At 67.0% G+C, this 56442-nt stretch carries 49 protein-coding genes (2 of these 49 only partly in view); 34 read left to right on the top strand and 15 right to left on the bottom strand.

Features of this window, described 5'->3' with window-relative positions; all coding sequences use genetic code 11:
• The 3 genes from MLE18_RS06975 to MLE18_RS06965 all read right to left on the bottom strand — a co-directional run.
• Positions 1-128 carry the start of an efflux RND transporter periplasmic adaptor subunit gene (locus tag MLE18_RS06975; protein WP_243368696.1) on the bottom strand. 1180 nt of this gene lie to the left of the window's left edge, so the window shows 128 of its 1308 coding nt (coding positions 1-128); the start codon lies at positions 126-128; the stop codon falls past the left edge of the window.
• A gap of 73 nt (positions 129-201) precedes the next feature.
• A complete protein-coding gene (locus MLE18_RS06970; RefSeq protein WP_243368653.1) occupies positions 202-621 on the bottom strand; it encodes a hypothetical protein in 420 nt (139 codons plus the stop codon).
• An 8-nt stretch (positions 622-629) separates the two neighbouring features.
• Positions 630-2084, bottom strand: a complete 1455-nt coding sequence (locus tag MLE18_RS06965) for a TolC family protein (RefSeq protein ID WP_243368651.1) — start codon at positions 2082-2084, stop codon at positions 630-632.
• Between the two features lie 391 nt (positions 2085-2475).
• On the opposite strand from MLE18_RS06965, the gene MLE18_RS06960 reads away from it, so the two are divergent.
• Positions 2476-3150, top strand: a complete 675-nt coding sequence (locus tag MLE18_RS06960; protein WP_243368649.1) for a hypothetical protein — start codon at positions 2476-2478, stop codon at positions 3148-3150.
• Between the two features lie 62 nt (positions 3151-3212).
• Here MLE18_RS06960 and groL read toward each other — a convergent pair whose 3' ends face one another.
• Together groL and groES are read right to left on the bottom strand one after the other, a co-directional pair.
• Positions 3213-4850 carry a chaperonin GroEL gene (gene groL / locus MLE18_RS06955; protein WP_243368647.1) on the bottom strand — a complete coding sequence of 546 codons (1638 nt, stop codon included), beginning with the start codon at positions 4848-4850 and terminating at the stop codon, positions 3213-3215.
• 45 nt (positions 4851-4895) lie between these two features.
• Complete coding sequence (gene groES, locus MLE18_RS06950) at positions 4896-5183, bottom strand: co-chaperone GroES (RefSeq protein WP_243368645.1); 288 nt, start codon at positions 5181-5183, stop codon at positions 4896-4898.
• 385 nt (positions 5184-5568) lie between these two features.
• Here groES and motA point away from each other — a divergent pair, with 385 nt between their 5' ends.
• Positions 5569-6423 carry a flagellar motor stator protein MotA gene (motA, locus tag MLE18_RS06945; protein WP_243368643.1) on the top strand — a complete coding sequence of 285 codons (855 nt, stop codon included), beginning with the start codon at positions 5569-5571 and terminating at the stop codon, positions 6421-6423.
• A gap of 149 nt (positions 6424-6572) precedes the next feature.
• On the opposite strand, the gene MLE18_RS06940 is transcribed toward motA, so the two are convergent.
• The gene (locus MLE18_RS06940; protein WP_243368641.1) at positions 6573-7169 is read right to left on the bottom strand and encodes a hypothetical protein; all 597 of its coding nucleotides are present in this window, start codon (positions 7167-7169) and stop codon (positions 6573-6575) included.
• Positions 7170-7620: 451 nt separating this feature from the next.
• Here MLE18_RS06940 and MLE18_RS06935 point away from each other — a divergent pair, with 451 nt between their 5' ends.
• From MLE18_RS06935 to MLE18_RS06905, 7 genes are all read left to right on the top strand, one after another.
• Positions 7621-9567 carry an NADH-quinone oxidoreductase subunit 5 family protein gene (locus tag MLE18_RS06935; protein ID WP_243368639.1) on the top strand — a complete coding sequence of 649 codons (1947 nt, stop codon included), beginning with the start codon at positions 7621-7623 and terminating at the stop codon, positions 9565-9567.
• Positions 9567-10415 carry a respiratory chain complex I subunit 1 family protein gene (locus tag MLE18_RS06930; protein WP_243368637.1) on the top strand — a complete coding sequence of 283 codons (849 nt, stop codon included), beginning with the start codon at positions 9567-9569 and terminating at the stop codon, positions 10413-10415. The genes MLE18_RS06935 and MLE18_RS06930 overlap by 1 nt, the downstream gene beginning before the upstream one ends.
• Positions 10416-10445: 30 nt before the next feature.
• Complete coding sequence (locus MLE18_RS06925) at positions 10446-10889, top strand: NADH-quinone oxidoreductase subunit B family protein (RefSeq protein WP_243368693.1); 444 nt, start codon at positions 10446-10448, stop codon at positions 10887-10889.
• Positions 10890-10913: 24 nt separating this feature from the next.
• On the top strand, positions 10914-11300 hold the full coding sequence (locus tag MLE18_RS06920) for an NADH-quinone oxidoreductase subunit C (RefSeq protein ID WP_243368635.1): 387 nt from the start codon (positions 10914-10916) through the stop codon (positions 11298-11300).
• A gap of 3 nt (positions 11301-11303) precedes the next feature.
• Positions 11304-12377 (top strand): hydrogenase large subunit, encoded by a 1074-nt coding sequence (locus tag MLE18_RS06915; RefSeq protein ID WP_243368633.1) that lies wholly within the window; start codon positions 11304-11306, stop codon positions 12375-12377.
• Between the two features lie 15 nt (positions 12378-12392).
• Positions 12393-12761, top strand: a complete 369-nt coding sequence (locus MLE18_RS06910; RefSeq protein WP_243368631.1) for a 4Fe-4S binding protein — start codon at positions 12393-12395, stop codon at positions 12759-12761.
• Positions 12762-12934: 173 nt separating this feature from the next.
• The gene (locus tag MLE18_RS06905; protein WP_243368629.1) at positions 12935-15076 is read left to right on the top strand and encodes a methyl-accepting chemotaxis protein; all 2142 of its coding nucleotides are present in this window, start codon (positions 12935-12937) and stop codon (positions 15074-15076) included.
• A 30-nt stretch (positions 15077-15106) separates the two neighbouring features.
• Here MLE18_RS06905 and MLE18_RS06900 read toward each other — a convergent pair whose 3' ends face one another.
• The 5 genes from MLE18_RS06900 to MLE18_RS06880 all read right to left on the bottom strand — a co-directional run bounded on the left by MLE18_RS06900 (position 15107) and on the right by MLE18_RS06880 (position 19543).
• A complete protein-coding gene (locus tag MLE18_RS06900) occupies positions 15107-15991 on the bottom strand; it encodes a tetratricopeptide repeat protein (RefSeq protein ID WP_243368627.1) in 885 nt (294 codons plus the stop codon).
• Positions 15970-17139, bottom strand: coding sequence for a GNAT family N-acetyltransferase (locus tag MLE18_RS06895; RefSeq protein ID WP_243368624.1), 1170 nt, complete (start codon positions 17137-17139; stop codon positions 15970-15972). The genes MLE18_RS06900 and MLE18_RS06895 overlap by 22 nt, the downstream gene beginning before the upstream one ends.
• Before the next feature lie 48 nt (positions 17140-17187).
• A complete protein-coding gene (locus tag MLE18_RS06890) occupies positions 17188-17544 on the bottom strand; it encodes a hypothetical protein (protein ID WP_243368621.1) in 357 nt (118 codons plus the stop codon).
• A 141-nt stretch (positions 17545-17685) separates the two neighbouring features.
• Entirely contained in the window at positions 17686-19245 is a 1560-nt protein-coding gene (locus MLE18_RS18095; RefSeq protein WP_243368619.1) for an AlbA family DNA-binding domain-containing protein, read from the bottom strand.
• 154 nt (positions 19246-19399) lie between these two features.
• On the bottom strand, positions 19400-19543 hold the full coding sequence (locus MLE18_RS06880; RefSeq protein ID WP_243368617.1) for a hypothetical protein: 144 nt from the start codon (positions 19541-19543) through the stop codon (positions 19400-19402).
• Positions 19544-19645: 102 nt separating this feature from the next.
• On the opposite strand from MLE18_RS06880, the gene cbiR reads away from it, so the two are divergent.
• The 4 genes from cbiR to MLE18_RS06860 are packed head-to-tail and all read left to right on the top strand — an operon-like array spanning position 19646 to position 22974.
• Positions 19646-20410 (top strand): cobamide remodeling phosphodiesterase CbiR, encoded by a 765-nt coding sequence (gene cbiR / locus MLE18_RS06875; RefSeq protein WP_243368615.1) that lies wholly within the window; start codon positions 19646-19648, stop codon positions 20408-20410.
• A complete protein-coding gene (locus MLE18_RS06870) occupies positions 20407-20913 on the top strand; it encodes a bifunctional adenosylcobinamide kinase/adenosylcobinamide-phosphate guanylyltransferase (RefSeq protein WP_243368613.1) in 507 nt (168 codons plus the stop codon). Before cbiR ends, MLE18_RS06870 begins: the two co-directional genes overlap by 4 nt.
• Positions 20914-20920: 7 nt before the next feature.
• Positions 20921-21973 (top strand): DHH family phosphoesterase, encoded by a 1053-nt coding sequence (locus MLE18_RS06865; RefSeq protein ID WP_243368611.1) that lies wholly within the window; start codon positions 20921-20923, stop codon positions 21971-21973.
• Positions 21970-22974 (top strand): HD-GYP domain-containing protein, encoded by a 1005-nt coding sequence (locus MLE18_RS06860; protein ID WP_243368609.1) that lies wholly within the window; start codon positions 21970-21972, stop codon positions 22972-22974. Before MLE18_RS06865 ends, MLE18_RS06860 begins: the two co-directional genes overlap by 4 nt.
• 259 nt (positions 22975-23233) lie before the next feature.
• Here the strand turns inward: MLE18_RS06860 and MLE18_RS06855 are convergent, their stop codons facing one another.
• On the bottom strand, positions 23234-25609 hold the full coding sequence (locus tag MLE18_RS06855; protein WP_243368607.1) for a methyl-accepting chemotaxis protein: 2376 nt from the start codon (positions 25607-25609) through the stop codon (positions 23234-23236).
• Positions 25610-25711: 102 nt separating this feature from the next.
• Between MLE18_RS06855 and MLE18_RS06850 the strand changes: the two genes are divergently transcribed.
• From MLE18_RS06850 to MLE18_RS06810, 9 genes are all read left to right on the top strand, one after another.
• Positions 25712-26434 carry a M48 family metallopeptidase gene (locus MLE18_RS06850; protein WP_243368605.1) on the top strand — a complete coding sequence of 241 codons (723 nt, stop codon included), beginning with the start codon at positions 25712-25714 and terminating at the stop codon, positions 26432-26434.
• 212 nt (positions 26435-26646) lie between these two features.
• Positions 26647-28566 carry a 1,4-alpha-glucan branching protein GlgB gene (gene glgB / locus MLE18_RS06845; protein WP_243368602.1) on the top strand — a complete coding sequence of 640 codons (1920 nt, stop codon included), beginning with the start codon at positions 26647-26649 and terminating at the stop codon, positions 28564-28566.
• Between the two features lie 178 nt (positions 28567-28744).
• Positions 28745-29680: a YkgJ family cysteine cluster protein gene (locus tag MLE18_RS06840; RefSeq protein WP_243368600.1), complete on the top strand. Its 936-nt coding sequence runs from the start codon at positions 28745-28747 to the stop codon at positions 29678-29680.
• 13 nt (positions 29681-29693) lie between these two features.
• Positions 29694-31196, top strand: coding sequence for a 4-alpha-glucanotransferase (gene malQ / locus MLE18_RS06835; protein WP_243368598.1), 1503 nt, complete (start codon positions 29694-29696; stop codon positions 31194-31196).
• 33 nt (positions 31197-31229) lie between these two features.
• Positions 31230-31616 carry an OsmC family protein gene (locus MLE18_RS06830; RefSeq protein ID WP_243368596.1) on the top strand — a complete coding sequence of 129 codons (387 nt, stop codon included), beginning with the start codon at positions 31230-31232 and terminating at the stop codon, positions 31614-31616.
• A gap of 173 nt (positions 31617-31789) precedes the next feature.
• Entirely contained in the window at positions 31790-33094 is a 1305-nt protein-coding gene (locus tag MLE18_RS06825; RefSeq protein WP_243368594.1) for a hemolysin family protein, read from the top strand.
• Between the two features lie 91 nt (positions 33095-33185).
• Positions 33186-34913, top strand: a complete 1728-nt coding sequence (locus MLE18_RS06820; RefSeq protein ID WP_243368592.1) for a 30S ribosomal protein S1 — start codon at positions 33186-33188, stop codon at positions 34911-34913.
• Positions 34914-35007: 94 nt separating this feature from the next.
• Positions 35008-35835, top strand: coding sequence for a signal peptide peptidase SppA (gene sppA, locus MLE18_RS06815; RefSeq protein WP_243368590.1), 828 nt, complete (start codon positions 35008-35010; stop codon positions 35833-35835).
• 135 nt (positions 35836-35970) lie between these two features.
• Positions 35971-37269, top strand: coding sequence for a diguanylate cyclase (locus tag MLE18_RS06810; protein WP_272881516.1), 1299 nt, complete (start codon positions 35971-35973; stop codon positions 37267-37269).
• A gap of 148 nt (positions 37270-37417) precedes the next feature.
• Here the strand turns inward: MLE18_RS06810 and MLE18_RS06805 are convergent, their stop codons facing one another.
• Entirely contained in the window at positions 37418-40333 is a 2916-nt protein-coding gene (locus tag MLE18_RS06805) for an insulinase family protein (RefSeq protein ID WP_243368586.1), read from the bottom strand.
• A 404-nt stretch (positions 40334-40737) separates the two neighbouring features.
• Between MLE18_RS06805 and MLE18_RS06800 the strand changes: the two genes are divergently transcribed.
• From MLE18_RS06800 to MLE18_RS06780, 5 genes are all read left to right on the top strand, one after another.
• A complete protein-coding gene (locus tag MLE18_RS06800) occupies positions 40738-41769 on the top strand; it encodes an OmpA family protein (protein ID WP_243368584.1) in 1032 nt (343 codons plus the stop codon).
• A 76-nt stretch (positions 41770-41845) separates the two neighbouring features.
• A complete protein-coding gene (locus MLE18_RS06795; protein ID WP_243368583.1) occupies positions 41846-42655 on the top strand; it encodes a LysM peptidoglycan-binding domain-containing protein in 810 nt (269 codons plus the stop codon).
• A 261-nt stretch (positions 42656-42916) separates the two neighbouring features.
• A complete protein-coding gene (locus MLE18_RS06790; RefSeq protein WP_243368581.1) occupies positions 42917-43564 on the top strand; it encodes a peroxiredoxin in 648 nt (215 codons plus the stop codon).
• A gap of 119 nt (positions 43565-43683) precedes the next feature.
• On the top strand, positions 43684-44262 hold the full coding sequence (locus MLE18_RS06785) for a TetR/AcrR family transcriptional regulator (protein ID WP_243368580.1): 579 nt from the start codon (positions 43684-43686) through the stop codon (positions 44260-44262).
• Between the two features lie 54 nt (positions 44263-44316).
• The gene (locus tag MLE18_RS06780) at positions 44317-44832 is read left to right on the top strand and encodes a carboxymuconolactone decarboxylase family protein (protein ID WP_243368578.1); all 516 of its coding nucleotides are present in this window, start codon (positions 44317-44319) and stop codon (positions 44830-44832) included.
• Between the two features lie 192 nt (positions 44833-45024).
• On the opposite strand, the gene MLE18_RS06775 is transcribed toward MLE18_RS06780, so the two are convergent.
• The gene (locus MLE18_RS06775) at positions 45025-46206 is read right to left on the bottom strand and encodes a geranylgeranyl reductase family protein (protein WP_243368576.1); all 1182 of its coding nucleotides are present in this window, start codon (positions 46204-46206) and stop codon (positions 45025-45027) included.
• A gap of 51 nt (positions 46207-46257) precedes the next feature.
• On the opposite strand from MLE18_RS06775, the gene MLE18_RS06770 reads away from it, so the two are divergent.
• Positions 46258-46926, top strand: coding sequence for an HAD family hydrolase (locus tag MLE18_RS06770; protein ID WP_243368574.1), 669 nt, complete (start codon positions 46258-46260; stop codon positions 46924-46926).
• 87 nt (positions 46927-47013) lie between these two features.
• Here the strand turns inward: MLE18_RS06770 and rimO are convergent, their stop codons facing one another.
• A complete protein-coding gene (gene rimO, locus MLE18_RS06765) occupies positions 47014-48312 on the bottom strand; it encodes a 30S ribosomal protein S12 methylthiotransferase RimO (protein ID WP_243368572.1) in 1299 nt (432 codons plus the stop codon).
• 155 nt (positions 48313-48467) lie between these two features.
• Here rimO and MLE18_RS06760 point away from each other — a divergent pair, with 155 nt between their 5' ends.
• The 6 genes from MLE18_RS06760 to MLE18_RS06735 form a co-directional block, all read left to right on the top strand.
• Positions 48468-51080, top strand: coding sequence for a mechanosensitive ion channel domain-containing protein (locus MLE18_RS06760; RefSeq protein WP_243368567.1), 2613 nt, complete (start codon positions 48468-48470; stop codon positions 51078-51080).
• On the top strand, positions 51077-52273 hold the full coding sequence (locus MLE18_RS06755; RefSeq protein ID WP_243368565.1) for a two-component system sensor histidine kinase NtrB: 1197 nt from the start codon (positions 51077-51079) through the stop codon (positions 52271-52273). Before MLE18_RS06760 ends, MLE18_RS06755 begins: the two co-directional genes overlap by 4 nt.
• Complete coding sequence (locus MLE18_RS06750; RefSeq protein WP_243368563.1) at positions 52270-52869, top strand: XTP/dITP diphosphatase; 600 nt, start codon at positions 52270-52272, stop codon at positions 52867-52869. Before MLE18_RS06755 ends, MLE18_RS06750 begins: the two co-directional genes overlap by 4 nt.
• Before the next feature lie 62 nt (positions 52870-52931).
• Positions 52932-54755, top strand: coding sequence for a glutamine--fructose-6-phosphate transaminase (isomerizing) (glmS, locus tag MLE18_RS06745; RefSeq protein WP_243368561.1), 1824 nt, complete (start codon positions 52932-52934; stop codon positions 54753-54755).
• A gap of 10 nt (positions 54756-54765) precedes the next feature.
• On the top strand, positions 54766-56235 hold the full coding sequence (locus MLE18_RS18090) for an N-acetylmuramoyl-L-alanine amidase (RefSeq protein WP_243368559.1): 1470 nt from the start codon (positions 54766-54768) through the stop codon (positions 56233-56235).
• A gap of 120 nt (positions 56236-56355) precedes the next feature.
• A protein-coding gene (locus MLE18_RS06735; protein ID WP_243368557.1) for a lysophospholipid acyltransferase family protein crosses the window boundary here: on the top strand, positions 56356-56442 show its 5' portion. 1737 nt of this gene lie beyond the right edge of the window; the window shows 87 of its 1824 coding nt (coding positions 1-87); it begins with the start codon at positions 56356-56358; the stop codon falls past the right edge of the window.

The following is a 56442-nucleotide window of genomic DNA, read 5'->3' as shown; positions in this document are numbered from 1 at the left end:
GCCGGAGCGCCGTGGCCGGAGTGGTCCATCCCGGCCATGGAGCCCTGACCGGCCGGCTGGCCCGGAGCCTGGGCCAGGGCGCCGCCCGGCAACGCCAGCGCGGCGGCCAGGCAGGCCGCCAGCAGCATGTGCTTCAACGTAGGTCCCGCTGTGGATGGCAACGCCCGCATGTGTCTCCCCCGCGCCTTGTGGTTCCGGCAGCTATTGCTGGCCCTGGTTCATCTTCATCATCTCCTCGGGCGTCATCTCCTTCATCTGGCCGGGCTGGCCAGGCTGGGCCTGCCCGTGGGCCCCGTGCTGGCCATGGCTGGCGGGCATGGCCTGCATCTGCTCGGGCGACATCATCTTCATCTGTTCCGGGGTCATCTGCTCCATCTGCTGCGGAGTCATCTGGCGGATCTGGTCTGGTGTCATGTGGCGCATGAGCTCGGGGGGCATGTTGTGGATCTCCGCCGGGGTCATCTGGCGGATCTCCTGCGGGGTCATGGCCTTCATCTGCTCGGGGGTCATCTGGTGGCCCGGGCCGCCGTGCCCGCCGTGCGACATCTGCGCCTGCGCCACGCCGCCCAGGGCGATCAGGGAGGCTGCGGCGAGTGAGAGGATCAACCGGTTCGATTTCATGTTCGACCTCACTTCGGTTTGGCCTGGGCGCTGTGCGCGCCCGAGGCGGCTTCCTTCGGCGATTCCTTGGCGGAGCCGCCGTTGTCGTCCAATGGTTTGGGGATGTTCAGGCCGTCGGAGAAGCCCGCCAGGCTCTCCAGCCGGGCGATGGCCTTCTGCTTCTCGGCCAGCTGAATCCAGTACTGCGCCTCATAGTCCAGCAAGGACTTGAGCCGGGCGACCACTGCGTAGATGTCGCCCTTGCCCCCGGCGTAGCTTGCGGCCGCAAGCTGGAAGTCCTGCCGGGTCTTGGGCAGGGTGCCGCTGGCGAACAGTTCGCTCAGCTTCTCGGCGGACTGCAGGGCGGCGTAGTTCTCGCGGATGGCTGCGGCCACGAGGTTTTTGCCCGCCTCCAGGTCGTAGCGGGACTCGGCCAGGTCCGCCCGGGACTCCTTGAGCCCTTCGGCCTGCTTGACGAAGAAGTACAGCGGCACCGTCACGGAGACGCCCGCGCTCCACATGTCCTGCCACTTCTGCTTGATGCCGGCCGGGCCAAGGAGCTCCGAACCGTCCGGGCCGGTGACCGCCTGGGGCTCCTGCGCGACCTTCCAGCCCTTCTGGGAGTAGCCGGCCGAGAGGGTCACGTCCGGCACGAACTCGGCCTTGGATTGAGAGACTTTGGCTTCAGCCCGCTCCACCTTCTTCATCCGGGCCTTGGTGTCGGGGGAGTCGAAGGATGCCTTGACCAGCAGATCCTCCAGGCTGCGCTTATAGGGCGCCTTGGAGGGCTCGGCGGGCTTGGCCAGGGGGGAATTCACCTCGCGCCCGAGCACGGAGTTGAGCATGCCCTCCAGGGTGGAGAGGCGCTGGCGGACCATCTGCTCCTTCTCCGCGAGCATGTACTTTTCGGTCTGGGCCATCACGGCGTCGCGCTGGTCGCCCAGGCCGGAGGCGTAGCGGGCCAGGGCGGCCTTCTCCACCTGTTCCAGCAGCTTGGCCTTGTCCTCGAGGATCTCGATGGTGCGGTGCGCCGTGAACAGGTCGTAGTAGAGCTCCTTGACCCGGGCGACGGTGCTCAGACGCAGGGCGTGCAGCTGCAGCCCCAGCGTCTCCATTTCCTTTTCGGCCACGCGGCCCTTCTGCACGAGCTTGCCCGGGAAGGGCACGGTCTGGGAGACGCCGAAAGCCCACAGCGCGTCGTAGGAATTCCCGAAGGTGTACTGGGACAGCCCAGTGTTGGTGTACCCGGCGGAGACCGAGGGGTCGGGCAGGGCCTTGGCCTGGGGGATGCGGTGCCGGGCGGAGGTCACGCGATGCTGTCCGGCGCTCAGCTCGGGATTGTTCTTCAGGGCCTCGCCCACCAGGGCGTTGAGGTCCAGCGTCTCCGCGGCCCGCGCCGGGGAGAGCAGCAGGCAGGCGCAGACGGCCGCGCAGCAGGCCAGCGGCAGTACGATCAGGCGGAGCGGGGCGGGCGTCTTGGTCATGGCGAATTCCGCGTTGGAGTGGGGCCGGGATTATCGTTAACAACCATAAGCTATCAGGGTGGGCAACGCAACAAATGGGCGCAATAGAGTTGTCACCGCAGGATGTTCCCCGAAAGTAGGAGGGCTTGGGCTGCCTGATCTGCCTGGGCCTGGACTCCGGGAGATTGTATTCCCAGGACGGTTGGGCTACGCAGAAGGGAGCAGGCCTGAAAGGCCGCGCAATCATCCGGGAGCCGCGTGTCCTGGCGGAATGTTCGGACCGACCCTGACACGTCAGCCCAGGAGATGCGCCATGCCCGCACCGGCTGTTTTCCCCATTCCCTCCACTGTTTCGCCTCCTTGCCCGGCAGACGAGCCAGCCCGCGCGCGTTCCCTGGCCGGGTCCTAGGCCATGCCCGCCTCCGGCTGGCTGCGCTCGCTCAAGCCCGCATCCCAGGCCTTTATCGACGGGGACATGGACTGCCTCGCGCCGCTGGACTACCCGTTTCTGAACCAGGGGCAGGTCTGCGAGCAGGTGGAATGCCTGAGCGGCCACCTCGGCCGGCTCGGCCTGGAGCACAGGCGCGCGGTGATCGGCTATTCGCTCTACACCCGGCAGCTGGAGGCCGTGCAGGAGCGCACCGGCAAGGCCTTCTGCGCGGGGAATTGCGGGCGCCCTCCCGTGGGATGCTGCAACGCCGCGCATTACCGCGTCCATTCCCTGGCCGATTTCATGATCGGGCGCCCCTCCGGGCTGGCCATGCAGCTGGCGGCCTCCATCGAGGGGCTGCAGAGAAGCGAGGACGCCTGGTCCAGGCATGAGGGGCTGACGCACACGTCCGACCATTGCGCCTATCTCGCCGAGCGGGGCTGCACCCTGCTGCTGTTCAAGTCGCCCCGCTGCATCCACTATATCTGCCCGCACCTGGAGGCTGACCTGCTCCTGCGCTTCCCGGGGGCCGCCCCGGCGTACGCGGCCGCCATGAGCGTGGCGGCGGTGAGCACCAGCCTGCGCAGCGCCGACTTCACCAGCCCGGAGGTGCTCGCGGCCGCCTGCCTGATGCTTCCTGGGATCCCCGGGGCCTGAAACGAAAAAAGGCCCCGGACCTTGCGGTCCGGGGCCTCGTCAATGCTGGGACAGGGCGTAGTCTAGTACATGCCGCCCATGCCGCCCATGCCGCCGGGCATGGCGGGGGCGTCCTTCTTGGCTTCGGGCTTCTCGGCGATGGCGCACTCGGTGGTGAGCAGCAGGCCGGAGACGGAAGCGGCGTTCTGCAGGGCGATGCGGGTGACCTTCTTGGGGTCGATGACGCCGGCCTTGATCAGGTCTTCGTACTCGCCGGTGGCGGCGTTGAAGCCGTAGCCTTCCTTGCCGTCGCGCACCTTGGCCACCACGATGGAGCCTTCGAACCCGGCGTTGCCGGAGATCTGGCGCAGGGGAGCCTCGCAGGCGCGGCGCACGATCTCGATGCCGGCGGTTTCGTCGTCGTCAACGGCCTTGACCTTGTCCAGAGCGGTCAGGCTGCGCACCAGGGCCACGCCGCCGCCGGGGACGATGCCCTCTTCGACGGCCGCGCGGGTGGCGTTCAGGGCGTCCTCGACGCGGGCCTTCTTCTCCTTCATCTCGGTCTCGGTGGCCGCACCGACGTTGATCACGGCGACGCCGCCGACGATCTTGGCCAGGCGCTCCTGGAGCTTCTCACGATCGTAGGAGGAGGTGGTCTCTTCGATCTGGGCGCGGATCTGCTTCACACGAGCCTTGATGGTCTCGTTGTCGCCGGCGCCGTCGATGATGGTGGTGTTGTCCTTGTCGATGATGACGCGCTTGGCGCGGCCAAGGTCGTTCAGGCCCAGGCTCTCCAGCTTGATGCCCAGGTCCTCGGAGACGGCCTGGCCGCCGGTGAGGATGGCGATGTCCTGGAGCATGGCCTTGCGGCGCTCGCCGAAGCCGGGGGCCTTCACGGCGCAGACCTGCAGGGTGCCGCGCAGCTTGTTGACCACCAGGGTGGCCAGGGCTTCGCCCTCGACGTCCTCGGCGACGATCAGCAGGGGCTTGGCCATCTTGGCGACCTGCTCGAGCACGGGCAGAAGGTCCTTCATGGAGGAGACCTTCTTCTCGTTGATCAGGATGAAGGGGTCATCCAGCTCGACGACCATCTTCTCGGGGTCGGTGACGAAATAGGGGGAGAGGTAGCCGCGGTCGAACTGCATGCCCTCGACGACGTCCAGGGTGGTCTCCAGGCCCTTGGCCTCCTCGACCGTGATCACGCCTTCCTTGCCGACCTTGTTCATGGCCTCGGCGATGATGTTGCCGATGGTGGCGTCGGAGTTGGCGGAGATGGTGCCGACCTGGGCGATCTCCTTCTGGTCGCGGGTGGGCTTGGCGAGCACGCCCAGCTCAGCCACCAGGGCCTCGACGGCCTTGTCGATGCCGCGCTTGATGGCCATGGGGTTGCGGCCGGCGGCCACGAGCTTCACGCCCTCGTTGAACACGGCCTGGGCCAGGATGGTGGCGGTGGTGGTGCCGTCGCCGGCGACGTCGGAGGTCTTGGAGGCGACTTCCTTCACCATCTGGGCGCCCATGTTCTCGAACTTGTCCTCAAGTTCGACTTCCTTGGCGACGGTGACGCCGTCCTTGGTGATGATCGGGGAGCCGAAGCTCTTCTCGATCACGACGTTGCGGCCCTTGGGGCCCAGGGTCACCTTCACGGCGTTGGCGAGCTTGTCAACGCCCCTCTTCAGCTTCTCGCGGGCCTTGGCGTCGTAAAGAATCTCTTTGGCGGACATATGTGTCTCCTTCTTGAGGATGAGTGGTTCGGAGGAAGCGGAAACTTAGTCGATGACGGCCAGGATGTCGTCCTCGCGCATCATCAGGAACTCTTCGCCGTCGATCTTCAGCTCGGTGCCGGCGTACTTGTTGAAGAGGACCTTCTCGCCCTTCTCGACGGCGAGCTTGGTGCGCTTGCCGTCGTCGGCGAGCTTGCCGGGGCCCACGGCGATGACTTCGCCGCGCATGGGCTTCTCTTTGGCGGAATCGGGGATGATGATGCCGCCCTTGGTCACCAGTTCTTCTTCGAGGCGCTTCACGAGAACGCGGTCGTTGAGGGGTTTGAGCTTCATAGCGGATAAACCTCCGGTGGAATGTGCGTTTTTGCGTCTTTGCTAGCACTCGACGAGGGCGAGTGCTAACGACGGCAGCGTAATAGGGCAATTCAGGGGAAATGCCAATACCCTTGAGCGCAAAAAATCGACACGTACGGCCGTTTGTCAAGGAAGAGGACGAAAAAAATTGGATGTTTCCCTCTCAGGCAAGGAACCATGAGGCTTGCGGACCAAATCCACCCGGCGGTCCGGGCGTCAGAGCCGCTTGACTTCGCGACCTCTTCAGGGGAATTTGCTCCGGCCGGAGCAAACCCTCTCCTGCCGGGCGAGGCTGCTGCCTGGGGCGGGCAAGCCGTACCAGCCCTGAATCATAAGAATATCCGCCTGGAGGACCGGGCACACCATGAACGCCATCATAGGCATTGTCGTTGTCCTGGGCAGCGTCATCGGCGGCTACGTGCTTTCGCACGGTCAGCTGATCGTGCTCGTCCAGCCTTACGAGTTCCTGACCATCGGCGGGGCGGCTTTCGGCGCGTTCTTCATTTCCGCGCCCATGAGCACCGCCATCGACGTGCTCAAGCACATCCCCCAGATCTTCACGGCCAAGGAGGACTCCAAGGCCTTCTACCTGGAGCTGCTCTCCCTGATGTACGAGCTGTTCCAGCTGGCCCGCCGCTCCGGCGCCGTGGCCCTGGACGCGCACGTCAATCGGCCCGCGGATTCCGAAGTGTTCCGCCGCTACGCCTCGGTCTCCAAGAACAAGACCGTGCTCAACTTCATCTGCGACAACCTGAAGATCGTCATCGCGGGCAACATCGAGCAGCACCACTACGAAGCCATCATGGACACCGACATCTCCACCCGCAAACACCACGACAACATGCCCGCGGCCTCCGTGAGCAAGATCGCGGACTCCCTGCCGGGCCTGGGCATCGTGGCGGCGGTGCTGGGCATCGTCATCACCATGGGCGACATCAACCAGCCCCCCGAGGTGCTCGGCAAACACATCGCGGCGGCCCTGGTCGGCACCTTCCTGGGCGTGCTGCTCTGCTACGGCTTCGTCGGCCCCATGGGCTCCCTGCTGGAGCACCAGGCCGCGGCCAAGCAGGCCCGGCTCAAGGTGGTCAAGTCCGCGCTGATGGGCTACTCCATCGGGCTGGCCCCCATCCTGGCCGTGGAGTACGCGCGGCGGGCCATCCCCTCCAACGTGCAGCCCTCCATGGAGGAGCTTGAGGAAGGCATGAAGAAGGGCGGCTGATCGGCCCGCACCAAGGCGAGAATTGCGAAAGCCCCTCCCGGCCAGTCCGGGAGGGGCTTTTTTCGTGGCTGCAAATCGGGCGGGACCCGCACTGGGCGCGTGACGGGAAGGCCGGGGATCGTTCAGGCCCTGGCGCGGGCCGGCGCCCGTCAGACCTTGTGCTGGCCGTCCTTGGCCTCCTTGGCGAGGCGGGCGGCGCGGATGATCTCCAACTCGCGCATCAGGCGTTCCAGGCGCAGGCCGCTGGGGGGGCGGTGGTGCTGGCCCAGGGCCTTGCGGTTCATGTCGTCGCACCACTTGGTCAGGTCGGCGATGCCGTACTTGGTGGCGTCCACGAAGGATACGGCCTTGTCGTTCTGGTCGGGCACGCCGTCCCAGTGGAGCCTGAGGCCCAGATAGTTGCGGGCGCCGTGATGCTGGGAGAACTGCACTTCGTAGCCCGTGAAGAAGCTCAGGGGCTCGCCCATGACGTCCATGGGGTCCACAAGCTTGAAATAGACCAGCACGGCCACGCCGTTGAACTTCTCCGTGGGCACCGGATTCTCGGAGCGGAAGGAGAGGCACATGCCGTTGGCCGAGATGTCGTCGATGCGGGGCAATGGCGGGTTGCCCTGGATCATCTTGGGGTCGCCCAGGTCTTTCAGATGCAGGTGGCCCATGCCGGCGCTTCTGCGCAGCCAAACCGCGAGTTCCAGGACGTAGCTCTCGTCAACTTCGACCCTGAACGTCGACCTGTAATCGTCCATTACGCATCTCTCCTGGAAGCCCCGAGCCGAAAGGAAACATTTTCCATGCGTTCGAGCCGTCTGGTAACGTTTTTTTCCGCACAAGCAAAGAACCTGGAACACTTCCGAAGAACTTCTTCATTGTGTCATTCTGACACGGAAAAATCCGCCGCCGTTTACCGAGGAAATCTTACCGTTCACCGGGCGATTGCGACCGCTTATGCCGGGCCGTAAAAACAATTCGCCAGCGGGGGGCGCGAAAAGGGCGTGCGGCCTGGAAATCCGGTCCGGCTTGACCGGAATGTTCCAATTCCTTAAGACTTACGCCCAATATCAAAATCCAGACTCGGGAGTTGACGGCCGGCCGGGGGGCCGGCGGTGTATCATAACGCACATCGTGGGAGGTGGAGGAAAAGGCGCAGAGATTTCGAGGCGAGGAGACTGACTCGACACAACCTAACGTGAGGTGAATATGGACATCTTGGTTTTCGCGACCGTGGTGCTCCCGTTCCTGGCAGCAATCGCTCTCTTGCTGCTTCGGGACAAGGGCTCCAGAGGCCTGATCGTGGTCGGAACCGCGGTGGTCCTGGCCGCGGCGTCCCTGGCCCTGGTCGGGCAGGGCGCGTTCGAGTACGCACCCAAAAGCATCCTGGGCATCAGCCTGGACGGTTTGATTACGCTGCTCGACTTCGCCCTGTTGTTCGTCATCCTGGTCATCGCCATGACCAAGCTCAAGAACCCTCTGGTCGCCGCTCTCACAGCGATCCAGATCGTCGGGCTCATCTATCTTGAATTCTTCATGATGGACCACGGCGCGGCCAAGGCCGCCCCCGCCATGTTCGCCGACAGCCTGTCGATGATCATGGTGCTGGTCATCTCCATCGTGGGCTCGCTCATTTGCGTGTACGCCCTGGGCTACATGCCCGCCCACGAGGATCACCTCCACCTCGCCCGCACGAAGCAGCCCCGCTTCTTCTTCTACCTCGTGGCCTTCCTCGGCGCCATGAACGGCCTGGTCCTGGCCAACAGCCTGATGTGGCTCTACTTCTTCTGGGAAGTGACGACCTTCTGCTCCTTCATGCTCATCTCCCATGACGGGGACGAGACCTCCGTGAAGAACGCCACCCGCGCCCTGTGGATGAACATGACCGGCGGCGTGGCCTTCGTCTTCGCGCTGATCTTCCTGCAGAAGACCGGCACCGGCCTCTACCTGAGCGAGCTGCTCAAGCCCGGGTTCTCCGCCGCGGGCGCGGCCGCACTGATCCCGCTGTTCATGCTCTGCTACGCGGGCATCACCAAGTCGGCCCAGGTGCCGTTCCAGAGCTGGCTGACGGGCGCCATGGTCGCCCCCACGCCCGTCTCCGCGCTGCTGCACTCCTCCACCATGGTCAAGGCGGGCGTGTACCTGGTGCTGCGCCTGGCCCCGGCCTACTCGGGCACCATGCTCTCGGGCACGCTGGCCATGTTCGGCGCCTTCACCTTCCTGACCACTTCGGCCCTGGCCGTGGGGCAGTCCAACGCCAAGAAAGTGCTGGCCTACTCCACCATCGCCAACCTGGGCCTGATCATCGCCTGCGCGGGCATCAACACCCCGGCGGCCATCACCGCGGCCATCGTGATCATCATCTTCCACGCGGTGTCCAAGGCGCTCATGTTCCTGTGCGTGGGCACCATCGAGCAGAAGATCCACTCCCGCGACCTGGAGAACATGCGCGGCCTGTACATGATCATGCCCAAGACCACCATCGTGGCCCTGATCGGCGTCGTGACCATGCTGCTGCCCCCCTTCGGCGTGCTGATGGGCAAGTGGATGGCCATCGAAAGCGCGGCCGCCATGAAGTACATGCCCGTGACCGTGATGCTCGCCCTGGGCTCCGGCCTGACCGTGATGTTCTGGGCGCGCTGGGCCGGCATCCTGCTCTCCACCCCGTACCCCAAGGGCATCCCGGCCGAACCGCAGCCCGGCACCGTTCGCGGTCCCCTGGTGCTGCTGGCCGCCGGCGCCGTTCTGCTCTCGCTGTTCGTGCCCTTCCTCTACGGCGGGCTGATCGAACCCGCGGTGCGCAGCTCCCACAAGGCCGCGGGCTTCGTGCTCGACGCCTTCAACTTCGTGAACCAGCAGGGCGTGTTCTACATCTACCCCCTGTTCCTGGTGCTGGGCGTGGGCTTCTACTTCGCCTGGAAGCAGGCCCGCAAGGTTGAAGCCGCCGATTGCGTGGGCCCCTACCTCTGCGGCGCCCAGTCCACCGGCGACGACAAGGCCTTCGTGAGCACGGCGGGAGCCAACGTTGGCTACCAGGCCTCCAACTTCTACCTGACCTGGCTCTTCGGCGAGGAACGCCTCACCGGGCCGATCAACATGGTCTCCGGCGTGCTGCTCGCGGTCATGCTGGGCCTTCTGCTGGGAGGGGTGATCTAATGGGTAAGCTCCTGCTCGCCACCTTGGCGGTGTTCCTGGCCCCGATCGTGGGCGGCCTGATCGCCGGTATCGACCGCAAGATCACCGCCCGTCTGCAGTCGCGCTTCGGCCCCCCGATCCTGCAGCCATTCTACGACGTGTTCAAACTCCTGGGCAAAGCGCCCATGATGATGAACCCCTGGCAGATCCTCACCGTGTGGGTCTACCTGCTCAGCTCCATGCTCACGGTGTTCCTGTTCTTCATGGGCTCCGACCTGCTGCTCATCTTCTTCGTGATGACCATCGGCGCGGTGTTCTTCGTCATGGGCGCGCTCTCCACCCAGTCGCCCTACGCCCAGGTGGGCGCCCAGCGCGAGCTGATCACCATGCTCACCTATGAGCCGCTGATCATCCTGGTGTTCGTGTCCATCGCCATGGTCACGGGCAGCTTCAAGGTCAGCGAGGTGTTCGCCTACGGCAAGCCGCTGCTCTATCAGCTGCCGCTGATGTTCATCGTGCTCGGCTATGCGCTGACGATCAAGCTGCGCAAGTCGCCCTTCGACATCTCCGCCTGCCACCATGCCCACCAGGAGCTGGTTCGCGGCGTGCTGACGGAGTATTCCGGGCCCCAGCTGGCCATCATCGAGATCGCCCACTGGTACGACGTGGTGTTCATCCTCGGCCTGGTCGGCCTGTTCTGGGCCACGAGCGCCCCGGGCATGATCATCCTGCTCGTGGTCACGTACTTCGCCGAGTTGGTCATCGACAACGTCACCGCCCGCATGACCTGGAAGTGGATGCTCCAGAGCGTGTGGTGCTGGGGGCTGGCCCTGTCGGTGCTGAACCTCCTCTGGCTGTACGCCGGCTAATCCTTCGTCACCGGGAGAATATCCATGAGCATGCTCAAAGACTGGATCAACAAGGGCCGGCTGAAGTCGCCCTGGGTCGTTCATTTCGACTGCGGCTCCTGCAACGGCTGCGACATCGAAGTGTTGGCCTGCCTCACCCCCATCTACGACGTGGAGCGCTTCGGCATCCTCAACATCGGCGACCCCAAGCACGCCGACGTTCTGCTGGTCACCGGCACGGTGAACCACCGCAACAAGCACGTGCTCAAGAACATCTACGACCAGATGCCCGAGCCCAAGGCCGTCATCGCCATGGGCGCGTGCGGGCTGACCGGCGGCGTGTTCCGCGAGGCCTACAACGTGGTCGGCGGCGTGGACAAGGTGCTGCCCGTGGACGTGTACGTCCGCGGCTGCCCCCCCAAGCCCGAGGCCATCATCGACGGCGTTGTCCTTGCCCTGGAGAAGGTCAAGGCAAAGCTGGAAGCAGCCGGCTAACCGCAGCCCAGAGAGGTATCGAACATGCTTGCCAACGAACAGGCCGTCACGGTGGACACCCTGATCCCCGAGTGCCAGACCCGCTTCGACGCGGGACTGCGCCTCGTGGGCATCTCCGCGGTGGAAATCAAGACCGACTCCACCTTCGACGTGCTGTATCACTTCGACAAGGATCTCCAGGTCTCGCACCTGCGCCTCAACGTTCCCAAGGCCGATCCCGTGCCCTCCATCTCAGGGGTGTACTTCGCGGCGCTGCTGGCGGAGAACGAGATCAAGGACCAGTTCGGCGTCAACTTCCAAAACATCGTCATCGACTTCGGCTGTACGCTCTACCTGGAGCCCGAAGTGGTGAAGAGCCCGTTCTGCACCTTTACTTTCGCCAAGAAAGAAAAGGTCAAGGAGGAGGCCTAGCCCATGCGCACTATACTTCCCTTCGGTCCCCAGCATCCGGTGCTGCCCGAGCCCATCCATCTGAAACTGGTGGTGGAAGAGGAAAAGGTGGTCGAGGCTCTCCCCAACCTGGGCTACGTGCACCGCGGCCTGGAGAAGCTCACCGACATCCGCGACTACAACCAGATGGTCAACATCGTTGAGCGGGTCTGCGGCATCTGCTCCTGCATCCACGCGCTGAACTTCTGCGAGGCCGTGGAGGAGATGATGAAGATCGAGGTGCCCCAGCGCGCGCACTTCCTGCGCGTGATGTGGTCCGAGATCCATCGTATCCACTCGCACCTCCTCTGGCTGGGCCTCTTCGCCGACGGCTTCGGCTTCGAGTCCCTGTTCATGCAGCTGTGGCGCATCCGCGAGCGCTCCATGGACCTGATGGAAGCCACCGCGGGGAACCGCGTGGTCATCTCCACCAACATCGTGGGCGGCGTCCGCAAGGACATCACCGGCGAGCAGAAGACCTGGATCCTTGCCGAAATCGACAAGATCGAGGCCGAAGTGCGTCAGCTGGAGAAGACCCTGCTGAACGACTACACCGTGAAGAGCCGCTGCTGCGGCAAGGGCGTGCTCACCAAGGAGCAGGCTCATCAGCTGGGCGCCGTGGGCCCCATGCTGCGCGGCTCCGGCTGGGCGCAGGACGTGCGCATGACCGGCTACGCCGCCTACGGGCAGCTCGACTTCGAGCCCGTGGTGGAGCACGACGGCGACTCCTACGCCCGCTGCGTGGTGCGCTTCCGCGAGGTCTACACCTCCTGCGACCTGGTGCGCCAGGTCCTGGCCAAGCTGCCCGACGGCGAGCTGGCCGCCAAGTTCAAGGCCAAGCCCGAGGGCGAGGTCTGGCGCCGCGTGGAGCAGCCCCGCGGCGAGCTCTTCTATTACATCAAGGGTAACGGTTCGAAGTTCCTGGAGCGGGTCAGGATCCGCACTCCGACATTCGCCAACATCCCGCCGCTTCTGGCCATGCTGCCGGGGTGCGATCTGGCCGACGTGCCGATCATCGTGCTGTCAATCGACCCGTGCATCTCCTGCACCGAGCGCTAAGAAGGAGCCCGAGCCATGTTCGAAATGACGCGAAACGTGCTGAAGAACCTCATGGGGAAATCCTCCACGAGGCTCTACCCCTTCGTAACCCGGGAGCCCTTCGAGCGCTTCAGGGGCACCCTGGACATCAACGTGGAGGAGTGCATCTTCTGCTCCACCTGCGCCAAGAAGTGCCCCAGCCAGTGCATCACGGTGGACGTGAAGAACCGCACCTGGACCTGCGACTCCTTCGCCTGCGTGTACTGCGCCGTGTGCGTCGAGAGCTGCCCGACCCAGTGCATGACCATGTACCCCGTGACCAAGCCCGCCGCCGGCGAGAAGAGCATGATCTTCTACCAGGGCGCGGCCAAGATCAAAAAGCCCAAGGCCGAGAAGCAGGCTTAAAGGGCCTACACCCTGCAAAGAAAGCCGCTCCGGGAAACCGGGGCGGCTTTTCGCGTCATTGGGAATTGCAAAATATCCCCTCGACAAGCCGGGCGTTGACAGTGCCCATGGGACATGGAAAACGGTGCCGATACGTTCAAAAGGTGAGCTGTACCGGCCTGAAGGAAGTGTCCATGTTCGTTGACGTACGCATCAAGACGAAGCTGCTTGTTCTGTTGCTCTTGCCCCTCGCTGTCATGTCGGCCTTTTCGGGCGCAGTCACCTATGAAAGATACCGCACCGCCCGCTCGGTGGACCAGCTCTCGTCCATGATGGACGTGCTGGTGACCATCGGCGGGCTGGCCCACGAGCTCCAGAAGGAGCGCGGCATGTCCTCGGGGTTCGTGGGCAGCAAGGGCGCCAATTTCGGTCCCGAGCTGTCGGCGCAGCGCAAGCTCAGCAACGAGGCGCAGGGACGCTTCGAATCCGCATTGGCAAGGTTCGAGGCCGGGCATCCGCAGGCCGGGCTCGGCGCCGCGCTGGCTTCGGCCGTGAGCGGCCTGCGCGGACTGGGCGATCTGCGGCGCAAGGTGGATGGCCTGGAGCTGGCCCCGCCGGCCCTGATCGCGTCCTACACGGGATTGATCGCCGCCAGCCTGGACGGCGCCCTGCCCATGCTCAAACGCTGCGACGACGGGCGGCTCTACGGCCAGGCCATGGCCTATCTGGCCCTGTTGCGCGGCAAGGAGTTCGCCGGTCAGGAGCGGGCCACCCTCAACGGCGCGCTGAGCGCCGGGACCTTCGGCAAGGAATTGTACAAAGGCTGGATCAGCCGCATGGCCGGACAGGAGGAGTATCTCGGCCTGTTCCTGGCTCTGGCGGACCCAGCCGTGGTCGAGGCCTATCGGACCAAGGCGCTGCCGGCGCTGCCCCCGGTGGAGGGTTTCCGCAAGGCCGCGCTGGAAAGCGCGGACAAGCCCAAGCTCGAAGGCGACCCCAAGGCCTGGTTCGCTGCCTCCACGGCGCGCATCGACGCCTTGCTTGAGGTGGAAACGGCAGCCGCCCGCAATCTGGCCGGGCTCGGCGCGGAGCTGTTGCGGGAGGCGCGCGCGGGCCTTCTGCTGAGCCTCGCGCTCTGGGTCGTGGCCTCCGGGCTCAGCCTGGGCGTGGGCTGGCTCATCATGCGCGACATCACTTCCACCCTGGGCCGGGTGGTGGATTTCGCCGGCGAGGTTGCCTCGGGTGCGCTGGACCGGAAGCTGGAGATAGCCAGGAAGGACGAACTCGGGGTGCTGGCCTCCTCATTGGGCAGGATGGTCGTGGCCCTCAAGGAGCAGATCGGGGCGGCCCAGGCGGCCATGGACAAGGCCGCGCGTGAGGCGGCCCTGGCCACCGAGGCCGCGCGCAGGGCCGAAGAGGCCACCGCGGAGGCCGAGAGGGCCAAGGCCGAGGGCATGGCCGTGGCGGCGCAGCGCCTTGAGGGCGTGGTCAACGAGGTCACCGCCGCCACGCGGCAGCTCTCCGCCCAGGCCATCCAGACGGGGCGCTCCGCGCAGGTGCAGGCACGGCGCATCGGCGAGACGGCCGCGGCCATGGGCCAGATGAGCGCCACCGTGCTGGAGGTGGCCCAGAGCGCCTCCTCCGCTGCGGCGTCCTCCGACAGGGCCCGCGAAGAGGCCGAGAACGGGGCCAGGGCCGTTGACGAGGTGGTGGAGAGCATCGCCAAGGCCAACGCCGACTCTCTGGAGCTCAAGCAGCGCATGGCCGAACTTGGCGCACGGGCGGGCGAGATCGGCTCCATCATGGGAGTCATCTCGGACATCGCGGACCAGACCAACCTGCTGGCCCTCAACGCCGCAATCGAGGCGGCCCGCGCGGGCGAGGCGGGCAGGGGCTTCGCGGTGGTGGCCGACGAGGTGCGCAAGCTGGCGGAGAAGACCATGAACGCCACCCGGCAGGTGGAGCAGACCATCCAGGGCGTGCTGCAGGGCACCGAGGCCAGCGTGCAGGGCGTGGGCAAGGCCGTTGAGCGCATCCAGGAGGCCACGGAGTTGGCCGGACGGTCCGGGGCCGCGCTTGCGGCTATCGTGGGCTTCGTCTCCCAGGCCAGCCAGGGCGTCACCTCCATCGCCACGGCGGCCGAGGAGCAATCCGCCGCCGGGGAGGAGATCAACCGCGCCCTCGGCGACATCAACGAGCAATCTTCAGAAACCGCCCAGTCCGCCCATGAGGCGGCCCAGGCCGTGGAGGCGCTGGCGGCCCAGGCCGAGGCGCTCAAGGCGGTCATCGACGAGCTATCCGGCAACGGCGGCGGGCGGCGGGCCCTGGCGGCCTAGCCCGCCTGGGGCGCCCGCCCGCAAAGACAACTACTTCCCCTTGCCGCCTTTGCCGGCGAGGGCGGCAAGCCCGTCGCGGGCCTGCTGATCCTGCGGGTCGTAGCCCAGCACGCCGCGCCAGAGGTGCTCGGCTTCTTCGCGCTTGCCCTCCGCAAGGGCCTTCCGGGCCTGATTCCCCAGAACCGTGACCACGGCCAGCCGCGCCGCGCCGCTCTGCGGCTCGAAGGCCAGGGCCTGGCGCCAGGCGTTGAGCGCCAGGTTGTCCATGCCCAGGCGCAGATAGGCCCGGCCCGCCAGAACGAGGCCCTGGGTGTTGCGCGCGTCCAGGTCAAGGGCGCGCTCCAACTCCAGGCGGGCATTCACGGGCAGGCCCATGGCCAGAAACGTCTCGCCCAGGGCGAAGTGCAGGGCTGCGTCGTCACCGGCGGCCTCCTGGGCCTTGGCCAGCAGCGGGGCTGCCTGGCGCCCGCGCTCCTGGGCCAGCAGGCTGGAGGCCGCGCCCAGCTGGGCCCAGCCGTTCTGCGGGTCCAGGGATGCGGCGCGGGAATAGGCGGCCAGGGCCGTGGCCGGGAAGCCCAAAGCCAGCTTGACGTGGCCCAGCCAGATCAGGGCGAGCACGTTGTCCGGGTCGGCCTCCAGCACGGCCTTCAGGCCGTCCTCCGCAGCGTCCAGTCCTCCCATGAGCGCGTCCAGTTGCGCCAGGCGCACCAGGGCGTAGCTGTCCATCGGGGCAATCCGCAGGGCCGACTGCACGCTGCGCCGGGCCTCGGCCATGTTGCCGCGCGCCTGCCACTCCTGCGACATGAACAGCTCGTCCAGCGCGGTCTGCGCCCGGGCCGGGCTGGTGCCCGCAAGCAGCAGCGCCGGGAGGGCCAGCGCCGCCAGCAGGGCGTTCAGGGCCTTTTGAAGGGACACATGGCCTCCAGGTGTTGGATGTGCTCGTGGGCGATGGCGTTGAGCTGCGGGATGTGACGGGTGAACACCTTCGCGAGCACGGGGTCGATGTAGCGGTGCATGCTGCGCGTGGTCAGGGAGCTGAACCCCCGGCGCGGCTTGTGCTCGCCGCCCATGCCGGGGTCGTAGCTGGCGATGCGGCGGCGGATGGCCCATTCCATGGGCGCGTAATAGCACAGCTCGAAATGCAGGAAAGGTATTTCGCGGGCCGCGCCCCAGTAGCGGCCGTAGAGGGTGCCCTCGTCGTGAACCAGCAGGGCCAGCCCCACCGGGTCCTCGCGCCCGGGCTCGAAGGCCGCGCTGAAGGCCAGGCGCTCGCGGAAACAGCTCGAGAGGCCCAGGAAGAAGTCGCGGGTCAGGTACTTGCAGCCCCACTCCCCGAATTTGTCGTTGGTGTCCTCGTAGTAGTGGTGCATGAGCCCGAACCACTCCTCGGGGGCCTGCGTGCCGTCCACCACCTCCACCTTCACCCCGGAGTCGGCCAGGCGTTTGCGCTCCTTGCGGATGGTGGTGCGCGCCCCGCTACGCATGGTGGAGAGGAAATCCTCGAAACTCCCGTATCCCCGGTTCTCCCACAGGAAGCCCTGGTGCTCCCAGGCTGTCATGCCCCATTGTTCGAGCTGATCCCCGAAGTCGTCCTGGATGAAAAGCACGTGCAGCCCGCTGAAGTTGTTGGACTGGGCGAGCTGCAGCATCCCTGAAAGCATGGAGTGGCGCAGGGCGGCGCGGCGCGGGTAAGACGGCAAAGAAAGGAAACTGTAGCCCCGCACGGGGGTGAAGGGCGAGGCGGCCACCAGCTTGGGGTAGTAGTGGATGTCCAGCTGCCGGGCCAGGTCCGCCCAGAGTCGGTCGTACACGAACTCGCCCTCGCCGTGCCCCTTGGCGTAGAGCGGGGCCGCGCCCACCAGGCCGCTCTCGTCGCGCACGGCGCAGTGCAGGGGCAGCCAGCCCGTCTCCAGGCGCACGCTGCCGGAGCGCTCCAGGAGGTCCAGCCATTCCCAGCGCATGAAGGGGGTGCTTCCGGCGGCCATGGCGTTCCACTCCTGGGGCGAGAACGCTTGCATGGAGCGCTCCCAGGAGATGGTCACGGTGTCGTGGGGATGGCTCATGGCAGGGAAAAGCGCCGGGGCCGGATGGCCCCGGCGCGCGGGCAGAAGCTATTTAATGTTGGCCCAGGCCTGGTCGTCCTTGAGGAACAACTCGATCTCCACGGCCTTGCAGATGTCAACGTCCTTGATGGTGTAGCCGAGTTTGTTCACCACGGTGTAGCGCAGATCCCACATGCAGTTGCCGCGATCATGCGGGACGGCGATGTCGGTCCTGGTGCCGGGCTTGAGCTTGTATTTTTTCAGAAGGTTATTGCCGTACTGCTTGGTGCCGGTGGGAGCAAGGAAGATGCCCTTGATCTCCACGTCGGCGGCATTGACGAACACGATGCGTTTTTCCGCGGCGAAGGCCTGGACGGACGCCAACATGGCGACGAGCAGCACGGACAGGACGATGAACTTTCGCATGGTTTTCTCCGGTTCGGGTTCTGGGGCGGCGTCCGCGCCCCGGGGGCTGCGCCTCACATCGCCCCGTCCCCGCGCATCCGCAGGGAGGAGCCGTATCCGACAACTAGCGTTTCTTGCGGCCCGTGTCCAATGCCTCGCGTCTCATCGGGGGCCTTCCTTGCGCAGCACGCGGCGGTGGAACTCCGAGATGGAGAGCCTGCGGCTGGAGGGCCCAGCGCGCACGTAGAACTCCTCCTCCTTGGTGCCCTTGAGGAAAACGGGCTCCTCCGAGGGGGAGCATTCGATCAGCAGCACCTGGGCATCCCCCACGCTGCGCAGGGCGAAGCGCACCAGGCGCATGAACTCGGTGCCGATATGCTGGGCGAAAAGTGCGCAGAAGTGGCGCAGCAGGTGGTCGTCGTTCTCGAATCCGTCGGGCTGCAGGCCCAGCACCTGGCCCTGGTCGTCAACGCCCACGGCCAGGATGCCGCCGTCGGTGTTCATGTAGGCCGCCAGGGTTTTCATGCAGGCCAGCTCGATCTCCTTGCCGAACTTGCCCGAGGCGAGGTTGAGGCGCAGGGAGGACTTGAACTCCAGGCGCTCGCTCTCGCCCTCGGCCAGCAGCTTGAGCACATCGGCCTCGGTATCGAAGAAGGGGCCGGGAGCCGCGCGCCCGCGCCGCCGAAGCTGAACGCCCAGCAGCACCAGCAGCACCAGCACCAGGATCACGCCGCCGCCCAGCAGCAGGGGCGCGCGGTTGTCCGCCAGGATGAGGGAGAGCAGGGCCTCCTGCGAGACCGCCAGCCCGGCCGACGCCGAGTACGCCGCATCGGACACGGGCTGCAGGGAGGCCCACCAGGTCGCGCCCCCGGCCTGGAAGCTGAAGGCCTCGCCCCCGGGCTTGTCCTGGGCCAGCCAGGCGTTCATGGCTCCGGCGCGGGCCTTGTCCTCGACTTGCTGCCTGGGCACGAACAGCGGCCCCGGGACGGGGTCATGCCCGTTGCGGTCCAGGTCCAGCAGGAGGCCTTCGGGGGTGAAGAGCAGGGGGCGGACGTCCTGCAGGTGCTGCTCCCCGCTGAGGGCTTCGCGCAGCCGCTCCACGGTGAAACTGAAGCAGAATTCCTGGGATGCGTCCCCGTCCGGACCGGCGGGCGCGGCCACGCTCACGGCGGAGCGGCCCGCGCCGGGCAGGGGGTGCACGCCGGTCCAGGCTGGCCAGGAGCGAGGCTCGCGGCGGGAGGCGCGCTCGACCTCCGCGGCCATGGAGGCCAAGGTCGCGTCCGATATGTCGGCCCGCCCGGCGGGGCGCATGTCCTTGTCCAGGTGCAGGCGCTTGCCTTGCGGCTCCTCCTGCCCCGGGCGCACGTAGACGGCGAAGCCCTGCGGCAGGCGCGCGGCCAGGGCCACCACGCCCCGCTGGTCCAGCAGGGTGGCCGCGTCCACGGATGCTTCGTTGGTCAGCGTGGAGAGCACCAGCATCTCGGGGCTGTCGGGAGCCAGACCCCTGGTCTGGGACTGGCCGAGCAGCCTGCTGGTCAGGCTGAGGGACGTGAGCGCGGGCACCAGGTGCGCGCTCAGGCGGTCGCGCACGCCCCGGCTCTCGGATTCCACGATCTGGGCGTAAAACATCCTGGAGACCCGGGCGAATTCCAGGGACGCCAGGGCGGCAACCACTGCCACCAGCAGTATGATGATCGCAAGCGTCGCGCGCGGGCTCTTCACGGGGCGTCCTTGGTCGGGGAATGGGCGGGCATGGTCAACCCCGCCCGGGAGATGGGTACAGGGCGGTGTGGCGAAACACAACCGCTAAACGCCCGGCAGGTGCGGGCGGGTGAGCGTAACCGGTGAAAAGGGCGGGGATGCGGGGGGCTTGCGTTCAGGGCAGCAGAGGGAATAGGAAGCGTTCGTAGGCGCGGCACACTCTCTTGGCCACTGGCCCAGGCAGCCCGAAATCCTTCAGGCGGCAATAGACGTGCAGCGGATTGAAGACGTGCTGGATGGCGTTGCGGAAACGAACCACTCCTCGGTGCCTCCTACGAAAATAAAAACGCATAACCTGCTGCAAATGTTTGACAAGTTGAAACCAGTCAAAGACATGCATTTGTAACAAGCAGCCCAGGGCATGACAAGCGAAAACATTCCTCCCACAGGGGTTCCCTCCCGCAAGCTGGCGGCCACCAGCTGGCTCTGGCCAACCACCCTGGCCGACAACCTGTCGCGCATCGGCGCCTGGAATCTGCCCGTGCGCCAGGCTGCGCTGCTCTTCTATCAGAGCGCGCTATCCCTGGCCTACACCCAGGACGACATCCCGCCCGTCCCCGGCCTGGAATCCCATGTGCATCTGCCCGTTGACCTGCCCTGGAAGCGCGGGGCAGCGGCCGTGTACGCCGTCATCTCCCGCCTGATGGAGCTAGCCGGGAACCTCTCGCCCTGGGGCGGCGTTCTGCACCCGCCCGAAGCCCCCGGGCTTCTTGAGAGCGTGGCCGCGCTCTGGCGGGAGGCCGCGCCGGGTTGGCGGCTCCTGGTGGAGAACGTGCCGGGCCAGGGGCTCAGGCGGCACTGGCCGGTGATCCAGTCCCTGGAGCTGCCCGTGTGCCTTGACGTGGGGCACATGATGGCCTTCGGGCAAACCTGGCTGCCGGGCCTGCCGGGGCTGTGGGAGCGGGTGGAGCTGCTGCACTGCTACGCCCCCGGCACCGAGACGGGCAAACACAGCCACCTGGCCCTGGACAGGCTCACCCCCGGGCAGGAGGACGAACTGCGCGCCGTTTTCGAGGCCCTGCCCGCGAAAACACCAGTGCTTTTTGAAGTTTTTTCGGAAGAGGACTTGCGCGCCAGCCTGGAAAAATTCTACGGTCTGCACCACGAGTGGGGGACTGCCCCATGATCCGGCTGGTGCTTGGCGGCGAGAAATCGGGCAAATCCGACATGGCTTACGGCCTGTTTCTGGAGGCGCCCGGGCCGGGCGTGATCCTGGCCATGGGCCGGGCCCGCGACGAGGGCTTCCGCCGCCAGATCCTGGCGCACCGCCAGTCCCGCGACCCCGGGCTGCCCGTGCTCGAACCCGGGCTGGAGCTGGGCGCGGCCTTGCGGGACGCCTCGGTCAGGGGCCTCAAGGTGCTGGTGGACAGCCTGGACTTCTGGGTGTTCGCCTGCCTGGAGGACGGACGGGACCGCTCTGAGGAGCTGGCCCTGGCCCTGGAGGGCTTCCGTGGGGCGGACGCCCCGCACTGCCTGCTGGTGAGCTGCGAGGTGGGCCTTGGCCCGGTGGCCGCCACCTCTCTGGTGCGCCGCTTCTCCAGGGCGCAGGGCGCGCTCAACCAGCGGCTGGCCGCCCTGGCGGACGAAGTGCGCCTGTGCGTGGCCGGGCTGCCCATGAGGCTCAAGTGAGAGGGACATGGCGATCTTCAGAGTGCTAACCGAAAAGCTGGCCGGGCTCACGGGCCTGATGCGCCCGCAGCAGCGCTGGCTGATCGTCATCAACGCCGATCCCGACGCCATCGGCAGCGCCATGGCCCTGCGCCAGATCATCCGCAGCCGCGGCGCCCAGGCCGACATCGCCCACATCAACGAGATATCCCGCCCCGACAACCTGACCATGATCCACAGCCTGCGCATCCCCCTGGCCAGGCTGACCCCGGGCATGACCGGGCTCTACCAGCACTTCGCCATGGTGGACTCCCAACCGCACCACTGCACCGAGTTCCCGGCCCTGGTTTATGACGTGGTCCTGGACCATCACCCCCTGGACCTCAGGCACCCCGTGCAGGCCAAGTTCTCGGAGATTCGCCCGGATTACGGCTCCTGCAGCGCGCTGCTCACGGAGTACCTCTACAACCTGGGCATCGTCCCGGGGAAGCTCCTGGCCACGGCCATGCTCTACGCCATCAAGACCGACACCATGACCTTCGAGCGCCATTTCTGCGATGTGGACGTGAAGGCCTTCAGCTATCTCTCGAAATACGCTGACAAAATGCTCCTGCGGCGCATCGTGCACTCGGACTTCCACCGCCGCTGGCTGAAGTTCTTCTCCCGGGCCTTCGCCAGGGCGCGCTACATCGGGCGGGAGGGCTTTCTGGCCTATGTGGGCAAGGTGGACAACCCCGACGTGCTGGTGGTGCTGGCCGACTTCTTTCTGCGCGTGCACGGCCTCTCCTGGGACTGCATCGCGGGCCAGTACGGCGACAAGCTGGTGGCCGTGATGCGCTCCGACGGCCTGCGCCGCGACATGGGCAAGAAAGCCCAGGCCTGGTTCGGGGATTACGGCAGCGCGGGAGGGCACATGATGGCGGGCCGGGCCGAGATGGACATTGCCCGGCTGGACGGGCGCGACCCGGAGCAGTTCCTGCTGTCGCGCCTCACCGGGCGCGCCAATCAGGCGGGAGCGGGCCACCGGGCGGCGAGGGAGCATCCGGCCCAGCCGCAGACCGAGGGGAGGCCGGCGCAATGAGCCCGGTCCACAAGCCAACCCCGAAGCCGAGCGGCGTCTCCCAGCGGGGGGAGGACTATTTCCCCATCCAGCCCAACACCATCCTGCCCGGCACGGAGGGCATGTTCGACCTCTACCTCCAGCGCGCCGGAGGCTTCGTGCTCTACGCCCGCAAGGGCGAGATATTCAGCGTGGAGCCCAAGCTCAAGCAGGCCCTGGATCTCACGGCCTTCTACATCCGCGTGGATCAGCGCTTCGACTACGAGTCCTACCTGGCCAGGAACCTTGGCGCGGTGCTGCTCAACCCCGACATCCCCGTGGAGGAGCGCTCCCGCCTGTTCTACCAGATCTCCTCGGGCATCATGAAGCAGAGCTTCACCGGGAAGCTGCCCCGCGGCCTGGACGAGAAGACCTACCAGGAGCTGCAGACGCTGGTGAAGCGCGGCCTGGCCTTCCTCTCCAAGCCGGGCACCCTGACCAGCCTGTCGGAGTTCCTCTCCCACAAGTACCACACCTACACGCACTCCCTGAACGTGATGGTGCTGACCATCGCGATGCTGCAATCCCTGCCGGACGTGGACCGCTCCATCCTGTTCGATGCGGGCCTGGGCGCGGCTCTGCACGACATCGGCAAGACCGAGATACCCGACAACGTGCTCAACAAGGCCGGGCCGCTCACCCAGGCGGAGTGGGAGATAGTGCGCACGCACCCCGTGCGGGCGTTGGGCATCTGCGCCACCATGCCGCTCAACCACGTGACCACCAACACCATCCTCTTCCACCACGAGCGCTGGGACGGCAAAGGCTACCCCGGGGGCATGTCCGGCGAGGGCATCCCGCTCACGGCGCGGGTGCTCGCGCTGTGCGACGCATACGACGCCCTGACCTCGGAGCGGCCCTACGCCAAGGCGCTCAACCCCTACAAGGCCCTGGCCGTCATGCGCGAGGAGATGCAGGGGGCCTTCGACCCGCAGCTCTACAAGCGTTTGGTCTTCGTGCTGGGCAACGCGCGCATCGTTTGACGCGGCCCTCTGCGTGAGGGGATGACGCTTGGATTGAGAGCGGGGCGCCGCCCCGCGCCCCGCCAGGGGGATGATCCCCCTGGACCCCGCAAATAATAACCCGGGAAGGCTGCGCCTTCCCGGGTTTTTGTATCTCGCCCTCGGATCTCAAGTGTACGCTCATGGGTGCGTAGCTATTGGGGGTGCAGGGGCATCATGCCCCTGCCGGAGGGGTTCGGGGAGGCGGAGCCTCCCTGATCTGTCTGGATATCTGGCCGTTCTACCGGCCCATGCCCCGGATGAGCTCCTCCAGGCTGGCGGCCTGATTGTCCACCTCGGCCAGCGCGCGGGATGCCTCCTCCATGCCCTGGGCCGTGCGCGAGGACACGTCCTCGATTTCGGCCACGGCCTGGCTGGCCTGCATGCTGGCGCGGGCCTGGTCCCCGGCGGCCAGGGCGATGGCCTTGGCCTGCTCCGAGGCGCCCTCCACAATGGAGACGATGCGGCCCAGGTAGTCGCCGGAGGACTGGGCCAGCTCCGTGGTCTCCACGATCTCCTTGGCGGCCTTCTCCGTGGCGGAGAGGGTGCCGGCCGCGCCGGAGCGGATGGCGTCCAGGGTGGCGCCCACTTCGTGGGTCGCCTGCATGGTCTTCTCGGCCAGCTTGCGCACCTCGTCGGCCACGACCGCGAAGCCTCTGCCCGCCTCGCCCGCGCGGGCGGCCTCGATGGCGGCGTTGAGGGCCAGCAGGTTGGTCTGGTCCGCGATGTCCCCGATCACCTGGAGCACCTTGCCAACGTTCTCGGCCTGGGAGCCCAGCTCACGCATGCGCTGCTGGAGGTCGAGCACCTGGCCCTGCACCGAGGCGATGGACTTCACCGCCGTGCGCACCATGGCCTCGCCCTCCTGGGCGGTGCCCCGGGCGGTCTCGGCGCTCTGGGCGGCTTCCCCGGCCAGGTCGGCCACCTGCTGGGCCGAGCCGTTCATGGCGGCCACGGCGGAGACGGTCTCGGAGGCGCGCTCGTTCTGCAGGCTGGCGCCCTCGGCGGCCTGTCCGATGCATTCGGACAGGCGGCGCATGGCCTCGCCCAGGCCCTCCACGATGCCCTGGGAGGTGCTGGCGGCCAGGGCCAGGGCGTTGTTGCGCTTCTCCAGCTCGCTCTCGTGGCGCTTGATGTCGGTGATGTTGGTGAGCACGCCGCAGACGCCGATGATGTTGCCGTCCAGGTCGTGCAGCAGCTCGGAGTCCACCAGGGCGTGGTGCACGTTGCCCTTTCTGGTGGTGAAGTCGATCTCGGCCTTGTAGGCGGAGCGTTTGTTGTCCAGGCAATCCGACATGATGGTGGGCTTGGTTGCGTCGTTGCGCACCAGCTCGGCAACGGTGAGGCCGGTCCAGGCCTCGGGCTTGCCCTCCACCTCGATGAAATCCAGCAGCTCCTGGTTGGTGAAGGTCACCTTGCACTCGGCGTCGGCCACCAGCAGGGGCACCTTGAAGGCGCGCAGCAGGCCCTGGTTGAAGCCCAGGCGCTTGCGCAGCTCCCGGACCATGTCCTGGATGTCTCCCGAGAGTTCGGCGAATTCTGCTCGGCAGTTCTGGGGGAGCGGGGCCTCCAACTGGCCGTGGGAGACCTTCTCGGCGTAGCCGCGCAGGCTGCGCAGCTGGATCACGATGCTGCGGCCGATGAGGGCCACCATGCCGCAGGCCGCCATCACGGCCAGCAGGCTGAGCCCCAGGGCCAGGATGGCGTTGCGCTTGTAGTGGGCCACGCGCTTGCCGAGAAGCACGTCCAGCTCCTTGGAGCAGGCGTCCCAAAGCGCCATGTCGGCGGCGATGGCCTTGTCGCCCAGCGCGGCCAGCTCGTCGCGCATGACCCTGCCGCCCCGGTTCATCTTCTCCAGGGCGGCGATGAGGTCCTTGTTGGCCTTCTCGTAGGCCTGCATCGCGGGCGGGACGTTGCCCTGGAGCGTGGGAGAGACGCCGTAGAAGTTCTCGTCCTCCTTGAGGGCGGTGCCCAGGTCCGCCATGACGCGCTCCATGTCGGATTCGCGCAGCATGGCGGTGTACACGGCCAGGGCGCTGCGTTCGGCCAGGCTCAGGTCGCTGCCGCCGGTCATGGGCAGGGTGTCGCGCAGGGCCTTGGCCGTGCGGTCGAGCGTCTGGGGCACGGCCAGGAGCACCACGTCCATGAGGTAGTAGCTGTCCAGGTCGGGGTCGAGGATGAGGTTGGAGGTGTCGCCCGCGTGGGAGATCATGCCGCGCACGTCCGCGACGATGGCGTCCAGGGCCATGGGGGTGGCCGTGGCCCCTGCGCTCTTCCAGGCCTGGGCCACCTTGTCGGGGTGGTAGGCCTCGCGGCCGCGCTTGGCCAGCTCCGCCGGGGTGAACTGGAGCTCCGCGCCGAACTTCGCCTGGGCCTTGCCCAGGGCGGTGAAGTCCTGATCCACCTTGGCGGAGGATTTGGCGGCCTCGGGCAGGTGGGCCAGCAGGGAGACCAGCGGTCGCAGGTAGGCGTTGCCGGAAATTTCCGATTCCGCAAAATCGATGTCCTTGTTCAGCCCCTGCAGGGTGAAATAGGTCAGGACCGCGATGGGCAGGGCGAATGCAAGGCAGCTGCCGGTAAGCTTGAGCGGGATGCGGGCGTTGGACAAAAACGACATGATGCGGCTCCATCCAGAACAGATTTACAAAAACGTCATGACTGGGTGCCATACGACATACGGATTTTGACAGCAAGCCCCTCAAGGGGTCATAAACGCGGCGTGACGAAATCCGATCAATTCGCACCCGAGTACACGCTCAGGGTCTCGGGCAGGGCCCGCAACGTGCGGCTGGTGGTGGCTCCGGGCACGGGGCTGACCGTGGTGGTGCCCAAGGGCTTCGATCCCGCGGAGGTGCCTGCGATCGTGGCCCGCAGGGCGGACTGGGTGCTGGGGCACCTGGAGCGGCTGCGCGGGCTGGGGCTGGATGCGCCCAGGCAGGCGCCGCCCCCGGCGGCCATCGAGCTGCGCGCCCTGGGCGAGTGCCTGCCCGTGCGCTACCGCTCCGGGCCGGGCAAGACTGTGCGCGTGGCCGGGGACGTGCCGGGAGGCGTGAGCGTGGCCGGGGCCATAGCCGATCGCGAGCTGGTGGAGCGAGGCCTGCGGACCTGGCTCAAGCGCAAGGCCGCCCAGGCCCTGCCAGCCTGGCTGGGTGAGGAGTCGGCGCGGCTCGGGCTGCCCTGCGGCCCGGTGAGCGTGCGCCTGCAGCGCTCGCGCTGGGGCAGCTGCACGGCCAAGGGGGGGATTTCCCTCAATGCGCGGCTGCTGTTCCTGCCTCGCGAGCTGGCGGGCTACGTGCTGGTGCACGAGCTTGCCCACACCGTGCACCTCAACCACTCCCAGGAGTACTGGCGCTTCCTGGAGAGGCTGCTGCCGGGGGCGGCGGCCCTGGACCGGGCGCTGCGCTCGGCCCGGCGCTACGTGCCCGCCTGGGCAACGGAGTAAAGCCCTCTGATTGATGACAAACCCCGAAGACGGGGTTTTGAGAGCCGCTGACGGGCGGCGAAGCCGCCCTGCTCCGGGCTCCGCTGCGCGGAGAGCCGCTGGCAATGCCCCAAAGCGGGCTTTGCCAGCAGCACGAGGGCTAAAGCCCTCTTTCCCTGGCCGTTCAATTGGCCTATCCTGCGCAAAGATATCCAGCGCATCCAGGAGACGGAATGGCCGCAAGCGTAATTCACGGCGTGAGCCTGCTCACCGACCACGACATCTACCTTTTCAAGGAAGGCAGCCACTTCAGGCTCTACGACAAGCTGGGCTCGCACCTGCTGTGCGTGGACGGCCAGGAGGGGACGCTCTTCGCGGTGTGGGCCCCCAACGCCCGGAAGGTCTCCGTCATCGGGGACTTCAACGGCTGGAACCCGCGCAGCCACCCGCTGAGCCCGCGCCTGGACAGCTCCGGAATCTGGGAGGGCTTCGTGCCGGGCGTGGGGCAGGGCGCGGTCTACAAATACCACATCACCTCGAACCACCGGGGCCAGAAGCTGGAGAAGGGCGACCCCTTCGCCCTGGCCTGGGAGGTGGCCCCCAAGACCGCGTCCGTGGTCTGGAAACTCGAGGACTACCGCTGGAACGACGCGGACTGGATGGGCCGGCGCGCGGCGCGCAACGGCTTGGAGGCGCCCATGAGCGTCTACGAGATGCACATCGGCTCCTGGAAGCGCCACCAGGATACCTGGCACTCCTACTCCTACCGGGAGCTGGCGGCGGAACTTCCGGCCTACCTTGCGGAGATGGGCTTCACCCACGTGGAGTTCCTCCCCGTGATGGAGCACCCCTTCTTCGGCTCCTGGGGCTACCAGACCCTGGGCTACTTCGCCCCCTCCAGCCGCTACGGCACGCCCCAGGACTTCATGCACCTTGTGGACGCCCTGCACGCCGCCGGGATCGGCGTCATCCTGGATTGGGTGCCCTCCCACTTCCCCACGGACGGGCACGGCCTGAGCGGCTTCGACGGCACCGCGCTCTATGAGCACGAGGACCCCAAGCAGGGCTACCACCCGGACTGGAAGAGCTCCATCTTCAACTACGGGCGCAACGAGGTGCGGGCTTTCCTGCTCTCCTCGGGCCTGTTCTGGCTGGACCGCTACCACGCCGACGGCCTCCGCGTGGACGCCGTGGCCTCCATGCTCTACCTGGACTACTCCCGCCAGGAGGGCGAGTGGGTGCCCAACATCTACGGCGGCAAGGAGAACCTGGAGGCCATCGCCTTCATGCGCGCCCTGAACGAGGCGGCCTACACCAGCTACCCCGGCATACAGACCATGGCCGAGGAGTCCACGGACTGGCCCATGGTCTCGCGCCCGCCCTACCTGGGCGGCCTGGGCTTCGGCATGAAGTGGAACATGGGCTGGATGCACGACACCCTGGACTACTTCGCCAAGGACCCGGTGTTCCGCAAATACCACCAGGGCCAGCTCTCCTTCTCCATCTGGTACGCCTTCAACGAGAACTTCGTGCTGCCCCTCTCCCACGACGAGGTGGTGCACGGCAAAGGCTCGCTCTTGAACAAGATGCCCGGCGACCACTGGCAGAAGCTGGCGGGCCTGCGCCTGCTGCTGGGTTACATGTGGGCGCACCCGGGCAAGAAGCTGCTCTTCCAGGGCGCGGACGTGGCCCAGTGGGCCGAATGGAAACACGACGGAGAGGTGGACTGGGGCCTGCTCCAGCATCCCGGCCACGAGGGCGTGCACCGCTGGATCAAGGACCTGAACGCCCTGTACAAGGGCGAACCCGCCCTGCACGAGCTGGATTTCGAGCAAAAGGGCTTCCAGTGGGTGGATTTCCACGACGCCGAGGCCAGCGTGCTCACCTTCCTGCGGCTGGCGCGCGACCCCTCCGACGTGGTGCTCGTGTGCTGCAACCTCACCCCTGTGCCGCGCGAGGGCTACATCGTGGGCGTGCCCTCGGGCGGGCTCTGGCGCGAGCTGCTCAACTCCGACGCGGACTGGTACCACGGCTCGGGCATGGGCAACGCAGGGGCCGTGGAGGCCCAGGCCATCGAGGCGCACGGCAGGCCCTTCTCGCTTACGCTGACCCTGCCGCCGCTCTCGGCCATGTTCTTCAAGCCCGCGCCCTAGGCCGGGCCACGGGACCACAGGGTTCGCCAGAGCCGCCCCGGTGGCGGGAATATTTTGAAATGATGAGGGATTCCAAAGGGCGAAGCCGGGCTTCGTCCTTTGGCCGCCGGAGTTCTTCTCCGGCCCTTCCCCCATGGCCATGCGTAATCCATATCAGTCCCAAGGATTCACCGACCCCATGAACGAACTGCACTTCGGCTGCACCCGCTGCTCCGCCTGCTGCCGCTCCAGCATCCCGCTGGGCATCGCCGAGGCCCTGGACTACGACGACAGCTTCCTGCTGGCCCTGGTCTTCTCCGTGGAGACCTGGAACCTGGACGACTTCTCCAAGAACCGCCCGGCCACGCCTCTGAGCCACGAGGAGCTGCTCACGGCCCTGGCCTTCCGCAAGGACAAGCTGGCCCAGGACCCCAGCCGGGACATGGTCTTCCGCGTGGGCAAGCTCAAGGCAACGGGGGAGCGGGTGGCCACCTTCATCACCGCGGGGGCCTGCGCCCTGGGCGAGCGCGAGGCCGGAGCCGCGCGCTGCGCCGCGCTGGACCCGCGGGGGGCCTGCTCCGCCTACGAGCGCCGCCCTCTGGCCTGCCGCGTCTTCCCGCTGGACCCGCTCTTCCCGGAGATGCTGCAGAACGTCCCGCTGCGCGCGCTGGGGCAGCGCACGGGCTGCGACACCTCGGAGGCCGCGCCCGCGCTCTGGCGCGACGGCAAGATCATCGACCCGGATGCGGCGGCGGCCCTGGCCGCCCGGCAGGAGACCATCCGGGAGGACTCGCTCTTCCTGCCCTTCTGGGGCCTGGCCTCGGGCAACTTCCCGCCCCTGCCGGGGCTCTCGGAGCTGCTGGGCTCGGTGAAGGGCAACGGCAAGGTGGATCTGCCCTTCGCCCCGGCCCTGGTCTACCTGGCTGCCGCCGGGAGGATCACGGCCCAGCGCGCCGAAGAGTGCCTGGAGCGCCAGATGGCGCTGGCCGCCCGGGCGGTGGAGGAGGCCATGGCCCGCAAGGACAAGTCCGAGCGGGCGCGCACGACGGTGCTGCGCAACTGCGTGGCGCTCATGGCCGGGCTCAAGGGCCGCGTGGCCGACGCGGCGGCCGGGCTGGCCGCCATCACCGATTGAGGGGAGACGACTCATGCACAGACGCGGCGCGGGAATCCTTTTGCACATCACCAGCCTGCCTTCGCCCTACGGCGTGGGCGACCTGGGGCCGGGGGCCTACGCCTTCGCCGACTTCCTGGAGCGCGCCGGGCAGAGCTGCTGGCAGATACTGCCGCTGACGCCCACCTCCAGTTTCATCGGGGATTCCCCCTATTCCAGCGACTCGGCCTTCGCGGGCAACCCACTGCTCATCAGCCCCGAGGTCATGGCCCAGGAGGGACTCATCGGCTGGTCCGACATCGGCGAGATGCCCGAGCACTGTCCGGACTTCGCCGTGTATCCGGCGGCCCAGGCCTTCAAGCAGCGCCTGCTGGACCTGGCCTTCGAGCGCGCTGCCCCCGGCCTGGAGGCGGACGCCGACTTCCGGCGCTTCAGGGCCCGCCACGCCCAATGGCTGGAGGACTACTGCCTGTTCAAGGCGGTGAAGGCCTCGCTGGGAGGCATCTCCTGGACGCGCTGGCCCGCGCCCCTGCGCGACCGCGACCCCGAGGCCTTGCGCGAGCGCCGCGAGGCCCTCGCGCCACAGATCCTGCGCGAGGCCTTCGCCCAGTTCCTGTTCTACGGCCAGTGGGAGCGGCTTCGGGCGCATCTGGCCAAACGCGGCATCCTGCTCATCGGGGATGCGCCCATCTACGTCACGCAGGACAGCGCGGACGTCTGGGCCAACCAGAAGCTTTTCAAGCTCGGCCCTGACCGCGAGCCCCTGTTCGTGGCGGGCGTGCCCCCGGATTACTTCAGCGAGACGGGCCAGCGCTGGGGCAACCCCGTTTACGACTGGGACGCGCACCAGAAAGAAGGCTTCGCCTGGTGGACCAGGCGGCTGGCTCACAATTTCGCCCTCTACGACTTCGTGCGCCTGGACCACTTCCGGGGTTTTGCGGGCTACTGGGAAATCCCCGCCGCGGAGAAGACAGCCGTGAAAGGGACCTGGGTGCCCGCCCCGGGCGCGGCCTTCTTCAAGGCGCTGCTGGCGCACTTCCCCACGCTGCCCATCCTCGCGGAGGACCTGGGCGTCATCACTCCGGACGTGCGCGAGCTGCGCGACGGCTTCGGCTTCCCGGGCATGAAGGTGCTCCAGTTCGCTTTCGGGCCGGAGATCGGGGAGAACTGCGACGCGCCCCACAACCACGTGGAGAACGCCGTGGCCTACACCGGCACCCACGACAACAACACCACCCTGGGCTGGTACCGCCAGGACGCCGGGCCGGAGGGCCGCGCCTGCCTGCAGAGCTACCTCGGCCGCGACATAGGCGAGTGGGACGTGGCCTGGGCCATGCTGCGCATGGCCTACATGAGCGTGGCCCGGCTGGCCGTGGCCCCCATGCAGGACATCCTGAGTCTGGACGAGGGGGCGCGCATGAACATGCCCTCCCAGGCCAAGGGCAACTGGTGCTGGCGGGTTCGGCGCGAGGCCTTCCGCGACGCACTCGCGGCGGAGCTGTCCGCCATGGCGGAACTCTACGGGCGTTCGCGCTGACCCCATCGAAGAATCGCGACAAGGAGGACGACCATGATCACGAGCGACAGCCAGGCCAACGACTTCCAGATGCGCTTCAGCGACGGCACGCGCGAGGCCCTCTCCGACGCGGCCCCACAGTACGGCGGAGGCGGCGACGGCTTCAGCCCGCACGACCTGCTGGAGGCCGCGCTGGGCAACTGCGTGGGCATCACCGTGCGCATGTACGCCAAGAAGCACGACATCCCCCTGGAGGCGGTGCGCGTGGCCGTGCGCCTGGACCGCAGCGACCAGACCGTGGCGGATTTCCGCTATTCCATCGAGCTCAAGGGGAACCTGGACCAGGCCCAGCGCGACCGCCTGCTGCGGGCGGCCAAGGGCTGCAGCGTGCACCGCACCCTCTTGCGCAAGCTGACCTTCAGCCAGGTGGACGAGGTCTAGAGGGAGGCGCCTTGTAAGCTTGCCACGTTTCAGACGCGTTGAGCCGTGGCGGGTCCGGCCGAGGCCTCCGGCGGCCAAAGGGAGTTCCTCCCTTTGGAATCCCTTTCCGCTTCGCGCGGGCGCCGGGCCATGTTCCCATTGTCCTCGCGCCCCAGGGGCGCTATGCAGCGCGGATGACCCAGACCATACTGCAAATCTGCGTCGTGGCCCTGCTCATCGTGTGCAACGGCTTCTTCGTGGCCGCCGAGATGGCAGTGGTCACCTCCCGCCGGGCGCTGCTCAATCGCCGGGCCGACCGGGGCGACCGGGGGGCCCGCGCCGCCCTGGACCTGGCCGACAACCCCGAAGGCTTCCTGGCCACCCTGCAGATCGCCATCACCCTGCTGACCATCCTCTCCGGCGCCTACGGCGAGGCCTCCCTGGCCCACCACGCCACCGAGGCCCTGTCGGCCTTGCCCCTGCTCGCCCCCTACGCCCAGACCCTGGGCTTCGGGCTGGTGGTGGCGGGCATCACCGTCCTGACCCTGGTGCTGGGGGAGCTGGTGCCCAAGCGCCTGGCCATCGCCCACCCCGAGGCCGTGGCCTGCGCCCTGGCCCGACCCATGCGGGTGCTGCTGCGCCTGGCCAGGCCCGCGGCGGCCGCTCTCTCGGCGGCGACGCGCCTGGTGCTGCGCCTGATGGGAGCCACGGTAGGGCGGGGCAGCGAAGTCAGCGAAGACGAGATCAGGCTCCTGGTGCGCCAGGCCGCCGTGGCCGGGGTCCTGGAGGATGTGGAGCGCGACATGCTGGAGCGTGTGATGCGCCTGGGCGACAGGCCCGTGGGCACGCTCATGACCCACCGCTCCAGGATCGTCCACCTCGACCTGGACAACCCCGAAACTATCCCAAAGACCATCGCCCGGACCCCGTTCAACCGCTTCCCCGTGACCCGCGGCGGCCTTGAGAACCTGCTGGGCGTGGCCGAAGCCAAGGACCTGCTCGCCACCGGCGCGCTGGCCAACCCCGAATCCATCGCGGGGCTCCTCGTTTCGCCGCCGCACGTGCCCGAGAGCTCGACCACCTTCAACCTGCTGGAGCAGCTGCGCCAGGCCGGGCAGAACATGGCCGTGGTGGTGGACGAGTTCGGCGACATCCAGGGCCTCGTCACCTTCACGGACGTGCTGGGGGCCGTGGTGGGCGAGGGGGCGCTGGGCAGGCAGGGGGACGAGCCGCGCATCGTCCAGCGCCAGGACGGCTCCTGGCTGGTGGACGCCATGACCCCTGCCATGGAGGTCTACGACCTGCTGGGCCTGGACAGGCCCGAGCATCCCCCGCACACCCTGGCCGGGCTGGTGCTCAGGGAATTGGGGACAATTCCCTCCGTTGCCGACTGGTTCGTGTACAAGGGCTATCGTTTCGAAGTGGTGGACATGGACGGCAGGAGGGTGGACAGGGTGCTTGTGCAGAAAATCCCGGATTCGGAGGGGGACGAGGAATAAGCCCCGAAAGAGCGGTTGTCAGCCCTGGACTTTTCGGGTAGGGGGTTTAATCCTTTTGCGAGGGAATATCCTGTTGGAGGTCAACCAGGTCATGGACAACACCGAACATTCGAAAACTTCTACCCCACAAGACATGGAAATGAATTTCGAGTCCGCGCTCGAAGATTACCTGAATGAAGATTTCGGGGATCTCGAGGAAGGCATCATCACCAAAGGCGTGGTGGTCCGCGTGGGCAAGGAACACATCCTCGTCGACGTCAACTTCAAGTCTGAAGGCCAGATCCCAGTGGCCGAGTTCACCGATGCCGAGGGCAATGTCACTGTCGGGGTCGGTGAAGAAATCGACGTCTACGTCGTGGGCAAGAACGAGTCCGAAGGCACGATCCACCTCTCCCGCGACCGCGCCAAGCGGATGCAGCTCTTCGACAAGCTGGAAGACCTCCAAGACAAGGACGACATCATCTCCGGGCGCATCCAGCGCCGCATCAAGGGCGGCTACACCGTCGACCTGGGCGGCGTGGAAGCCTTCCTGCCCGGTTCCCACGTCGACCTGCGCCCCGTGCCCGACATGGACGCCCTGGTCGGCAAGGAGTTCGAGTTCCGCGTCCTCAAAATCAACCGTCGCCGCTCCAACGTCATCGTCTCCCGCAGGGTCCTGCTGGAGGAGCGCCGCGAGTCCCTTCGCCGCGATCTGCTCACCACCCTGGAAGAAGATCAGGTGGTCAAGGGCCGCGTGAAGAACATCACCGAGTACGGCGTGTTCGTCGACCTCGGCGGCCTCGACGGCCTGATGCACATCACCGACATGTCCTGGAAGCGCGTGAAGCATCCCAAGGAGATGGTCGGCCTGGGCGACGAGCTCGAGCTCAAGGTCCTGTCCTTCGACAAGGACAAGCAGAAAGTCTCCCTGGGCATGAAGCAGCTCACCCCGGACCCCTGGCAGAACATCGCCGACAAGTACCCGGTGGACCTGCGCCTCTCCGGCAAGGTCACCAACCTGGTCGACTACGGCGCGTTCGTCGAGCTGGAGCCCGGCGTCGAGGGCCTGGTGCACATCTCCGAGATGAGCTGGACCCGCAAGCTGCGCCACCCGTCCCAGATGGTTCACCTGGGCGACGAGGTCGAGGTTGTCGTCCTCGGCGTCGACCCGGACAAGAAGCGCATCAGCCTCGGCATGAAGCAGGTTAAGCCCAACCCGTGGGATCTGGTGGCCGAGCGCTACCCCGAGGGCGCCGTGCTGGAAGGCACCGTCAAGAACATCACGGAGTTCGGCATCTTCATCGGCATCGAGGACGGCATCGACGGCCTCATCCACGTCTCCGACATCTCCTGGACCAAGAAGGTCCGCCACCCCGGCGAGATGTACAAGGTGGGCGACGTGGTTCGCGCCAAGGTGCTCACCGTCGACAAGCAGAACGAGAAGTTCACCCTGGGCATCAAGCAGCTCGCCGACGACCCCTGGCACGACGTGCCGGCCCGTTACCCGGTGGGCGCCCTGGTGAAGGGCACCGTGACCAACATCACGGACTTCGGCCTCTTCGTCGAGGTCGAGGAAGGCATCGAGGGCCTGGTGCACGTCTCCGAGATCAGCCGCAAGAAGGTCAAGACCCCTGCCGAGCTGTACAAGGAAGGCGACGTCATCGAAGCCCGCGTGATCCACGTCAGCGCCGACGAGCGCCGCCTGGGCCTGTCCATCAAGTCCCTCAAGGAGGACGAGGACAAGCGCAAGGCCAAGGAATACCGCTCCTCCGGCCCCGAGGTGGGCGTTGGCCTTGGCGACCTGATCCGCCAGAAGCAAGAAGAGGATGCTCAGCAGTAATCCTATGAACCAAAAACCCGGATTCAGACGGCGCCACCCGGTTCTGTTCGTGTTCGGGGTTCTTTTCGCAGCCATGGCCCTCACAGCGGGGGCCATGGCTCTTTTTTCTTCCTATTCCCAGAACGACGAGGGGGAGGGCGGCTCCCTGTTCTCCAGCCACTCCGAAAAGCTCGGCGTGGCCACCCTGGAAGGCACCATCGACGACTCGGCGCGCATGGTGCGCTTCCTGCGCAAGCTGCGGGAGGACTCGGCCGTGCGCGGGGTGCTCCTGCGGGTGAACTCCGGCGGCGGCGCCTACGGCCCCTCCCAGGAGCTGTACTACGCGGTGAAGAAACTGGCCGAGAAGAAGCCCGTGGTGGTCTCCATCGGCTCGGTGGCGGCCAGCGGCGGCTACTACGCGGCCTGCCCGGCCAAGGTCATCTACGCGCTGCCCGGCTCCATCACCGGCTCCATCGGCGTGCTCAGCCGCTTCCCCAATCTTCAGGGAGTCTCGGAGAAGCTGGGGTTCACGTACAACAGCTTCACCTCCGGCAAGCTCAAGGACGCGGGCTCCCCCTTCCGCCCGCTCACCGAGGAGGACCGCGCCTACCTGCAGGGCCTCATAGGCGACCTGCACGACATCTTCGTGGGCGACGTGGCCCAGGCCCGCAAGCTGACTCCCGAGGCCCTCAACGCCCTGCAGGGCAAGGCCGTCACCGGTACGGCCGGGCTGTCCCTGGGCCTCGTGGACAAGCTGGGCACCCAGGAGGACGCCTTCGAGGAACTCAAGAAGCTAAGCTCCATCACTGCCAAGCAGCCCGCCGTGATCCGAGGCCCCAAGAAGGAGCAGTCGCGGCTTGAGGAGTTCTTTGGCCGCCTTGGAGCCGCGTTTTTCAAGAAATTCGATACCGCGATGCCTGATTTGGAGCTTCGCGCGCAGTAATTCCCTCCCAAATCCTCCTGTTGCGTCCCCGAGTCCTGTTGACAGGGCTTGCGTCCTCTATATTATGTCGCTGCATCTTGCGGCCGGTCGCGGCGGGGTTGTCCCGTCGCATGAGGCGCGGAGCAATCGGGTGCGATGAGCCAGCAGCCGCCAATCCAGCTGAGCGTCCTTGTCGTTGAAGACGAGTCCTCCTGCAGGACGGGGCTTTGCATGGCCCTTGAACATTGTTGCAGCCGGGTCATCCAGGCCGACTGCGGCGAGGCTGGGCTGGAGGCCTTCCGGGCGCACAACCCCGACGTGGTCATCACCGACGTGCGGATGCCCCGCATGAGCGGCCTGGACATGATCCGCGCCCTGCGCGGCGAAGGCCGCGACCCGTTCATCATCGTCGCCTCCGGCTTCGGCGCGGAGGAATGCTACCTGGACGCCATCGAACTCGGCGTCAACCTCTTCGTCAAGAAGCCCTACCGCCTGGAACAAATCCATCAGGCTCTCGGCCGGGCCTCGCTCGACATCGGCAAGCGCAGGCATGACGCCTACCGCAGGGCCCTCTCCGAGGGCTTGCTGGCCAATGTGCCCAACTGCCACCTGCTCACCGACGGCGCCAACGTGCTCTATTTCAACGACCCGCAGCGGATTCTGCCCCGGCCCTGCTCCGAAGGGGAGGACGTGGGCTTCTACATGCGCTCCAACTTCACCCAGGTGCTGCGCCACGGCGCGGGGCTGACCTCGCTGCCCCAGAGCTTCGATTGCTGGCTCAAGCGCCATCCGGGGCGCGAGTTCGTGCTGGCGGCCAACGGCCAGGAGGACAAGACCCTGCCCAAGCGCCTGCTGCTGCGCCTGGACTCGGTGAGGATGGACACCGCGGACCGCCATCTGCTTACCTTTACGGACATCTCGCGCATAGAGTCCGAGCGGGAGCGCTTCTTCCATCTGGCCGGTCGGGATTTCCTCACAGGCGTGGGCAACCGCCAAGCTTTCGAGGCCGAGCTGGCCAGGGAGACCGATCGGGTGTTCCGCTACGGCGGCGACCTGTGCCTGGCGATGCTCGACATCGACGACTTCAAGAGCGTCAACGACACCTACGGCCACCAGGCAGGTGACAGGGTGCTGGTGGAGCTGGCCCGCAAGGTGGGTTCCTGGGTGCGCGTCACGGACGTGCTCTGCCGTTACGGCGGGGAAGAGTTCATGATCGTCATGCCCCAGACCGAGCTGGAGGGCGCGCTCACCTGCTCACGCAAGCTCAGCCAGGCCGTGGCCGCGCACGACTTCGGCATCGGCCGCAAGCTGACCGTGAGCATGGGCGTGGCCCAGCATTGCCCCGGCGAAACCAGCCAGGAGCTCATACGCCGAGTGGACATGGCCCTCTACGACGCCAAGTATTCAGGGAAGAACACCGTCTGCGTGGGCGGCGAAGCGAGCCCCCAGGCCTGATTTTTTGCGTTTGAGTGGTGTTGCGCGACCGCCCGGGTTTCGGCCCGGGCGGTTTTTGTTTGGGGAGGAGCGAGGATCGCAGCAAAAAAGCCCGTCCGGCAGATCGCCGGACGGGCCTATGTTTAATCGTCATCTTCCGGCGCGCCTTCTAGAGCGCGGCGGTGATCTCCATATCCGGCATGGCCTGGCGGGCCTGCTCCAGGTTCTCCTTGGAGCCCAGCACCACCACGGGCGCACCGGCGATGCCGGCGGCGATGGCCTTGCCGGCCTGGCGCAGCTGCTCCAGGGTGGTGCCCATCACCTCCTCGCGCAGGGCCTGGCGGGCCTCCTCGGTGTCGCGGCTCCAGTGGCGCACCAGGGCCACGTGGCCCTGGGCGTCGGGCAGCATGTAGGCGTCCAGGTCTCCCACGGTGCCGATCACGGCGCGTTCAAGCTCCTCGGCGGGGACGTCCAGTCCGCCCAGGAAGTCCCCGGCCTCGGCGAAGGCCTCAAGGGTCTTGGCGATGTTGGGGTCCCGGTAGGAGAGCATGGTCAGCAGGTTGGCGTGGCGGTCGAAGGTGCAGAACGCGCCGTAGGCACCGCCGCGCACGCGCACGCGCTCCCAGAGGTAGGCGTTGCGCAGGTAGCGGCAGGCCACCAGCATGGAGCCATGGGGCGCGTAGCCGATCTCGGCCAGGTTTCGGGCCTGGGCCACGTAGTTCACCTGCACGGGGGCGGCAAGGCCTTCGCGTGCGGGAAGGGCGGGGGCGTCCCACGTTGCGGGGGCGGTGGGAGCACCCTGGGGCAGGGTGTCGATCATGGCGCGCAGCCCGGGCTCGAACCCGCCGAAGTGGCTGGCGTCCAGGGTGACGTTGGCCTGGAGCCCGGAGGAGCGGAGCACGAGGCGGCGGAGTTCGTGCAGGCCCTCGCGCAGTTTTGGCCAGCTGGCGTCGAAGTCGGCGGCCCATGCGCGCAGGCTCTCGATGCCGGTGAGGCCGGAGAGCAGTTCGTCCGCCAGGGAGGCCCTGCCGAAGCGGGAACGCAGCCGCCGCGCGGCGTAGGCGTGGCCGGAGGTGACCAGCCCGCGCTCGGCCCGGGCCTTGGCCTCCAGGAGCATCTCCTTGAAGCGGGCCTCGTTGTCGAAGTTGGCGCGGGTCAGGGCGTCGCGCATGAGCTCGAGGAACTCGGGCGCGCGGTCGGGAGTGGCCTTGCCCGCCAGCACGATGCGGGAGGACGCCTCGCCTGGCCCGGCCCCGCGCACCGAGGTCAGGGAGACGGATGCCCCGATGCCGCCGGTCTTGCGGGCCACCCGGTTCAGGAACTGGGCGAAGTCCTCGCGGTCGGTGCCGCATTCCACCAGGGCGCGCCCGAACAGCGGGACCAGGGGCAGCAGCTCGCGGGGCGTCCCGGCCATGTCGAAGGCCAGCTCCAGGTAGACCACGCCGTTGGTGGGCAGGTCGTGGAAGAAGAGGTCGGGGGCGCGCCATTCGGCCGGGATGACCCGGTTGCGGGCGGGAAGGTCGGCCAGGTGCAGATTGGGGATGGTGGCCAGGGCTTCGGGGGAGTCCGGGGTGTCCTGGAAGAGCTGGATGCGCCGGGCGAGGTCCAGGGCGTGGGCCCGTGCCTCTGGCGTGAGCGCGGCCTGTGCGGCCTCCACGCGGAGCTTCTCCTCATCCACCAGGCGCTGGGCCATGCCGGGGTCGGGCAGCAGGACCACGTGGGCGCGGTGGGTGTTCTCGATGAGGTGTTCGGCAAGAAGCTTCTCGATGACCTTCTCGCCCGAGGCGATGCGGGCCTTGAGGGATTCAAGAGGGGCCTGGAAGCGGATGGGGGCCAGGGGGTCTCCGCCGTGCAGCCAGGTGGTCAGCGAGCGCAGCATGAGCGAGAGCCCGCGCGGGAAGGAACCGGTGTTGTTCTCACGCAGCCTGAACTCGATGGTGTTCAGGGCGGCCTCCACGTCCTCGGGGGCCACGCCCTGCTCCTGGATGGAGCGCAGGGTGTCCAGCACCAGGGCTTCGGCCTTGGGGATGTCCTCGGGCATGACGCCCTTGAGCCCTATGGAGAAGACCATCTGGCGCAGCTCGCCTTCGAGGCCGCCGCCGGAGAGGTCCTCGCCCAGGCCGGAGGAGATGAGCGCCCGGCGCAGGGCAGAGCCGGGCAGGCCGATGAGCGTGTGCTCCAGCACGTCGAGGGCCAGGCCCAGCTCCATGTCGCGCACTTCGGGCAGCAGCCAGTTGATGGTGAAATAGGCCTTGGGCGGGGGGGCGTCCTCGCGGGGGGCGGCGCAGGCGTAGGTGGCCTCCACGCGGCGCGGCTCGCTGAAACGGGGCTGGAGCGCGATGGCGGAATCCACCTGGATGCGGGAGTACTCGCGCAGGTATTCGTCCAGGATCTCCAGGCGGCGCTGCGGGTCGTCGTCTCCATAGAAGAAGAAGCGCGCGTTGGAGGGGTGGTAGTAGCGGCTGTGGAAATCCTTGAATTGGGCGTAGGTCAGGTCCGGGATGTGGGCCGGGTCGCCGCCGGAGTCCACCCCGTATGCTTGGTCCGGGAAGACGCTGCGCTGGGAGAGCTCGCCCAGCAGGCTCTCGGGCGAGGAGTAGACTCCCTTCATCTCGTTGTAGACGACGCCCTTGAACACGAGGCCGTCCGCCTCGGGGTGGAGGTGCCAGCCTTCCTGGCCGAAGATCTCCTCGGGGATGCGCGGGTGGAACACCGCATCGAGGTAGACGTCCACCAGATTGTAGAAGTCGGCCAGGTTGGCGCTGGCCACGGGGTAGCAGGTCTTGTCGGGGTAGGTGAAGGCGTTGAGGAAGGTCTGCAGCGAGCTCTTGAGCAGCTCGACGAACGGCTCCTTCACGGGATAGCGCCGCGAGCCGCAGAGTACGGAGTGCTCCAGGATGTGGGGCACCCCGGTGGAGTCGGCCGGGGGCGTACGGAAGGTGACGCCGAAGACCTTGTTGTCGTCCGCGCAGGAGAGGGACAGCAGCTCCGCCCCGGTGGGCTCATGCCGGTAAAGCCTGGCCTGCATGTCGTATTCGTCGATGCGCTGTTCGGTGACCAGCGTGAAACCGTATGTGTCGGGCATTGTCGCTCCCTTTTATAAAGTTAGGATAGGATAACGCAGCCGGGCCTCTGAGGCAAAGCCCGGTGCACGAGGAACGACATGATGGCCCAAGCGCTGGATAACATTTCAATTTGTGTGCTGGAGCGCCCTCGAAGGCGGATGTTGATAAAAGCGCGGGGCATTGAAGTCAAATTCTTGCCAAATTTTAATGAATGCTCTAGAAAGAGAGCCGACAGGGAAAACCGCTTGCCCCGCAGGTGAGTTTTTCTGTATGGTTATCGCGAGGAAACGCGCCGCCTCTTCCGTCCGGGCGCGTCCGGAACCCCCAGGTGGGCCCCGGGGTTGAAGGACGGCGCGTGTTAACGGCTCTGAGGGTGGCTCAGTTTTTGAGACAATTCACTTTGATTTGGAAGGAGGACTTAGGCATGAAGAAAATGCGCATCATCGTGGCCATGCTGATCATGGCCCTGGTCGGCACGGCTCTTCCGGCCGCTGCCAAGAAGATGGTTCCCAAGGTTGACAACTTCATCCTGTTCGTGGACCACTCGAGCTCCATGGCGTTTTCCTACAAGGGTCAGCGCTATGTCCAGTTCGGCGGTGTCTCCAAGATCATGATGGCCAAGTCCACCGTGGTCGAGCTGAACAAGCTCATCCCCGCCCTGCCTTACAAGGCCGGCCTGTACACCTTCGCCCCCTACAAGCAGTATGCGGGCATGGCTCCTTACGACAAGGCCGCCATGGACAAGGCCATCGCTCCCCTGTCCACCAACTATGAGGCCTATGGCCGCATGACCCCCATGGGCGTCGGCCTGAACGACCTCGACAAGGTCATCGGTGGGCTGTCCGGCAAGACCGCCGTCATCATCCTGTCCGACGGCGACTCCAACCTGGGCGTCGATCCCGTGGGCGTGGCCAAGCAGATGCAGGCCAAGTACGGCGACAAGATCTGCTTCAGCGTCATCAGCTTCGCCGACAACAAGCACGGCGAGCAGGTCCTGAAGGAAATCGCCGCTCTGTCCAAGTGCTCCTGCTTCGCCCTGGGCGAAGAGGTGCTGCGCAACCAGACCGCTCGCGAGAACTTCCTGAAGTGCGCCCTGTACGACTTCATCGACGACGAAGTGGTGATCTTCCGCTCCATCTACTTCGACTTCGACAAGTACAACATCAAGAAGGAATTCATCCCCGTTCTTGACGAAGGCGTCGCCATCATCAAGTCCAAGCCCAACCTGGCCGTGATCCTCGAAGGCCACACCGACTCCGTGGGCTCCGAGAAGTACAACATGGCTCTGTCCCTGCGCCGCGCCAACTCCGTGAAGGCCTACTTCGTGAAGAAGGGCGTGGACGCTGGCCGCATCACCGCCGTCGGCTTCGGCAAGGCCAACCCCCGCTACGACAACAAGACCGCCGAAGGCCGCAAGATGAACCGCCGCGTGGAGATCAAGTTCAAGTCGAACTAACCTCCATCTAGCCTCGTGACAAAACCAGGCGGAGCCGTTAGGTTCCGCCTGGTTCTTTTTTTTTGGAGGGAGCGCCATGAACAAGATAATTGTCCCTGCCTTGGCTTTCTGCCTGGCGTTGTCCGGCTGCTCGATGATGGGCGAAAAGCCCCAGCCAGCCCCTGTGGTCGAGATCAAGCCCGAGCCGACACCGCCGCCCCCGCCACCGCCGCCCCCGCCGTTGACCCACACGGTCAAGAAGGGCGACACCGTGGCCGCCATCGCCAAGAAGTACGGCGTGCCCGCCTCCATCGTGCTCGTGGGCAACAACCTCAAGAGCGCCAAGGACGTGAAGCCCGGCATGGTGCTGACCATCCCCGGCAAGACCGCCGCCCCGGCTACGCCCACACCTCTGGCCGCCGGCAAGGAGCCTGTCTCCAAGGAGCCGGCCGAACCCAAGGCGGGCAAGGGCAAGGGCTCCAAGTCCGATCCGTACGGCATCGAGTCCGCCACGGCCCTGGAGAAGGGCAAGAAGAAGCCCGTGAAGATGGATGACGACGCCACCTACGAGAAGATCAAGGTGGAGTTCCACGACTACGCCGCCAAGTGGCTGCAGAAGTCCGCCGCGCTCTCCCAGTCCCACAAGGACCGCAAGGAAGTGAAGCAGGAGGACGGGCGCTACGTGGCCAGCTACGGGGTGATCCTGATCGATACCATGCAGACCGAGGTCAAGCGCGTGGATTACGACGACACCCCCTATGTGGGCCACATCACCTACCAGTTGGAGATGCACCGCACCTACGGCAACACCGCCCAGGCGGCCCTGGCCTCCACCCAGGAAGAGGTGAAGCAGGAGTCCATGCGCGAGATCTTCAGCTACTCAGGCAAGAAGCGGGCCTGGCGTTAGGTTCGCGTCGAATCACTGGCTGATTGGTTCCAAAGGCCCCCCGGTTCGCGCCGGAGGGGCCTTTTTCATGGGGATCGCAAGCCCAGGGCCGACACTCACGAAATATGCCGACAAAAACGGGCTAAAAGGGGTCGGTTCAGAACAAATTTCATCCTTGAGGAAAAATAATGGTTCCGGGGGATGTAATTTCTGGGAAAATGTGTATGATCGAACCGAATAAGAACAATTCTTATTAAACATACAGCATCATAGGAGGCTCCCATGAGCTGCGAAAACACTACCCACTCCCACGAACATAGCCACTCCGGTTGCGAACACGCCCATGTGGGCAAGCCCGTGGCCGACTTCACCGCCGAGGTGTATGACCCTGAGGAGGGCTTCTTCGGCGAGATCAGCCTGGAGAAGCTCCGGGCGGATAAGAAATGGACCGTGCTGTTCTTCTACCCGGCCGACTTCACCTTCGTCTGCCCCACCGAGTTGGCTGACCTGGCCGTGAAGCATCCCGGGCTCAAAGAGGCCGGGGTCGAGGTGCTCTCCGTCTCCACGGACACCAAGTTCACGCACATGGCCTGGAAGGGCAGCGAGCGCCTGCTGGAGAACGTCCGCTACAAGATGGTGGCAGACCCCACCGGCAAGATCTCTCGCTACTTCGGCGTCTACGACCATGATACGGGCCTGGCCCTGCGCGGCACCTTCATCATCAACCCGGACGGGGTGCTGGTCTCCTCCGAGGTCAACTTCTACAACGTCGGGCGCAACGCCGACGAGCTCCAGCGCAAGATCGAGGCCAACCTCTACCTGATCGACCACCCGGCCGAGGCCTGCCCCGCCAAATGGACCCCGGGCGGAAAGACCCTGACCCCCTCTGAGAAGATGGTCGGCAAGGTCTACGAGGCCCTGAACGGCTAACGCGACGATCACGCCCTCTCGGTGAACCCTTGCGGGCTCCGGCGCACGCCTGAGCCCGTTTCCTTTTCTCAAGCGGAAAGATGTTGACCCGCATAGACGACCGGTCTATTAAGCTCCGCATGAAGCGCGACACCCGCCAGGAGATCATCGAAGCAGCAGCGCAGCTGATCCACAAGCAGGGCTACACCGCCACCGGCATCAAGGAGATCGTGGAAGCTGCCAAGGTGCCCAAGGGCTCCTTCTACTTCTACTTCCCCTCCAAGGAAGCCCTGGGCCTGGCCCTTGTGGAACACTACTGCGAGTCCGTGCGCTCCGGTTGGGAGCCTGTGCTCGCAGACGCCTCCGTGCCGCCGCTTGAGCGACTGCGGGCGTTGTTCCTGGCGCGGATGAAGCCGAAGGAGGACTCGGGCTACGCCCTGGGCTGCCCCATTGGCGGCCTCGCGCAGGAGATGAGTTCTCTCTCCGCCCCCCTTCGGGAGCGGCTGCGCAAGGCCCTGGACGGGCTCACGGCCATGGTCCGTTCGCTGCTGGATGAGGCCGCCCGGGAAGGGCAGCTGCCCCAGGGGCTGGACCCCGCAGCCACGGCAGCCTTCATCGTGGACGCCTGGGAAGGGTCGCTGCTGCGCATGAAGGCTGACGCCGGTCCCGAAGCGCTGGAGCGCTTCGTGTCCGTTGTTTTCGACAGGCTGCTCGTGTAGCGTTTGTTTTTGGAGAACCAACTAACCGACCGGTCTAATACTAGGAGGCATCCCATGTTCATGCTCGAAACCGTTGCCCCGGAAGCCGCCACCGGCTTGATCGCCGACCTGTACGCCAAGTTCCCGCCGGAGATCGGCGTGCCCAAAACCCTGCAGCTCATGAGCGCAAGCCCGGGTCTCATGGAGCGGCACCTGCAGGTGATCGATTATTTCCGCAACCACAAGCGGCTTTCGCCCGAGTTCTTCACCGCGCTGCGCTACAGCGTGGCGGCCAAGGTGGGTCACACGGCTTGCGAGGTGTTCAACCGTGGGATTCTCAGCCGCATGGGCCTGGAGGACGAGCGCATCCGCAGGCTGGAGTGCGACCCCACGGCCGCCGGGCTGGACAAGGAGGAGGAGAAGCTATTGCGGTTCGTGCACAAGGTGGTGGACGAGCCCGCCTCGGTCACCCAAAAGGAGGTGGAGGCCCTGCACGCCCTGGGCTTCAGCGACGCCGACATCCTGGATGCCTGCTCGGCAGCGGCTAACATGGTGGCCTCCTCGGTGCTGTTCAAGGCCTTCATCCGCTAGACCAAGTTTCGTATGTAAAAGAAGAGCCGTGGTCCCGGGGACCACGGCTCTTTTTTGATTGTCAGAATGAGAGCGGGGCTGGGGGCATCTCACAGCACCTCGCAGGGGGCAGTTGCCCGCGACCGCCGCACCAGGAGGAGCCGTCTTAACCGCGTCGCGCAACCGAGTCAGCGTATGGAGACGAGCCTTGCTTCAGCTCTCCGGGTGCTGTTCGCGGATGTCGCGCAGCAGCTTGAAGGAGCGCATGCCGTGCACCATCTCCTGCAGCCTCGTGCCGCCCCCGCCCAGGAAGCCGCGCACGGGCAGCAGCGCCCCGTTGCGCACGAAGAAGTAGAGCAGCCGGCGCAGATGCTTTGACCAGGCCAGCTCCGTGAATACGGTGCGCTTGAGCGCCCGCACGTAGTGCGCGCCAGCCGACGCGCCGTCGCCCTTCGCGGCCAGCGCGGCCTTGGCCGCCAGTTCCCCGGTGTGCAGGGCGTAGTGGATGCCTTCGCCGAAGAAGGGCTCCACCATGCCGCCCGCATCACCGGCCAGGAGCACGCGACCGGCGTGAGGCCGCTCCAGCCAGTTGCCGTAGGGCAGGGGGTGCCCCTTGACGGGCAGGCCGTGGCCTTCGGGGATGCCCAGGAAATTCAGAAAGTCGGCCAGGGCGTGGCGGAACTCGCCCGCGCGGTTGGCCCGGTACAGGCCGCCGATGCCCAGGATCACCCGGTCGGCGTGCGGGAAGACCCAGCCGTACCCGGCGTGCACGAAACCGGAGTAGATGGTGGGGAAATCGGCCAGGATGTCCTCATGCAGTCTGGGCTGCTTCTTGATCCAGCCGCGCTCCAGGTAGATCTCAAGGCCCATGCCCTGCTCGGTGCGCCACAGCTCCGGTTCGATGCCGCAGAAGGTGCGCACGGTGCTCAGGGCACCGTCCGCGCCTATGATGTGCCCGGCGGTCAGCTCCCGACCGGCGGAAGTGCGCACCAGGCCGCGCGCGGGGTCCACCCAGTCCACGCCCTCGCCCTGCACCACCTCGGCTCCGGCGGCGACGGCCTGCTCCAGGCACCAGGCGTCGAACACGCGGCGGTCCACGAAGTGGAAGGGGTAGACCAGCTTCCCGCCGGAGAGGATCATCTCGCGGTGGCGGATGCGGTATTCGTGGCTGACGTGGTTGATGACGCCGTTCGCGACCAGCTCCTCGGCCGTGGCGCCGAACACGCGGCCCAGGGTGCGCACGGTTTTCCAGGTGAAGAGCCCGGCGCAGAGCTTGTCGCGCGGGAAGGTCTTGCGGTCGAGCAGCAGAACGGATGCGCCCGCGCGGGCGAGCACGGCGGCGGCGGCCGTCCCGGCGGGACCGGCCCCGGCGATGAGAACGTCGTAGTGTGTCATCTTGCCCCCAGGAGGGCCTCCTGATACCCGGTTGCGCTGCGGGAGGCAACGATGGAGAAGGTGACACGCCTGCGCGCGGTGGTGTTCGATTTCGACGGGACGCTGGCAAGGCCCGCGCTCGATTTCGCGCTCATGAAGCGGCGCATCGGGGACCTGGGGGCTGGCTACCCCTGCGGCAGGGCCGAGCCGGGCCATCTGCCCGCCCTGGAATGGATAGAGCGGCTGGCCGGGAGCATGGAAGCGGACCCTGCGGGGCACTTCAGACGGGCGGCGCTCGCCATCATCGAGGAGATGGAGGCCGAGGCCGCATCGCGCACGAGCCTGTTCGGGTTCACCCGGCCCATTCTGACGGCGCTCAGGCGGGTGGGTGTGGCCCCGGCGGTGATCACGCGCAACACGCGCGCTTCGGTGGCGACAGTGTTCCCGGACGCCGGGGAGTATCTCTCCGTGCTGCTCACCCGTGAGGACGTGGACGCCGTGAAGCCCGACCCGGCGCACCTGCTGGCCGCGCTCGGCGGGCTCGGCGTGGGGCCGGAGGCGGCCCTGATGGTGGGGGACCACCCGCTGGACGTGCTTACCGCGCGCCGGGCGGGTGCCTTCGCGGCGGCCGTGGCCAGCGGTGAGACCGACGTAAGGACTCTTGCCGACACAGGGCCGGATTTCCTTGCCGCGCACGCCGGGGAGCTGGTGGAGCGCCTCGCCGCCGAAGGCTGGATCTAACGCGAAGCTGGGCCGATCAGGACGCGAAACTATAAGGGAGTCCAGAGGGTCGAAGACCCTCTGGCCGCCGGAGGCTCTTCCCGGCTGTCAGGCCAGGGCCACCAAGTCGTAGGTCTTGGCTTCCTCGATCAGGGCCTTGACCATGGCTCCGGGCTTGACCCCAGGCCCTGAAACATAGGTCACGCCGTCGATCTCCGGGGCCTGGAACCAGGTGCGCCCAACGTGCAGCCCGGGCCACTCGGGGTGGGGGGCGTCCACCAGCACATCCAAACTCATGTTCTCGAACCCGGAAAGCCACTCCTCCGATATTTCGGCCTGCGCGGCCATGATTGCATCCTTGCGGCCCTGGCTGGTCTTAGCGCCAACCTGGCCGGGCATGGCCGCGGCCGGGGTGCCCTCTTCCCGCTGATAGGCGAACACGCCCAGGTGCTGGAAGCGCACCTCCCGCACGAAGTTGAGCAGGAAGTTGAAATGGGTGCGCGTCTCGCCCGGGTAGCCCACGATGAGGCTGGTGCGGATGGCCGCCTCGGGGAAGCGGGAGCGCACCAAGTCGATGACGCGCCTTGGGTCCTTGGCGAAGGGGCGGCCCATGGAGCGCAGGATGTCAGGGTGGGCGTGCTGCAGGGGGATGTCGAAGTAGGGCACGAAGGGCGGCCCGGCGTCCTTGAGGAAGTCCAGCAGCTCAGGGGTCAGCCCGGCGGGGTAGAGGTAGAGCAGGCGCAGCCGCTCCAGGCCGGAGAGGGGCAGCAGGGCCTCCAGCAGGGCGCGAAGGTCCTGCTTGGGGTCCAGGTCGTGCCCGAAGGCGGTAAGGTCCTGGGCCACCAGGATGAGCTCCTTGCGGCCGGTGGAGAGAATATTTTCGGCCTCGCGGGCCAGCTCGGCCACGGGCGTGCTCTTGAGCGTGCCACGGATGGACGGGATGGTGCAGAAGCGGCACTTGTGGCGGCAGCCCTCGCTGACCTTGAGGTAGGCGTACCCGGGCGGGCTGGAGTGGATGCGCGCGGGGGTCCCGGCGGCGGCCCGGCCCATGGCCAGGGCGATCTTGGCGGGCCAGTCCGGCAGCTCGTGGGTGGTGAGCCAGAGGTCCACCTCGGGCATGGACTGGGCCAGCTCACCGCCGTAGCGGCTCACCAGGCAGCCCGCCACGGCCAGCAGCGGCCTGGGCGAGAGGTTGGCGATGGCTTCGGCCGCGTCGAGGATTTCGGAGACGGACTCCTCCACAGCGGGGCGGATGAAGCCGCAGGTGTTCACCAGCACCAGGGCGGCGTCCTCGGGACGGTCCACCGGGCGGGCGCGCCCGGGCAGGCCGCCCAGCAGGAACTCGGTGTCCACCAGGTTCTTGGGGCAGCCAAGGGAGATCGTGTAGACGGGAATCGTGTCGGCCATGCGGGCCTTCTAGCAGTGAGCGCGCCAAAAAGCGAGGCGCGAAGCGGGAGGGGACGCGCCGCGGGCGGTCCACATTGATATCGCGCCCGGAACCCGCTAAATAAGAATGAGAGGCGCAGGGGAAACGACCCGCGCCCGGCTTTGGAGATCAGTACATGCCCATGACTTCCGCCCTGCGCGGCCGCGGCCTGCGGCCGCGCCTTCTGATAGCCGCCCTGTTCGCGCTGCTCGCCGCGGCGCCGCTTTTCGCCAGCTCCGCCGCCCACGCCGAGGAGGGCGAGAGCTGGAAGCTCATGCTCCAGCGCAACTACGAGGAGCTGCAGTACCAGATCGAATACGTGGACGGCGTCTCCCAGACGCTGCCCGGCATGGTCAAGCAGACCCGGCAGGATCTCGCCTCCCTGCGCAAAAAGCTCGACGAGCTCATGGTGCTCGGGCGCGTGTCCGGCAGCAACCCCATGGAGCTGCGCGCCGTGCTGGCCGGGCTGGACATCCTGCAGGCCCGCGTGGAGGCCGTGACCCAGCCCTTCCAGAAGGCTGACGCCGACCTCAAGCGCTTCCAGGAGCGCCTGGGCGAGCTGGACGCCGAGTTCTCGCAGCAGGCGGCCGATGGGCCATCGCCGGAGCTGACCAAATCCCTCAACGATTTCCTGGGCGACCTGCGCAAGCTCAAGAACAAGCTTGGCCGCGTGAAGACCGTGCTGGACCAGGGCCTCAACCCCACGCGCGACCTCACGGCGGGCATCGGGCGCTCCGTCCAGACCGTCAAGGAGCGCATCCCCAGGGCCTGGAAGGACTACTACTTCGCCTCCGGCAAGAGCCTGCTCTCCCTGGGAGCCTGGCAGGAGGCCATCCAGCACATGGGCAACCTGCCGCGCTACGTGGCCACCTTCGCCAACCTCTTCGACGCGGGCGACGGCCGCACCAAGGACCTGCTCACCCGCCTCCTGGGCCTCATGGTGGTGCTGGTGGGCGGCGCGGCCGTGGCGCTCAAGCGGCTGGAGAAGCGTTACGGCGGCTTCAGGGCGGGCAGGCCGCTGGGCAGCCTGGCCTGGATCGGCGCGGGCGTGGGCGTGCTCTGGGCCACCTCGGGCGCGGGCTACGTGCTGGTGCGCGCCGAGACCGGGGCCCTGGCCGAGGTGCTGATCTCCCGGGGCGTGCTGGGGGTCGCCTGGTTCCTGCACCTGCTGCGCTGCGGCGGCCTCGTCGCGCCGGCCGCCAAACCCGGAGCGGAGCAGGGCGGCGACGCCGTTCCGGCCGGGCCCGAACTCGCGGAGCAGCAGCCGGACATGGCCTGCGCGGACGTGACGAACCCGGCTGCATCCGACGCCGCAACAGAACCCGCCGCCGAAGCATCCGCCGCACCGGCCGCCGTGCCGTCCGCAGCGGCGAAAACCGAGCCTGCGGCCAAGCCCGCCAAGGCCCGCGCGCCGCGAAATCCCGTGGGCCTGGCCTGGGGCATGTTCACCCTGGCCGTGCTCCTGCAGATGCCCTGGCTGCCGGACGCCTTCAGGGGCGGGGCCTGGGTGCTGGCCCTGTTCGCGGCCGGGTGGCTGGTGCGCAGGAGTGCGCGCGGGCGCGGGGCCGACGCGGTGTCGCGCCTGGCCGGGGCGGGCGGCTGGCTCTATCCGCTGCTGTGCCTGCCCGCGCTCTTCGGCTGGGTGAACCTGACCATGCTGGCGGCCGAGGGTTGGTTCATGGCCCTGGTGCTGCTGCAGGCGGGGCTCGCGCTCTACGGGCTGGTGGGCAGGCTGGTGGCCCGGCCCTCGGCGGACTTCACGGGTGAAGTGCTCAAGTCCTTCGCGGGGGGGCTGGCCCTGCCGTCGACGGTCATCGCCATGGCGGGCTGCTTCCTGTTCTGGCTGTCCCTGGCCATGGGGGGCAGCAGCGTGTTCCTCTCCGCCGTGAGCTCGGACGTGGGGGCCGAAGGCTTCAGCCTGGACCTGGGCCGCCTGGCCCTGATGTTCATCGGGTTCTACCTGGCCCGCGCGGCCACCCGCGTGGCGGACAGGCTCATCGCCGAGCTGCCCGCCCGCCGGCCGGACCTGGAGCGCGGGGTGCTGAACCTCCTGGAGACCATCTCCACCTACGTGGTCTGGGGCCTCTACGTGCTCATAGCCCTGCGCCTGGCCGGGGCCAACTTCACCAGCCTGGCGGTGGTGGCGGGCGGCCTCTCCGTGGGTATCGGCTTCGGCCTGCAGAACATCATCAACAACTTCATCTCCGGCCTGATCCTGCTCTTCGGGCGCAGCGTCCAGGCGGGCGACGTGCTCCAGATCGGCGACCTCTGGGGCACGGTGCAGCGGGTGAACATCCGCAACACCGTGGTGCAGACCTTCGACAACGCCACCCTGTTCGTGCCCAACTCGGACCTGATCGCCCAGAAGATCACCAACTGGTCCCACAAGGACCGCCGCGTGCGCCGCCTGCTTGAATTGGGCGTGGCCTACGGCTCGGACACGGCCCTGGTGCAGGAGCTGCTGCTGGAGGCGGCCAGCTCCCACCCCAACGTGCTGGCCGAGCCCAAGCCCGTCGTGTTCTTCATGGCCTTCGCGGATTCCTCCCTCAACTTCCGCCTGGCCTACTGGGTCAACGACCTGGACAATGCCGCCAGGACCAGCTCCGACATCCACCTAGCCGTGGACCGCGCCTTCCGGGAGCACGGCGTGGAGATCCCCTTCCCGCAGCGCGACGTGACCGTGAAAATCGCCGGCAGGGATGAAGAGTCCCTTCCCCTGGGCCCGGAAAAAGACGGAGGACGGACATGACCGACGACCCCATCCGCCCGGTAGCGGACGTGTGCGCCGATGCCCTGCTCAGCGAGCCGAGCCTGCTGACCTCGGTCATCGACCAGATACCCGACGACATCGTGGTGCTGGATTCGAGCGGCTGCGTGGTGGAGGTCAACCGCGCTGTGCTGGAGCGCCTGGGCGGCACCCGGCGGAACTTCCTGGGCAAGGCCTGCCGCGAGGCGCTGAGCGGCTTCCAGGGCGTGTGCGAGGCCAAGGATGACCCCGCCCTCTGGGAGAGCGTGCGCACAGGCGGCAAGAGCGAGCAGGTGCAGACCGTGGTGGACGCCGAGGGGCGCATGCACACCTTTAGGGTCTACACCTACCCGGTGATGGACACGGCGGGGAAGCTCTCCCACGTGGTGCTCCTGCGCCGCGACATCACCCAGCGCACCTACATGGAGCGCCGCCTGCAGCAGTCCGAGAAGCTGGCCGCCGTGGGCGAGCTGTCCACCTACGTGGCCCACGAGATCAGGAATCCGCTCTTCGCCATCGCGGGCTTCGCCAATTCCCTGCTGCGCTCCGGCAACCTGGACGAGCGCGCCCGGGGCAAGGTCTCCATCATCCTGGAGGAGTCCAACCGCCTGGACAAGATTTTGAAGAGCCTGCTCAATTTCGCCCGCCCCACCCAGGGCGCGGACGGGCAGATCGACGTGGCGGCCACCGCCGAGCAGACCATGGGGCTCATGGCCCTGGGCTGCCAGAAGCAGGACATCGCCGTGCGCGTGGAGGTGGATTCGGGCCTGCCCCTGGTCAAGGGCGACCCGGACCTCATCAAGCAGTGCCTGATCAACATGGTCAAGAACTCCATGGAGGCCATGCCCGAGGGCGGCGAGCTGACCTTGCGCTGCTATCTGCGCAGGGGGCAGGTGGTCATGGAGCTGGCGGACACGGGCAAGGGCATCCTGCCCGAACACCTGGACCAGGTGTTCAACCCCTTCTTCTCCACCAAGGACAAGGGCTCCGGCCTTGGCCTGGCCATGACCCGCAAGATACTCGACGAGCTGGGCGGCGCGGTGGAGCTGGAGAGCGAGGTGGGCCGGGGCACCGTGGTGCGCCTGGTGATGCCGCCGGTGGACGCCGCGGTGGAAGAAAATCTGGAATCCTACGCCGCCCCGCGCCACGACGGCATCTGGCGCGGCGGCTCGGACAACAACGGGGGGAACGGATGACGCAGGTGGTGCTGGCCACGCGCAACCAGGGCAAGGTGCGCGAGCTGCAGGCCATGATGGCCGGAATGGACGTGGAGGTTCTGGGCCTGGACCGCTTCCCCCAGATCGGCGAGATCGAGGAGACGGGCGACACTTTCGAGGCCAACGCCCGCATCAAGGCCGAGGCCGTGAGCCAGGCCACAGGGCTCATCGCCCTGGCCGACGACTCCGGCCTGGTGGTGGACGCCCTGGGCGGCGACCCCGGGGTGCGCTCGGCGCGCTACTCCGGCGAAGGGGCCACGGACGCCTCCAACAACGAGAAGCTGCTGGCGGCCCTGGCCGACGTGCCCGAGGGCCGAAGGGCCTGCCGCTTCGTCTCCGCCATCGTGGCCAGCCGCCCGGACGGACGCGAGCTCACGGCGCTTGGCGCCTGGGAAGGCCGCGTGGGATTCGCGCCCAAAGGTTCCGGGGGCTTCGGTTACGACCCGCTGTTCATCGACGCGGAGCTGGGCCTCACAGCCGCCGAGATGAGCGCGGAGCAGAAGAACGCCCGCAGCCACCGGGGCCGCGCCCTGCGCTCCCTGCTCGAGGACTGGGCCGGGTTCGCCCGCTCTTGACACTTCCGTCGATTACTGGAACTGGCGGGTAGTTTTTCCACCCCGACACAGAAGGATCATCCATGTGCGGCATCATCGGTTATAGCGGGCACCGCCCCGCGGTCCCCGTGATCATAGAGGGTCTGAAGCGTCTCGAATACCGCGGCTACGACTCCGCCGGAGTGGCCTACGTCCAGCACGGCGAGCTCACCGTCGTGCGCGCCGAGGGCAAGCTCTGCAACTTGGAGAACAAGCTGGCCACCATGCCCACGCACACGGCCACCTCGGGCATGGGCCACACCCGCTGGGCCACCCACGGCCTGCCCGTGGAGCGCAACGCCCACCCGCACCGCGACCAGTCCGGCCGCGTGGCCCTGGTGCACAACGGCATCATCGAGAACTACCAGGAGCTGCGCGAGGAGCTGAAGGCCAAGGGCGTCAGCTTCGCCTCCGAGACGGACACCGAGGTCCTGGCGCATCTGGTGGGGCTGCACCTGGCCGAGCACGGCGACTTCGAGAAGGCCGTGTCGTACGCGCTGGGACGCGTGGACGGCTCCTACGCGATATGTGTGGTCAGCCTGGAGAACCCCGGCGTGCTCTACGCGGCGCGCAAGTCCTCCCCGCTGGTCATGGGCGTGGGCGTTGGGGAGAACTTCGTGGCCTCGGACATCCCGGCCTTCCTGCCCTACACCCGCGAGGTGGTCTTCCTGGAGGACGGCGAGATGGTGCGCATCGACGCCAACTCCTGGAAGGTGATGGACGCCGCTACCCTGGCCCCCATCGAGAAGACGCCCCAGCACATCGCCTGGGACGTGCAGTCCGCCCAGAAGGGCGGGTACAAGCATTTCATGCTCAAGGAGATCTTCGAGCAGCCCCGCGTCATCGCGGACTGCATGGCCGGGCGCGCCGACCACTCGGCCTGCCGCGCGTTGCTGCCCGACCTGGAGGGCATGCCCGTGCCCGAGCGCCTGACCATCGTGGCCTGCGGCACCAGCTACCACGCGGGCCTGTGGGGCATGTACCTGCTGGAGACATGGGCCAAGGTGCCCACCCGGGTGGAGATCGCCTCCGAGTTCCGCTACCGCGACCCCATCCTGGGCCCCGGCGACACGGTGCTGGCCATCTCGCAGTCGGGCGAGACGGCGGACACCCTGGCCACCATGCGCCTGGCCAAGGAGCGCGGGGCCACCGTGGTGGGCCTGTGCAACGTGGTGGGCTCCACGGTCTCGCGCGAGGCCGACCGGGTGATCTACACCCAGGCCGGGCCTGAAATCTCCGTGGCCTCCACCAAGGCCATGTGCTCCCAGCTGACGCTCCTGACGCTTCTGGCCATGCACTGGGGCCAGCAGAAGGGCGTGCTGCCCGAGGACGTGCGCGCCAACTGCCTGCGCACCCTGTCCGCGCTGCCCGGCGTGCTGGAGGCCGAGCTGCCGAGGATGCGCTCCCGCGCCGCCGAACTGGCCAGGGCCTACTCCGAGGCCCGGAGTTTTCTGTATCTGGGACGCGGCACCTCCTACCCGTTGGCCCTGGAGGGCGCGCTCAAGCTCAAGGAGATCAGCTACATCCACGCCGAGGGCTACGCTTCCGGCGAGATGAAGCACGGCCCCATCGCGCTCATCGACCCCAAGTTCCCCACCTTCGCCCTGGCCCCGGCGGACGAGCTCTACCCCAAGGTGAAGTCCAACCTGGAGGAGGTGCAGGCGCGCGGCGGCAAGATCGTAGCCCTGGCCCCCGCCGGCACGGACCTGCGCGTGGAGGACCTCTGGGAGGTGCCCAACGTCTGGGGGCCCATGAACACGTTCCTGATGCTGCCCGCCCTGCAGCTCTTCGCCTACGAAATGGCCGACTATCTCGGCAAGGACGTGGACCAGCCCCGCAACCTGGCCAAGTCCGTCACCGTGGAGTAGGGGCGGCGGGGTGCGGGTGATCCGTCCGGCGGCTCTCGCCGCGCGCCCGCTGCTGCTGGCGTTTCTGCTGGCCGCGCTGGGCCTGTGCGCGGGGTCGTGGACCGGGCGGGGGCTTGCCTTGGCCGCCTCCGCCCAGGATGCGGCCAAGGCGTCCGGGCAGACTCCATCCGCCAAATCCGCCAAGCCCAGCAAGGCCGACAAGGCCGCGAAGTCCTCGAAGCAAGCCAAGGATTCCAAGCAGGCCAAGCCCGCCTCGGCGCCCAAGCTTACCCCCGTCACGGACGTGCAGATCTGGTCCGGCAAGGACTACTCCCGCATCGCGGTGGTGCTCGGGGGCGAGGTGCAGCACCACTGGCAGCTGCTGCCGCCCGAGGCCTCCAAGGACGGGCTGCGCCGCCTCTACGTCGATCTGGACGACACCCGCATCAAGCCCGGCGTGCCCGGCCGCTTCGACGTGCGCGGCGACGTGGCCCGCAAGGTGCGCCTGGCCCCCTACAAGCCCGGCGTGACCCGGCTGGTGGTTGAGGTCGAGAACCTCAAGAGCCAGCAGGTGTTCGTGCTGGAGAATCCCTACCGCATCATCGTGGACGTGCAGGGCCAGTCCGCCAAGGCCCGCGCCGCGGAGGACAAGGCCGCCGGGGGCAAATCCGCCGAACCCCAGGCGCAGCCGAAGGGCAAGGCCAAGGCTCAGGCAGCGCCCGAAGCCGCCGTTCAGGAGGCCGCACCCGGCGAGGCGGTCCCTCTGCTGGCAACTCCGGGGCGCAAGAGGATGGCCCGGCAGCTGGTGGAGCAGCTGGGCCTCACCGTGCGCCGCGTCATGGTGGACGCCGGCCACGGCGGCAAGGACCCCGGAGCCCACGGCGCGGGCGGTCTGGTGGAGAAGGACGTGAACCTGCGCATCGCCAAGCTGCTTGGCGGGAAGCTCGAGAAGATGGGCTTCGAGGTGCTCTACACCCGCACGCAGGACAAGTTCGTCTCCCTGGAGGGGCGCACCGCCATGGCCAACGCCAGGAAGGCCGACCTGTTCGTCTCCATCCACTGCAACGCCCACGGCGATTCCGGCTCCTCCGGCCTGGAGACCTACTCCCTGAACCTGGCCTCCACGCCCGACGAGGTGCGGGTGGCCGCGCGGGAGAACTCCGTGGACCCCAGACGCATCTCGGACATGCAGAAGATTCTGGACGAGCTCATGCACGCCTCCAAATTGACCGAGTCGCGCGATTTCGCCCGCGCGGCCCACGCCTCGGCCCTCAGCCAGGCCAAACGGGGCGGCTCCACGCGGGACAGGGGGCTGCACGAGGCCCCGTTCTACGTGCTGCTTGGGGCCAAGATGCCCGCCATACTGGTGGAGGTGGGCTACATCACCAACCCTGCCGAGGCCGCCCGCCTGCGCAACGAGAAATACCTCGAAGGCCTGGCCCAGGGTATCGCCGAAGGCGTGCGGGCCTACAAGCAGAAGATCGAGCGCTTCGGCGGTTAAGCCGCGCCCCCCGGCACATGTTCGCAACCTGAAGGGCGCGAACGGTCACACAAGCACCACACCCCCGAAACACGGCCGCGCTAGCACTGCCTATCGGTATTCCACCTACCGGAGGCAGCCATGCATCCACGCTCCGACCAATCCCGCAACGACATATTCCGCCTCGAGGACAACGTCCGCCATCCCCTTGCGCGCACCGTGCTGCGC

Origin of the sequence: Fundidesulfovibrio soli (genome assembly GCF_022808695.1) — a bacterium.
Taxonomy (GTDB): domain Bacteria; phylum Desulfobacterota; class Desulfovibrionia; order Desulfovibrionales; family Desulfovibrionaceae; genus Fundidesulfovibrio; species Fundidesulfovibrio soli.
The sequence above is the reverse complement of the archived record's forward strand: the minus strand, read 5'-3'. Positions and strand labels throughout refer to the sequence as shown.

What these genes read in the sequence shown, in the direction of transcription:
- MLE18_RS06970 (WP_243368653.1), bottom strand. Translation starts at nt 621, where the DNA reads ATGAAATCGAACCGGTTGATCCTCTCACTCGCCGCAGCCTCCCTGATC.
- MLE18_RS06965 (WP_243368651.1), bottom strand. Translation starts at nt 2,084, where the DNA reads ATGACCAAGACGCCCGCCCCGCTCCGCCTGATCGTACTGCCGCTGGCC.
- MLE18_RS06960 (WP_243368649.1), top strand. Translation starts at nt 2,476, where the DNA reads ATGCCCGCCTCCGGCTGGCTGCGCTCGCTCAAGCCCGCATCCCAGGCC.
- groL (WP_243368647.1), bottom strand. Translation starts at nt 4,850, where the DNA reads ATGTCCGCCAAAGAGATTCTTTACGACGCCAAGGCCCGCGAGAAGCTG.
- groES (WP_243368645.1), bottom strand. Translation starts at nt 5,183, where the DNA reads ATGAAGCTCAAACCCCTCAACGACCGCGTTCTCGTGAAGCGCCTCGAA.
- motA (WP_243368643.1), top strand. Translation starts at nt 5,569, where the DNA reads ATGAACGCCATCATAGGCATTGTCGTTGTCCTGGGCAGCGTCATCGGC.
- MLE18_RS06940 (WP_243368641.1), bottom strand. Translation starts at nt 7,169, where the DNA reads ATGGACGATTACAGGTCGACGTTCAGGGTCGAAGTTGACGAGAGCTAC.
- MLE18_RS06935 (WP_243368639.1), top strand. Translation starts at nt 7,621, where the DNA reads ATGGACATCTTGGTTTTCGCGACCGTGGTGCTCCCGTTCCTGGCAGCA.
- MLE18_RS06930 (WP_243368637.1), top strand. Translation starts at nt 9,567, where the DNA reads ATGGGTAAGCTCCTGCTCGCCACCTTGGCGGTGTTCCTGGCCCCGATC.
- MLE18_RS06925 (WP_243368693.1), top strand. Translation starts at nt 10,446, where the DNA reads ATGCTCAAAGACTGGATCAACAAGGGCCGGCTGAAGTCGCCCTGGGTC.
- MLE18_RS06920 (WP_243368635.1), top strand. Translation starts at nt 10,914, where the DNA reads ATGCTTGCCAACGAACAGGCCGTCACGGTGGACACCCTGATCCCCGAG.
- MLE18_RS06915 (WP_243368633.1), top strand. Translation starts at nt 11,304, where the DNA reads ATGCGCACTATACTTCCCTTCGGTCCCCAGCATCCGGTGCTGCCCGAG.
- MLE18_RS06910 (WP_243368631.1), top strand. Translation starts at nt 12,393, where the DNA reads ATGTTCGAAATGACGCGAAACGTGCTGAAGAACCTCATGGGGAAATCC.
- MLE18_RS06905 (WP_243368629.1), top strand. Translation starts at nt 12,935, where the DNA reads ATGTTCGTTGACGTACGCATCAAGACGAAGCTGCTTGTTCTGTTGCTC.
- MLE18_RS06895 (WP_243368624.1), bottom strand. Translation starts at nt 17,139, where the DNA reads ATGAGCCATCCCCACGACACCGTGACCATCTCCTGGGAGCGCTCCATG.
- MLE18_RS06890 (WP_243368621.1), bottom strand. Translation starts at nt 17,544, where the DNA reads ATGCGAAAGTTCATCGTCCTGTCCGTGCTGCTCGTCGCCATGTTGGCG.
- cbiR (WP_243368615.1), top strand. Translation starts at nt 19,646, where the DNA reads ATGACAAGCGAAAACATTCCTCCCACAGGGGTTCCCTCCCGCAAGCTG.
- MLE18_RS06870 (WP_243368613.1), top strand. Translation starts at nt 20,407, where the DNA reads ATGATCCGGCTGGTGCTTGGCGGCGAGAAATCGGGCAAATCCGACATG.
- MLE18_RS06865 (WP_243368611.1), top strand. Translation starts at nt 20,921, where the DNA reads ATGGCGATCTTCAGAGTGCTAACCGAAAAGCTGGCCGGGCTCACGGGC.
- MLE18_RS06860 (WP_243368609.1), top strand. Translation starts at nt 21,970, where the DNA reads ATGAGCCCGGTCCACAAGCCAACCCCGAAGCCGAGCGGCGTCTCCCAG.
- MLE18_RS06855 (WP_243368607.1), bottom strand. Translation starts at nt 25,609, where the DNA reads ATGTCGTTTTTGTCCAACGCCCGCATCCCGCTCAAGCTTACCGGCAGC.
- glgB (WP_243368602.1), top strand. Translation starts at nt 26,647, where the DNA reads ATGGCCGCAAGCGTAATTCACGGCGTGAGCCTGCTCACCGACCACGAC.
- MLE18_RS06840 (WP_243368600.1), top strand. Translation starts at nt 28,745, where the DNA reads ATGAACGAACTGCACTTCGGCTGCACCCGCTGCTCCGCCTGCTGCCGC.
- malQ (WP_243368598.1), top strand. Translation starts at nt 29,694, where the DNA reads ATGCACAGACGCGGCGCGGGAATCCTTTTGCACATCACCAGCCTGCCT.
- MLE18_RS06830 (WP_243368596.1), top strand. Translation starts at nt 31,230, where the DNA reads ATGATCACGAGCGACAGCCAGGCCAACGACTTCCAGATGCGCTTCAGC.
- MLE18_RS06825 (WP_243368594.1), top strand. Translation starts at nt 31,790, where the DNA reads ATGACCCAGACCATACTGCAAATCTGCGTCGTGGCCCTGCTCATCGTG.
- MLE18_RS06820 (WP_243368592.1), top strand. Translation starts at nt 33,186, where the DNA reads ATGGACAACACCGAACATTCGAAAACTTCTACCCCACAAGACATGGAA.
- sppA (WP_243368590.1), top strand. Translation starts at nt 35,008, where the DNA reads ATGGCTCTTTTTTCTTCCTATTCCCAGAACGACGAGGGGGAGGGCGGC.
- MLE18_RS06810 (WP_272881516.1), top strand. Translation starts at nt 35,971, where the DNA reads ATGAGCCAGCAGCCGCCAATCCAGCTGAGCGTCCTTGTCGTTGAAGAC.
- MLE18_RS06805 (WP_243368586.1), bottom strand. Translation starts at nt 40,333, where the DNA reads ATGCCCGACACATACGGTTTCACGCTGGTCACCGAACAGCGCATCGAC.
- MLE18_RS06800 (WP_243368584.1), top strand. Translation starts at nt 40,738, where the DNA reads ATGAAGAAAATGCGCATCATCGTGGCCATGCTGATCATGGCCCTGGTC.
- MLE18_RS06795 (WP_243368583.1), top strand. Translation starts at nt 41,846, where the DNA reads ATGAACAAGATAATTGTCCCTGCCTTGGCTTTCTGCCTGGCGTTGTCC.
- MLE18_RS06790 (WP_243368581.1), top strand. Translation starts at nt 42,917, where the DNA reads ATGAGCTGCGAAAACACTACCCACTCCCACGAACATAGCCACTCCGGT.
- MLE18_RS06785 (WP_243368580.1), top strand. Translation starts at nt 43,684, where the DNA reads ATGAAGCGCGACACCCGCCAGGAGATCATCGAAGCAGCAGCGCAGCTG.
- MLE18_RS06780 (WP_243368578.1), top strand. Translation starts at nt 44,317, where the DNA reads ATGTTCATGCTCGAAACCGTTGCCCCGGAAGCCGCCACCGGCTTGATC.
- MLE18_RS06775 (WP_243368576.1), bottom strand. Translation starts at nt 46,206, where the DNA reads ATGACACACTACGACGTTCTCATCGCCGGGGCCGGTCCCGCCGGGACG.
- MLE18_RS06770 (WP_243368574.1), top strand. Translation starts at nt 46,258, where the DNA reads ATGGAGAAGGTGACACGCCTGCGCGCGGTGGTGTTCGATTTCGACGGG.
- rimO (WP_243368572.1), bottom strand. Translation starts at nt 48,312, where the DNA reads ATGGCCGACACGATTCCCGTCTACACGATCTCCCTTGGCTGCCCCAAG.
- MLE18_RS06760 (WP_243368567.1), top strand. Translation starts at nt 48,468, where the DNA reads ATGCCCATGACTTCCGCCCTGCGCGGCCGCGGCCTGCGGCCGCGCCTT.
- MLE18_RS06755 (WP_243368565.1), top strand. Translation starts at nt 51,077, where the DNA reads ATGACCGACGACCCCATCCGCCCGGTAGCGGACGTGTGCGCCGATGCC.
- MLE18_RS06750 (WP_243368563.1), top strand. Translation starts at nt 52,270, where the DNA reads ATGACGCAGGTGGTGCTGGCCACGCGCAACCAGGGCAAGGTGCGCGAG.
- glmS (WP_243368561.1), top strand. Translation starts at nt 52,932, where the DNA reads ATGTGCGGCATCATCGGTTATAGCGGGCACCGCCCCGCGGTCCCCGTG.